Here is a 57,671-nt window from a genome sequence, read left to right as displayed (position 1 = left end):
TGAAATGGAATATTTAAACGATGATATTAAAGACAGGTACTTTGACGACAGGGGAAATACAATTGCAGGATTTGCAGCTCTTGCCGGTTTAGCTGTTGCCGCAATATTTGCAGCAATATTTTTCTTCTTTGAGTTTTCAAGAGGATTCGAGCTTTTTATTGTAGGTCTTATTGTAGGTGCAGCGTCATTTGGAATATTGTATCTTCGTGATGATTTATTCGGAAGATGGACAAAAGAAGGTCGTGTCATATACCTCAAATGGAAAAACTTCAAGAAGTTTTTAAATGATAACAGTTTAATTAACGAACACCCTCCTGAATCAATAGTTATTTGGAAGGAGTACTTGATTTATGGAACTGCTCTTGGCGTAGCTAAAAATGTTGAAAAAGCTATGGACATTCATGTGCCAAGTGTCGACAGATATGACGGTGGAGTATTTATGTATCACCACTACGGTTCCAATACATTTTATCACTGCTACGGCACTGCAAGCAGCAACACTTCAAGCAGCAGTAGTGGCAGTGACAGCTTCGGAAGTTTTGGAGGAGGTTCCGGTGGTGGAGGTGGAGGAGCATTCTAGCTTCTCTAACTAATCACACCGACACTAACACCATTTGTTCCAACAGAAAAAAATGAATGATGTCTATTGTCATTGCTTGGAGAATCATATCTTTGTGATTCGATGGCATTGACAATCTTATAATTTTTGAATTCATCATCTAAAATATCATAGAATTCATCATGTGAATATTTTGAAGGTGATGAGCTTTTTACTATTTCTTTTACTTCTTTTGAAATGTTGTGTCCAATCCATGTGATGTAGTAGAACTCTTCACCGGATGAAAACCAAAGAATGGAATTGTTTGTTCCGTCATGCCTGTCATAATATGTGAAATGGACGGCATCATGGCCGGAAACACTAACCTTTTTTTCAGGGTATTTTTCAAGATAATATCCGTATAGGCTCATAATGTTGGGATTGACATATCTTATGGTAAACACATCAATATCCTCATCTGCTTCATACATGTTAAAGTCGCTTTTGTATGGATTTGCATACTGAGGAGGTATCTTGAAGTTTTCATAGCCTACATTTGCCGTAGTCCAGTTTGACGAATCAATTGCATTTGCCGCATTAATCAAAACAATCAGGGCAAAAAGAAAAATAATAATCTTTTTAGTCATGTTATTAGTATGTGTTAAAGCTATTTAAATAACTATCTCATAGTCCACTTTTCTGTTGTCTCTCATCCTTGAGTCCATATCCACCAGATCATAAACTAAAGGATTTGCAATCAGCATCATCCATATTTCATAGGTGGTTTTAACAAAATCATCGTTAAGCTTAATGTGGTCATGGACAATAGGGCATTCATAGGGAAACTCGGACTCGTCAAATATCAGATGAAACTCTCCCTTTTTGTTCAGGTGAGGTATGAGAGGAAATGTCCTGCACTGAATCGGCCTGATAGACCTGTCACATTTTGGAGGATTTATACATTTTACAAGATAAATCTGACCTTTCCATGAATGAGGATACTTTATTTCATCAGAATCCATATAGTATAGTTCAAAATCAGGGGAATCTTCATACATCAGCTCCTCGCCAGGAAGCAGATATAGTGCAAGCTCCTCATTTCTATAATCTTCAGCATCATAAACGCAGCAAACTTCACCGCAAAGTTTACCGCAGTCAAAATCAACAGGAGTGACACTGTCAAGTCTTTTATAAATCCTTTCAATTGATTTTTTCATTTCATCAGCAGTTATTTCCATAATTTAACTTTTAAACTCAATCCTATTAAAGATTTTGCAAAATATTATATTGCTTTAAAATTAAATAATTAAACAATGACATTGGCCCTCAATATTATTATAGGTAATGCAATATCATTTGTTGCAGGCATTTTCCTTCTTTTAAGCATGTGGGTTAATGATGAAAAGCAGGCATATAAGCATCAGTTTCTAAATGCATTCATATTGATGATTTCATCAGTTTTCTTTTTTTCATGGACCGGCGTAACCACAATGGGAATAGCTGCCGCAAGAAATGCAATGGTATATAATGACAGGCTGACCCTTAACTGGACAATATTTTTCATTGTTCTCTCTGTTGCTGTCGGTTTGATGGTCAATACGATGGGGATTATTGGATTGCTTCCGATTATGGCAATTGTACAGATAACAATCTGCAACTATACTCTAAAGAATATCAAATGGATAAAGCTCAGTTTCATAGTCAATGGAATATTTTATATTATTTATTTTATAGCTATTCTGGATTTTTCATCCACGCTCATCGAGTCATTTACTGCCCTTGTCGGGACTGTTTCATTTTTCAAGCTGATTTATGAAGAAAGGTTCGCCGGCTCAAATTAGTCTAAAATATATTTATCATATAAAATATAAAGTTAATGTATTGAATTAATTACAATATTGTATTTTTGTCGCAGTTAATTTATATTGATGATGAATATGGAAATAAGACTGGAAAAAGAAACAGACTATCTTGAAGTTGAAAAGCTTGTTAGAAATTCATTCTGGAATGTATACAGGCCGGGTGCCTATGAACATTATATTGTGCATAATTTAAGAAATGATAAAAGTTTTATTGCAGATCTTGCTTTTGTAATAGAAAATGACTCTAAAATCATTGCCCATATCAATTATTCCAAAGGAAAGATTAATGATTTAGAGAATGCTGTTGTATTGGGTCCTGTAGCTGTTGATGAAAATTATCAAAATCAGGGACTTGGCTCCATATTAATAGAATATACCTTGAATCTTGCCGAAAAAATGGATATTCCTTATGTTTTTGTAATTGGTGATGAGAACTATTATTCCAGATTCGGATTTGTCAGTGCATCAAAATACAATATTTTCCTGGACGGAACGCCAATGGATGATGAAAATCCCTTTTTCATGATAAAGGTATTCGATGAGAGTAAAATAAGTACTGATTTGGAAATATTTCACAATCCTGATGTTTTCAATGTTGATGAAAAAGATGTGGATGAATTTGACAGCCAATTCGAACATAAAGAAAAACTTATTAAAGAAGGACAATTAGGTGTTTAAATGAGGTATGTAATTATTAATGGGTCTCCAAGAAAGAAAAATACATGGGCAGTTGTAGAACAGGTGAAAACGAATCTGAATGGTGAATTCGATGAGATTCATCTTGCTAAAGAGAACATTCCTATGTGTGTGGGGTGTTATAACTGCATATTAAAGGGAGAGAAATACTGTCCTCACTTTGATAAAGTCAGTCCTATTGTGGAGAGAATTAAAAAAGCAGATGCAATCATAATGACTTCACCAGTCTATGCAATGAACGTAACTGCTCTTCTTAAAAACTTCCTAGACCATACTGCATACCTTTTTCACAGGCCAGTTTGTTTTACCAAAAAGGCAATGGTGATAGTGACAACCGCAGGTGCCGGTCATAAGAAATGTGCCAAATATATTGATGAAACATTGAGACATTGGGGGGTAAACAAGGTATATAAGTATGCAGTTGCCTGTGGAGGAAAGGACTTTTTAGATAAAAAAGCCATTGATAAAATAGCAGTAAAATTCAGTAAAGATGTTGAATCAAAAAAAATGCATTCTCCAAAACTTAATGATGTCATATTTTTTGATGTGTGGAAGGCAATGGCATTTAAAGACAATCCTATAGAGGCAGATAAGGAATTCTGGTTTGAAACCGGATTGGTTAATTATGACTTTTCACCTGATGTAAAATTAGGCATATTCAAAGTACTGTTTTCAAAAATCATGTTTAGAATCATGAAAAAAGTATTATAATTTCCTTAGATAAATATCATTGTATGTTTAGAAAAATGAGGCGGCAAAAGCAGGAACTTCCTGAAGATGAATGTATTGACATTTTGAAAAATGAACCTCGAGGCGTTCTGGCACTTTTAGGTGATAATGATTATCCTTATTCTCTTCCAATGAGTCATGTCTATGCTGACGGAAAGATATATTTCCATGGCGCACAAACCGGCCATAAAAACGATGCAGTTCAAAAACACTCAAAATGTTCTTATTGTGTAATGGATGAAGGTGTGAAAACTTCTGACAGCTGGTGGTATACTTTCAGAAGCGTAATTGTCTTTGGTCAGATTAAAACATTAACTGACAGTGACGAAAAGATAAGGGCACTTACTTTTTTAGGAGATAAGTTTTTTCCAACCCATGAAGAAACTGTTGATGAAATTTCAAGATTATTGGATAGAACAGAAGTATTTGAAATCACCATAGAACATATGACTGGGAAAATAGTGAAAGAAAAGTAGATGGATGGGATGTTTTTACTATAACTAAAACATTTTTTTAATGAAAATGTTCATTTGAGCTGATTGAAGTTTTAACTTAGCTATTTTTTAAATTCTTTTAAAAATTCTTTAAACAGATTTTCAAAATGTGAATAATCATAATTGTAAACAAATTCCTCAGCATTAAAACTTAAGATTTCCAGATTTTCAATTTTGTCTTTAAGGGGATATACGTCAAATTCAGAAGAGTAATAGGTATCTTCAGAAGCACAAGTTACAGATGTTTTTGCTTTGATATTGGATAATTTATCTTCCACATCATAATTTAATATGGCGTCATTTCTAAATTTGAAATCATAGATGTCTTCAGAGGAATTTTCTTCAACAAAAGTATCCATAAATAAATCAAGTTCATTACGGGTAAAATTTTGAAATGCCTTTTTTGGAAAATATTGGGAATATATTAATGAATTGATTGAAAACATAATCTTAGATAACTGTTCACTATATACATCGTCCATATATGCGTCAGTTGATTCAATAATAGTGTTCAGGGCTTTGCTAGTTATGTATCGATAGCCATTTGTTTTAAAAGAACTGTTTCCAATCATTAAAAATTCCATTTCATCAGGATATTCGCATGCCCAGGTATATGCTTCATAACCTCCGGTTCCAACACCGAGAATACCAAGTACTTTGCTTATATTGAATACTTCAGATAAAAATTTTCTTTTGAAATTCACACAATCTTTTATGGAATATTTTGGGAAATCAAATTTCAGTTTGGTTGTGGATGGAGAACATGATTCTGGATAACCTAAAGAAGTAATTGATATATAAAAAAAGTTATATTCGGATAAAATGCTTTCAGGACCAATCAATTGATGTAAATCTTCGATGGATAAGCAGTTTCCATTGAATCTATGGCAATAAATAATTGCATTGTTAACATTACCCTCTTCATCATATTTTGGAGTTCCTCTGGTGGTATATTCCACTTCAACATTGGGTAGAATGTCTCCATTTTCAAATTCAAATTCATCAAAAACATGCTTTCTGTAACCTAACTTATCCTGTTCGATCATTTTTTTTCCTCATTAAGGATTATATTAAACGGAATATATAATAATTGTGTCAAATTTTTTTTCCGTGAAAATTTTTTTGTTAAATTGTTTAATAATTTTTTATTTTTTTAAATTTATAACATTTAAAATTGTTTAAATTTTTCAAAGTCATATTTTTACAAAAGTTCTTTTATAAATTCTTTTTTTATGCTGTTTTTTTCTATGTGAAAGTTACATTATTGAATTAAATTGATTTTAATTGTAAATTTATCGATAATTTTTAATAATTAAATATTTTTATAAAAATTTTTTAATTTTGAATTTTGTAAAAAATTAATAATTTTCATATAAATTTGTTATTTTTTTATTCATTTGATTATTTGGAGCCATTATAATTAAATATATTTTAAAAAAATCAATATTTTTATATACTATATATTTTTAAAATAAATATGTGAATGCTTAAAAGATTAATAACTGTGTAATATACTTTGTCGTTTTAAAGGGAAATTTTCGAAAAAATTAATGAATGAATATTCATTGATCTTTTCATCAAAGAAGATTTTTTTAAAAAACACCAAGTATATTATTTAAGGAGTGATAATATTGAAAATCAGAAAGAGTTTAATTTTGCTGATGGTTTTTATTTCACTTTTCGTTATCGGTGCTGCTAGTGCTTCCGATAGCGATAATATAGCAGATACTATGGAATTATCTGCTGTTGATGATGAAATACAAACCCTTGAAATTGATGAAAATCAAAATACAAATGAAGTGTTATCCGCTGATGAGGGTAATGCCAAAGATATAGAAATTGATGTCAATGTTGAGAATAAAACATATGATGAACAGATAACTGTAAATGGTACTGTTGTCGACAATACCAGTTCAATTGACTTTGACAATAGTACTGTCGGTATAGATGTTGATGGAAAACATGTAGCTGATGTTACAGTATCTTCTGAAGGCAAATACGAATATGCTTTTGAAATAGGAGCTTTTGAAGTCGGCACTCATTATGTTAAAGCAACATTAATCAGTGGAACCGATAAAATCGCAACTGCTGGTACTGTATTCAGTATTAAAAAAGCCAACCCTATTGTAGTTCTTGAAAACGTTACTGCAATAATCGGAGCAGGTGTTAAAGTACCGGTAAATGTTACTGATCGCAATGGTAAAAAAGTCTCTGGGGACGCTATTGTAACAATAATCTTCCCTGGAAACAGCATAAGCAAATATGCAAAAATTATCAACGGAAGTGCTGAAGCAACCTTTGATATGGCGGATATGATGGGTAACATGATGGGCATGATGGGCGGTGATACCGACTGGAATTCAACATTCGGAGGAGGTAACTCCAGCCAAAACTCTACCATGAAATTCAACATATCAGATATCAAAAATATGATTAATGGAACCGGTAACGGATCCAGCCCTTACGGAGGCGGAGGTTATGGTCCTTTCGCATCCGGAAGCAGTGCTGTTAAATTCACTTACTTTTTACCGGTTGGAACATACAATATAACTGCAACTTTCCTGTCAAACAGAAATTATAATGAAGCTGAAAATAACACTAATCTTACTGTTGTTTACAACAGTGATGTTTTCTTTGTAACAGACATTACCTCTCCTAAAAACAAAGGAGACAAAACAATTGTAACCATCATAGCATTGGACAAATACGGAAATCCTATGCCAAAAATAGATGTAACAGCAATTGTTGACGACAATCAGGAAGTAAACGCAACCCTAGATGATAATGCAATGGCAACAGTTACTTTTGACAATTTAGTCACTGGTGATCATAAATTATTAGTTAGTACTAATGCCACAGGCAACATAACTAATCAGACCTTTGACTTTAGCATAGTTATTCCAAAAGTAAACCTTGCATTTGAAGCTAATGACATGTCTGTTGTTGCTGTAAATACTGCAGTCGATGGTAAAGTCGGCAAATATTTCACTGCTACTTTAAAAGATGAGTTCGGTAATATTTTAAACAATAAAACTGTACAAATCTCAATAAATGGTGAAAAATACGATGCAACTACAAATGAAAATGGAGCTGCTGAAATACAACTCAATATTGCAAAAGCTAATGTTTATACCTGTGCTATTGCTTATTTAGGTGATGATGCATATAATGGTGTATTTGATATAGCTAAAGTCACTGTAACTAAACAAACTGCTAAACTCACAACCAAAAGTGCATCATACAAAGCAAAAGCCAAAACCAAAAAGCTAACAGCAACTTTCAAGTCTGCTAAAGGAAAAGCAATCAAAAACAAGAAAATAACATTTAGTGTTAAAGGTAAGACCTACACTGCTAAAACCAATGCTAAAGGTGTAGCTACTGTTAAAGTGAAACTCACTACAAAAGGTAAATTCACTTTCACAGCTAAATTTGCAGGAGACGATACTTACAAAGCGCTTAGTAAAAAAGGTAAATTGACTATAAAATAATTATTTTGTTTAAGGAGGATTTAAATTGAAATTTAATAAAACTTTTCTAATTATTTTCATGGTTCTTATTTCAGTATTTGCTGTTAGTGCTGTAAGTGCTTCTGATAGTAATGATGTAACAGATATCATGAAGGTATCTGCTGATGATAGTGAAATAGAACTTATTGGTGTTGATGAAAATCAAAATGAAGTATTATCAGATAATGCATCTGATGTAGATATGAATATAATTGTTGAAGATGTACCGTATGATGAACAAGTATCTATCAATGTTACTGTCGTTGACAACACTGGTACTATTAACTATAACGAAAGTGGTGTTGAAATATATGTTGATGGTAATTATATAGTAGAAGAAGCACCTATAAATCCTACTTCTGGTCAGTCAGAAATTAAATTACCTTTAGGAGATTATGAAGTAGGAAGACATTATGTTAAAGCTACTTTAATAAATGGAACAGATAAAATTTTAACTAAAGATGCAGTTTTCTATGTTACAAAAGCAACTCCTATTATAAATGTTGATGATATTGTTGTTGATTTATATCAGAATGTTACAGTTCCTATTAATGTAACTGATAAAAACGGCAATAAATTATCTGGTGAAGCTGTTGTGACCATAACATGGGCATCCGATAGCTTAAGTAAAAGAGTAAAAGTTGTTTACGGTATCGGCAGTGCTGAATTTGATTTTACTGGCATTATAGGTATCTTTAGTTCCATGGGTATGGAAGAAATGATGAGTGCTATGATGGGAGGAGACTCCGGCGGCATGAACTGGGGAGAAATGTTCGGCGGTAACGGAACATTTAACTGGACTGAAATGATGAATATGAATTGGACAGGAATGTTCAATGGAAGCGGAGGCATGAACTGGGAAGAAATGTTCGGCGGTAACGGATCAGGCAATCCAATGGAAAGCATGATGACTGTATCTTTCGATTACATTTTCAACCCTGGAAATTATAATGTAACCACAACTTTCCTATCCAATAGAAACTACAACACTACAAATGTCACATCCAATCTTTTAATTGCTTATCTTGAAGATGTTGTTTACTTCGCAGACATTGCTCTTCCTAAAAACCTCGGAAATGATACTGTTGTAACTATAACCGTAGTGGATAAATACGGCAATCCAATACCAAATATTATGGTTACTGCTAGTGTAGACGGTAAACAAAGCAATGATGTAGCTCTTAATGAAAATGGTACTGGAAAAGTTTCATTTGCTAATTTAGTAAATGGAAATCATAATTTATTGCTTAAAAGCACTGTAAATGGTACTTCAACCAATAAAAGCTTTGATTTTGTTGTATCTCTTAATAAAGTAAATGTTGCAATTGATGCAAAAGATATCACAGCTACTGCTAAAATAAGCAAAGATTTCACTGCTACTATAAAAGATGAGTTAGGTAATGTTTTAAACAATAAAACTGTGCAAATCTCTATCGATGGTCAAAAATACAATGTAACAACTGATAAAGACGGAGTTGCAAAATTACCAGTAAACATTGCAAAAGCAGGAACCTATACCTGTACTGTGGCTTTATTGCAGGATGATAGTTATAACGGTGCATTCGACATAGCTAAAGTTACTGTCAATAAGCAAGCTACCAAACTCACTGTAGCTAAAAAAATATATAAAGCAAAAGCAAAAACCAAAAAATACACAGCTACATTAAAAACTTCTAATGGTAAAGCAATTAAAGGTAAAAAAGTAACCTTCAAGGTTAACGGAAAAACCTACACTGCAAAAACTAATGCTAAAGGTGTTGCTACTATTAAAGTAAAACTCAACAAAAAAGGAACTTTCAAAGTCACTGCTAAATTCGCAGGAGACAACATCTACAAAGCAGTTAGCAAAGCAGGTAAATTAATTTTTAAATAAAATTCGAACTTTATGATGAAATTAAAATTTAATTTCATCTTTAATTTTTTTTATGGAGGAATAAATTTGAAATTTAATAAAATATTATTAATTTTTTCAATAGTTTTCATTTCATTACTTGCAGTTAGTTCTGTAAGCGCATCAGATAATGCGTCTGATGTTATTGAAGTGGCTGGCGATAATGATGTTGTAGCTATTGAAACTGATGTAAATCAGGATACGTCTGAAATTTTAGCTGAAAATGATGTGGAAGAAGATGTTGTAAGCGTTGCTGATGATGCTCCTTTATCTGACAATTCCAGTAGTGGTGTAACTGAAATTACCATTTACTCTGGAGGCCAACAGGTTTCTGCATTCAATTTCACTAACGCAGATGGAACATATGATGTTTCAGAAATTATAAAAATGCTTAATCAAAGTGACCTTAACATGTCCAACTTCGGAAACTTCGCAGATTTATTTAATAATTTCAATTTCACCGGTGAAAACAAAACATTTGATTTTAAAATTGCAGGTGACGTAAGTGATGTTCAATATAATTTGGGAATAGTTTCAAAACCAGATAAATTTGTTTTCGACTACTTTGTAAAATCCCCTATGATGGATGCTGCTTTCAACAATATGACCAGTAATGATTTCAGTATTTTTGCTGACGGGAAATTTTTAGCTAACTTAACTTTCAATGCAAATGCATTAAATATGGAAGAATTGATGAAAAAGTTCAATATGACCAGTTTTGATAATCTAAACATTAAAGACATGATGAGTCAGTTCAACTTCGCTGATATGGCTTCTCAGTTTGGAAATGCATCTTTCAGTGATAATTCCAACAAAACTTTTGATTTCAAAATTGATGGTGAAGTCGGAAACATTAAATATGATTTAATAGTTAAATCAAATGGAACCGCATTTGTTTTTGATTATAAAATTCAATCCAAACAAATAAACGTCACTATTGATGTTAATGGTTTAAAATTCACAACTGTAAACACTGCTGTTGACGGTAAAATAGGCAAATATTTAACTGTAACTTTAAAAGATCAATTTAACCATGCATTAGCTAATAAAGCAGTTACAATTGTTTTAAACAATGAAGAATCCAATTTAAACACTGATGCTAATGGTACTGTTAAAGTCCAGGTAAATATTCCAGATGCAGGTAAATATTCTGCTACAATTGTATTTATAGGTGATAATTCTGTTGTAAGTCAATATAAAGTAGCTAAAATCACTGTTGAAAAACAGACTGCTAAACTTACCACTGCTAAAAAAACATATAAAGCAAAAGCTAAAACCAAAAAATTCACAGCTACATTCAAATCTGCTAAAGGTAAAGCAATCAAAAACAAAAAAATAACTTTCAAAGTTAAAGGAAAAACCTACACTGCAAAAACCAATAGCAAAGGAGTAGCTACTGTAAATATAAAACTTACAACTAAAGGAACTCACAAAGTCACTGTCAAATTCGCAGGAGACAGCACCTACAAAGCTATTAGCAAATCAGCTAATTTAGTTTTAAAATAGTTGTGTTATGTTTTTGAGTTTTTAACTCAAAAACTTTATATTTTTTAATCAATTTTACCAATTTTTTTAATAATATTCATGAAAATTCTTTTTTTGTGCAATAATTTAAATGTATGAAAATCATAGTTATTAATATAGTGAATAATAGATTTAATTCAATTTGTCTGGTGTATCTGTTGGCAGATAAAACATTCAATGATTAGGGTGATGGATTATAATCATCAGTAAATATCAATCTCACAAAATCTATTATTTCTTAAATTATTAATTCAATATATTAAACTTTCTTTAGCAATTTTCAATGAATTGTTATTTTAAAACAGAGGTTTGTTAAAATGGAAAAAGAAATGAAAGTCCGTTTACGTCAAATAACTGCAGCAATGCGAAAATATGGTTTCAGTAAAGTTCTAAATAAGACTGTTAAGGAAAAAATTTTTCCTTCAAGGGGAGAGGAATATAATCTTTTTTTAGACCCTGAAGTTCCAGTAAAATTAAGATTGATGTTTCAGGAATTGGGAACTAGTTTCATTAAATTGGGTCAGCTTTTGAGCACTAGGCCGGACATGGTCGGTGAGAAAATTGCTACTGAATTTGAAAAGTTACAGGACGACAACCCCACTATCACTTATGAAGAAGTTAAAACAATAATTGAAAGGGAACTCAATGGAAATATTGATGATTTATTTGCTGAATTTTCAAAGGAAAGTCTTGCAACAGCATCTATTGCTCAGGTTCATGAAGCTAGATTAATTTCAGGTGAGAGAGTAGCTGTTAAAGTTCAAAAAGAAGGTATTGCAGATACCCTTGAATATGATATAGCTATCATGAAGTACATTGTGGCTCAAATTCATAATCATAATGATGAATTTAGAAAATACAATTTGCCTGGGATGATTGATGAATTTGACTATGATATACATATTGAAATTGATTTCACCAATGAGCTAATTAACATGAAACAGCTTGATGCTAACTTCTCTGAAGATGAGACCATACATATTCCAATTGCTTATCCGGATTACTGTACATCAAAAGTTCTTACAATGGAATTTATTGATGGAACTAAATTATCTGATGTGGCTGCAAGTGATAGTGAAGAATTTGACAAATCTCTTCTAGCTAAACGTGTCATTGATTCTTTTATGAAGCAGGTATTGCTTGATGGATTTTTCCATGCCGACCCTCATGCAGGTAACATAATGATTTTAGATGATAATGTTGTGTGTTATATTGATTTAGGCTCAATTGGAATTCTTGATGACGGTTTTAGAAAAGATCTTTGCGACATGTTGATGTTGATTGCAGATCAGGATGTAAATGGTTTGGTCAATCAGTTCATATATATGGGTATACTGAATTATAGCATGGATACAACCAATTTAAAGCGTGACCTTCGTGATTTATTCTTTAGATTCTTTGCAAGTGATGCAGGTGGGCTGAATGAGGTGCTGGTGAAATTACTGGACTTAATGCAGGATTATGAAGTTATTCTTCCAAATGAATTCGTTTCAATGGCTAGAGGAATATCCATGATTGAAGCTGATGCTACTATGCTTGATCCGAATGTGGATGTTATGGCTTCAGTTGAACCGATAGCCAAAGAGGTTATCGGAGAGCGAACAAATATTAAAAACTATTTGGAAAGTAAAAAAGGCAGTTTGCTTTACTATAAAAACATGCTCAAATCATTGCCTCCGATTCTCACAAATACTATTCATAAGTTGAATAATGATGAACTGAAGTTCAGGTTTGAAATTGACCGTTTGGACCGTATTGTAAGCAAATTTTCATTAGTTGTAATAATTGCTGCACTTTTAATGAGTTCATCAATAGTTATGACAATCGACAGAGGGCCAATGCTGTTTGACATGCCGTTAATTGCAGTTATTGGTTATCTGATAACATTAATTTTAGCAATTATAGGTATTATAAACTATCTATACAGTCGATGAAGATTGTATCTTCATCTTTCTAATTTTTTTTAATGAAAGAGTGTCGCAGATATTATTTCATTGTTCAATTCGCATCTATTTTTTCGTATTCATGATTTTTCAGCATTTGTGAAGGAATTATTGTTATTGCAATATTTCATGTCTTTTTCTATTCAAATTTCAATCTTCAATTGATTTAACTGTCCAATCATTAATGAGGAGTATATTATAGAATCTTTGGATTTAAATGATTCAGGATTTTTTAATTAAGGGTGATTTGAACTAAGATATGTAAATAATAAATATGAAGTTCCACATAATATGATTAACAAATTCAAAGGTGATAATGTGGATGATAAGGAAAAAGTAATTGAAGCATTCAGAAATTCAGAAGACCCTTTAAATGCAAAAAAAGTCAGTGAATTGTCTGGTGTTGAGAAAAAAGAAGTAGATAAAATAATGAAAGAATTAAAAAAAGATGAAACAATTGTTTCACCTAAAAGATGTTATTGGACTCTTGCAGACAAATAATATCTTTATTTATTTTTTTTAGGAAATATTGATTTCAAGTCTTAAATCAAATTTGGCGAATTTGGTTTGCTTTAAGAATTTCTTCATGTCCTTGTCAAGTTTATATGATAAGTCAAGAACGACTTCGAGGAATTTGTCAAAGTCCTCTTTTGACTGTGATTCAAGACCATGGGCTAAAATGGAATAGTTTCTTTTACGTGTTAAGTCCTTAATTTTAGACTCATTTTCCACATAATACTTGCCTAAATCATTTCCCAATTCATTTAAAAGCAGAAAATCCTTAACTAACCCAATTCTTATTTTTCCGTCTTCCAGGTTATTTTCCAAGTCGTGAATGAACTCTTCGGAGACATTGTTTTGTTTAAGTATGGAAATGTCAATGTTTGAGCTTTCAAGGTCATATTTGGTCAGTTCAATTTGTGCAATCAACTCAAAAGATCTGTATAATCGGGCAATTGCATCATCATATTTGTACTCTTCAGCTTTTCTAACTGCATTGTTGATAATACTTGCAAGGATATAGCAGTTCTTGAGATTTTCTGATCTTGAATTTACAATAGCGCCCAATGCCTTCAAGTTGAACTTGATGTCATCGGTGATTTCAACAAACTCTATCTGTGTGGAGTCAACATTTCTTAAATATTCATATGCTTCCTCAAATTCCATATTGTCCCAGGAATAATATGCCTTACACAGGTTTAAAAAGGATTTTTTATGTATATTCAAATCAACAATATAGTTCAAAATATCAATGCATGCCATGAAACGATTAGCATTAAAGTTATATCTTGTTCTCATTAAGGAGAACTTGTCATATATTTTGTAGAGGTTCTGGTAATTTAAAATTTCTGTTCCCGCTGAAACTTCACCTGTGGATCTGTCACCGCTTACTGAAATCAGGTCTTTTGAGTAAAACATACCGCAGCATGCCATGGCGGCTGACATTGTTTTTGTTCCGGAGGTATAGTCCATAATGATGTGATATTTGCTGTTATTTTTTCCAAAATCAAATTTCCATATTTTTCTCTCAAAAGTCTCGAAGCACATGTTGAAATCATCTATGGCTTCAATGGCAGCAATCTCATAATCTTCATTAATTTTAAATTCATCATTGTCTCTTTCAAATATTTCCTCAATGTATTTTATTGTTTCACGGGACTGTTCAGATGCGAAAAATACCACATAGTTTGGATGTATTTTGTTAATGGTTGAATATAATTTATTTGCAAGTAATCTGTAACCTTTTTCCTTTGTATCTGAATTAACTCCTGTACCAACAATCATGAATAATACAATTTCTTTTCGTTTCATAGTAATCAAATAATAGTATGTTTTTTCATCACTAATAATTTTTTATACTATTTGAGATAAATATAGATAATGAGGCTAAAAAATGGATTATGATGTTATTTATATCGGAAGCGGAAATGCCGCATGGCAAGGTGGCAGATTTTTAAGAAAAGCCGGTCTTAAAATATTGATTGTTGAAGAAAGTCTATATGGAGGAACCTGTGCAAACAGAGGATGCAACTCCAAGGCCCTTTTAGATGCCCCATATGAAATCAAGGCATTGGCAGATAATTTTGAAGGCGTTGGAAAGGCAGGTAATTTTGAGGTGGACTGGCCTAGTCTTATGAAATGGAAAAGAAAAAGAATTGCAAATATGGCTCCGTTTTTAGACGGAAAGTTCGATGAATATGACCTGGATGTTGCTCACGGCAAAGGAATTATCATTGATGAGCATACAGTTCAGGTTGGCAAAAAGCAATTCACCACAGATAAAATCGTTATAGCCACAGGTCTAAAGCCGGTCATTCCTGATATTGAAGGAAAGCAATACCTTCATGACAGCACTGACTTTTTAGACATTGACGAACTTCCAGAACATGCAATAATCATTGGTGCCGGTTTTGTTGGAATGGAATTTGCTTCAATACTTGCAGAAGCAGGATTAAGTGCAGATGTAATAATTCGGGGAAACATGGCCTTAAAGTACTTCCACCAGCCTTACGTTCAAAATGTTATTGAAATCCTAAAAAAGAAAAACATTCGTTTCCATTTTAACCAGACAGTTAAAGAAGTCATAAGCAATGTTGAAATTGAAAACCCGGAAGACAAGGTTCTAAATGTGACTTCAGCACAAAACTCAGATGAACTTTTAAGAGATCCGGAAGCTAAAATTGACAACAGAAGTTATGAAAACGGATTTAAGGTAAACTGTGAAAGCGGACTCACTCTTACAGGAGACTATGTGATAGCTGCAATGGGCAGAACAGCAAATGTGGAGGATATAGGTCTTGAGAATGTAGGTTTGACATACACAAGCAGGGGTATCAAGGTCAACGGACACCTGCAGACTGCTGTTCCAAATATATATGCAGCAGGCGATGTTGCCGACACAGGCATTGCAAAGCTTGTAACAGTCGCTATTCATCACTCAAAATATCTCGCAAAGGAACTTCTTGGTGAAGCTGATGAGATAACATATCCTGTTGTTCCTGCAGTTGCATATACAATTCCTAGAATTGCAACAGTTGGAGTTCCTGCATATATAGCTGAAAAAAGTGATGAATATGATGTCCACACAATAAGATATGGTAATTCATATTCTCTTGAGCTTAAAAACGACACCACAGCTGAAGCAAAGGTTATCGTTGATAAGGGCCTCCAGATTGTAGGTGCTGAGATATATGCTGCAGATGCTGAAAACGTGGCAAACATGTTTACATTCATTATAAATAAAAAAATAACACTTGACGAGCTTGACTACATGATTTATGCATTCCCGTCAAGCAGTTCAGTTTGCCTGTACAAATTACATAATATACATTATTCATTTTAGATATGGGATTATTAATCCTATACCTCTATTTTTTACCAACAAATATAAATCAAAAAATCAATAGTTTAAATAATGATTAAAAAGGAATATGTCTTAATTTCAATTTTGATAATTGTTATTCTTGCTTTAAGCATAGCTATTTTAAACTTGAACGGATTAAATCACGGCAATAACTCTCTTAATGTTGCTTCATCACACAATCGTGAAGTCATTGCAGATGACAGTGTAGGATCTGTTGAAGTAATCAGAAATATTGGAAATCCCAATGCAAAAAAGATAGCTTATGTTGTAGGAGTTCATCCTCTTGAAAACCTCACCCATAAGACACTGCTTAAGCTTTTACCTCAGCAGAATAACTTAAAATACTGCTATGATATCTATATAATTAATGTTACTCAGGATGTCGGCCAATATGGTGACGGAAGCTCAGATAACAGTCCCGGAAGACAAAACGGACAAAATCTTGCATTGAAATATGTATATCCTCAAATCGCAAACGACACCTATGAACTGGCAGTTGATGTCCATTCAAATATTGGGGCATATCCATATAAGACATTCGTATTCAGTCCTGTAAAAGGGGCTTTAAGCGAAGATTATGCCGAAGAAGTTGCTGACAGCTCACAAAACATTACTTATTATTCACCTGATTCAACAACCAGCGGACCTTACCTGACCATTCCTCTAAATAAAAATGGTGTTCCTGCATTTTACTATGAGGAATACAGTTTTGCACCACAGGAAATAAAAGACCTGCATATGCTAGAGCTTATTAATGGTGTGGATAATCTGTCTTTTAATTAACCTAAAATTTATAAATTAAAAAATAGTAATATTTGTGTAATGTTTAAAAGAAAATATATTATAATCTTAATTTTTATTCTTGTTGTTTTTCTCTCAAGCAGTTTCGTTTTCAATCAGTTTGTATCCATGCATGAGGGAAACCAAAATGCGACAAATGATTCTAAATCTGTAACTCATGAAATTATAGCCAATAACAGTGCTCAGGATGGAGGAACTGTTGAAGTCATAAGAAACATGGGTAATCCGAACGGCGAAAAGATAGCTTATGTTGTCGGTGTTCATCCTCTTGAAAATGATACTCACCGGACATTTCTTAAAATATTTTCACAGTTTGACAACAAAAATTACTGCTATGATGTTTATATCATCAATGTAACTGAAGATTTCAGCAAATACGGACAGTTATCTCCGGATGATGAGCCGGGTAGGGCAACAGGACAGGATTTGGCATTGAAATATGTTTATCCGCAAATCGTAAACGGCAGCTATAAACTTGCAGTTGATGTTCATGCACACGGCGGTGTATATGCATATGATACATTTGTATTCAGTCCGGTAGATGGATCTGTAGGTGAAACTTACGGCCGTAATGTTTCAAATCATACACAGAACGTTTCATATTATAATCCTTACCAGACAACAAGCGGACCATATTTGACAATACCTTTAAATCAGCATGGTGTTCCTGCATTCTACTATGAGGAAAACAGCTATTTTTCTCAGGGCATAAAAGATTCACACATGTTGGAACTTGTTAAAGCGGTCGATAATTTGAAATTATGATTGTGAAAGATAGTTCAAATATTATCTTTCCAAAAAATTATTTTAAAAAAAGAAGAAGTAGAGGAAAATATCCTCTAGCGTTTAACTTTTAAAGTTGTTTTTACAGTGTTTTTAATGTATGTAACCTTCATGGTGTATGTTTTACCAACTTTCAGTTTTTTAATAACATTTTTATTAATGGTAAATTGAGCAATTCCTTTTTTATTGGTTGTTGCTTTAAATGTTTTTCCATTAACTTTCAATGTTACTTTTTTGCCTTTAAGAGCATTTTTACCGTTTTTGAGTGTTGCTTTAACAGTTAGTTTTTTAGAAGTTTTCTTAACTGTATATTTATTGGTTTTGAGGTTTTGTTTTACTTTAACTGTTTTGGAAATAGTTTGACCTTTGTAGGTAGCAGTTAATTTGTAAGAACCTGGTTTAACTGTGTTAGGTATTTTTAATGTGACATATCCATTGGCATCAGTTTTTATTGAATATGTTTTTTTATTAAGTTTGATGGTTACAGCCTGGTTTTTACCTACGAACTTACCATCATCTCCAACAATTCTTGATTTGAACTTGGATCCGTCAAAGTAATACATTACAACATTGCTGGCACCGCTAAACCTTGAAAGCACTTTAATATTGGTTGTTTTTATTTCACCAGATACTGGATTTTTCACTGTAATTATCTGTGAGGTTGTCAATTTTTTGAAATTGATGGTTATATTTCCTGAACTGGCACTTGTGTAATTAGCAGGTTTGCCATTGATGCTTATTTCAACTTTGGTATTGTTCAAAGGCTTTCCAGCATTATCCAATACCTGCAGTTTATAATCATAATTGTCATTATACATTTTTTGAGCATTTGACGAAATGATTGTGCTGTTTTTAATTATGATATAATTTACAAGGGAGGTGTTGCGGTAATTTGTTGTGATAACATATCTTCCGGGACTGAAGTCTATTTCAAGTTTGGCCACACCTTTCTCATCTGCTTTAACAGTGTATGTTTTGTTGTTGATTTCAAATATAACATCTTCGCCTGCACCGGCTCTGGCAATGAATGGTGTATCATTGGCGTAAAATTTAACAAGATTGTCTGTGATATTCATCTCAGAAACAGTATAGGCTTTTAATATAGCTACACTATTTATATTTGCCAGATCATTCCAGATTTCATTGTCTTCACTTACTAAAGATTTGCCGAATTGAGGATGAATTCTAAGATTTAATACAGTAGGAGTTTTATAACTTTCAAATGTTACTCTGAAAACATCACCCTTTTTAATTTGGACAAGTTTAGTTAGTTTGATGGTTTCATATCCTTCAACATTACTTATGCCTTTTTGAGTATGGACATCAATGTCATTTACGGATATTGTAAACTGATATTTTGTAGCATTTTTTTCAAAGAAGGTTCCCACAGCCGCAATCAGTTCATCTTTTTCCGCTGTATATATGTTGGCGTAAGTGTCGGCATAATCCAATGTTGAATAAGTTCCCCCAAGGTCATATTGATAAATCCTGTCGTATGTGTCATTATTTATTATGAAAGCTGCATTATAGGAATATGCAATGGAAGTGTCATAGTAAGATGCATAGAAATATCCGCCATCTCCCCAATTGCTTCCCCAGCTGTTTTTAACAATCCATGCACCATCTTTAGGAGGAGTATTTAAGAAATTATATTTTGAATAGTTATCATCCCATCCTACAATACAAACTGCATGGATTGCTCCTTGTTTTCCGTAATAATATTGTGCAGAACTTGATGTGTTGAAATATTTGTTTTTGTCAAATTCTGAATTGTGGCTGGTTGCTACAGCACCATACTTGATTAATGCATTTTTAATTAAATCATTGTCTTCTGGACCTTTTCTTGCAGGAATTACAACGGTATTTTGAACGTGAATGTCTTCAGGTGTTATATACAAAGGAGATATTTTTCCAAGTTCATCATATCCGTCATATTCTTCAGGGAAAATTCCCAACCAGTCAACAAGATATGTCTGGGCAGCAAAGGTAGTTGACCCTTCAACAGTTCTTAAAATTCCATATTTTGAATACTGAAGCATTGAATTTTGCATGTTATTTGCAGATAATGAATAAGTAACATTGGCATATCTAAGCAATGCTGATTCCAATGCCGCAAGACTGGCAAATGCCCAGCAGGATCCTATAAATCCCTGGTCTTTAACAGGGGTAACCCAACCGTACTGTCTTAAATCAAATTTTTCAGGCAGTTCATCAAATGAAAGACTGTTGTTAAGTAATATTAATTCCTTTGCAGTATTTTCAAAGTTATAGTTGTAATTGGTGTTGTTAAAGGATAACCGGTCATTTGTAAAATTATTTTTATCATCACAGATTACTTTTCCAAATACTGTGTATATGCTTGTGACATTGGATGGGTTGTTGAAGTAGTTGTTTTGGAGGTTTAAATTTGAATCATATCCGTAAATTGTTGAAACGTTTAATCCGAAATTGTCTTTAAATATATTTTCCCTAATTGTAATGTTGCCCTTATCAAAATAACCTGCTCCACCATAGGATACATCATCAACCAATGTGTTGGATATGAATTTTGAATTTATAATTTCCACATCTGCAAAACTGGTATAAATTGCACCTCCGTCATATTCCGCCTTATTGGATGTGAAATTTGAATTAGAAATGGTCAGGTTTCCGGCCAATTGGAGAACTGCTCCTCCAAATTCAGAATAACATTTATTGAAACTGCAGAAAGTAATCTTAACAAATCCTATGCCGTCTTTTGAATTTCCGTTGATGTCTGCATAAATTGCACCGCCATTTTTTTCACTGGATATATTGTCAAATTCACATTGGGATATTATTAAACTGTCCAGTAATTTTGCAGCTATTGCACCGGCAGTTTTATTTGCATGGAGGTTTTTGAATTTGGATTTTGAAATATTTAAATTTCCTTCACCTTCAGCAAATATTGCAGTTGCATATTTGGATACTGTGTTTGAAAAGTCAGACTCTGTTATGGTTGTATTTGTATTGTATAGATAAATTTGGCCCTTAATAATTTTATCGGAGTTGCTTTCAAATGTAGATTTGTCAATGTTTACAGAAGAGTCAAGAGCAGTTATTGAAGCTCCTTCTCCTCCTGCATTATCAATGAATTTACAGTTATTGATATTTAATGTTGTTTCATCTACATAAACGGCACCTGAATTTTTTTCATTCCATGAACAGTTAATAAAAGTTACATTATTTAATGTTAAAGTGGAATACGATAAAATTGCTGAACCTTTTTCATGAACACCATTTTTGATAATTAAATTATTAATTGTACCTGTTTCATTAAATTTGAGTGCTCTGGCCTGGTTGTTACAGTCAATTGTATGGCCATTTCCGTTAATTACAAAATTTTTCTTGCTAATTCCAATCCCGCCAACAAAAGCCGAATCACTTTGATTGTTAAATATGTAATCTTTTTCAAGATTAAAATTTTCACTTTCATTGAAGCTATCATAATAAAAGTCACTGTATGTTCCTTTATTTACAGAAACATCCTTTAAAACATCCACATTGACTGAATCATTTAAATCAGAAGCTGCAATTGCAGAAACTGAAAACAATAACACAATCAATATGAAAAAATGTAATATATATCTTTTAAATTTCATATTAAACTCCTATAATTTATACAATAATGAGTTTATTTTGTAGGATATTTAAATTTATTCAATAATTAATGAATAATTTTGTAATTAATATTTAATTTAGTCTTTATGATGCGGAACCAATCATCATGTTTTTTATATGAGATATTTGAAAGTATTTAATAGAGGTGATTTTTTGAAAAGGGATAAAATTATATTGGCCATGCTGATTGTTATGATTCTTGCTCTCTTCATTGGTGCATCTTCTGCTTTTTCACTCTTTGGAAAACAGGCAACACAATTGAATATAACCAATGACGACACAATTAGTCCTGGAGATAAGATTACCATCAATCTGACAAAGGACGGAAAGGGAATTGCAAATGCTACAATAAATATTACAATAACAAATGATAATGGTTTGAATGAAACAAATTCCACCACTACCAACAAGAAGGGTATTGCAACTTTCAAGTTCGACAAGGATGCAGGAAATTATGTCATTAACTGTACATATGCTGGTGATAATGACAATGAAGCTTCCAATGCAACTAAAAATCTGACTGTAAAAGTTGAGGAGACAAATGATGATTACAGTGATGATTCTGACTCCTACCAGGATGATGGTGCAATCTACAGTGAACAATATGGTGGAATGGTCTATACTGGAGAAATCCATGCAGGTCCTGACGGCAATTACTATAAGCATTTGGGATACAACGAGTGGGTGCAGGTATAGAAATGTACGACTGAAAGTCAGCTGAAAATTACTGACTTTCCCCTAACTTTTTTTTGATTAATTATATTAAATATAGCTTCAATAATTTTAATAGTTTTAATGTAACTTTAATAATTGGTGATAGTGATTGTCAATATAATGAAGTTAGTATTGAAATATTAACATTAACTATGGAGTAATCTACATCTATTAAAGATTATTTTAAAAAGTTGCTGATTTTTGAAAATCAATTCTCTTCAATGACCTTGACATCATTGAATGCATCATGATTTGAAACATATACCATACATACCTTATCTTTCATGCCAAAAACAAATGAATAGCTTTCATCATCATATTTCTGATAATATCCTGAATGTCCAAGCAGTGTTGTTGGTGATCCGCCAACCTTTGCTGCTACTTTCTGGCTGTTGATTCCGTTACCTGGTGTTCTTGTAACTCCAATTTCAATATAATTTTTGCCATTGCTCCAGCCCATTGCACTGGACTTTACATTTCCGTCATAGCTGATGTCTGTTCTTGAGGGTTGTGAAACATAATCTGCAGGTATTTCAAATTTGACGTTGTCCACTTCAACGATTTGTGTATGGGGCATCAGAAGAAATACTGCACCTGCAATAATACCTATTATTATCAAAATTATCAATGATTTTTTGTATCTTGTTAAAAAACCGTATTGAGGCGTTATGGCCTTAACGCCGCAGTTGGGACAGAATGTATCCTTTTGCTTTAGTTTTTCTCCACAGTTTCTGCAATACTTTTCCATTTAAATCTCTCAATTAAATTTTAACCACTGGTAAGCTATCCTTGGAGTCCCGTCAGCGACATATATTCTTCCGCATCTCTTGAAGTCATTTCTTTCTATAAGCTTTTGCATGATTTTGTTGTCGTAGTGGGTATCGATTCTTATATTGTCTGAAACGCTTTTGCAGTAATTAATGATACATTTGAATATTCCTTTCACTTTGCCGTCACCTGCAATTCTATGTATAGTTACATATTCTTCATCATTGAGCCATTTGCCGTTTTCAATGTATTGATAGGTCGGCTCATCTCCTCTGACAAGTGCAAAAACGCCGTGCGGACCATCATCACCACATACTACATGGCAGATTTCATTTTCAATATCACTTTTAATGAGCTCTTCTTTTGGGTGTGTATGTCCCCACTGATTAGGATTTCCGGATTCAATCATAAACTTCCTTGCAATTTGGTATATATTCATTATCACTTCAATATCATCAGGTTCTGCCTTTCTGACGTAAATGTCAATCACCTATCTTTTTTTAGTTACACACATTCAATTTTGTTGTCAATGATTAATACTTGTTTAGTAACATTTATATAAGATGTATTAAATAGTATACCTAACGAACGGTAGGTAGGATAATATGAGTACTAAAGAAAAAATTTTTGATGCAGCACTGGATTTATTTTCAAAAAAAGGATATGATTCAGTTTCACTAAGAGAAATAGCTGAAGAAGTGGGAATTAAAAAAAGCTCAATTTACAGTCACTATCCATCAAAGGAAGCAATACTCATGGATATATTCGAGTACTTCACTGACTTTTTCGCATATGATGAAACCCTTAACAGCAAGGAATTTACTCTGGATGGCGAAAATGAAATACTCCTGGAAAATCCGGAGATGTTCTATCATATGGGATCAGAAGCCCTGAAAGGGATGCTCTCACAGGAGAGAAACCTTAAAATCTGGAAACTTATTTTTATCCAGATGCATCATAATGAAAACATAAGGACATTCTTCCAAAATGAGATACTTGTAAAGCCGCTGGTTTTCTGGAACGGTTTCTTTACAATACTAAAGGAAAAGGGAATTATCAAAGCCGATTCAAATCCAAAGCTTCTTGCCAAGGAATATTACAGTTTTCCAATTTATCTGTTACTGGAGATGTCTGCAAAATATGAAGACATACCTCCTGAATTAATAGACAATTTCTTTGATGAAGCGGAAGCTCATGTCCGGTTCCTCATAGATTCAGTGAGGGTGAAATAATGGCAGAGAACAATTTTGATGTTCAGGATTATCTGAATATTGGTGTTGAAAATATCCTTAAAGATGCATTAAAGGCTACACTGAAAAATCCCAAGGAAAGTCTGTATCTACTTAAATTCTCAAAACACGCTAAAAAAGCTACTAAAATACGAGAGAAATACCATGAAAATGGTAAAGATATTCCTGTATTTTTGATAGCAAGCATAACAAGCAGATGCAATTTGCATTGTACCGGATGCTACTCAAGAGCCAATGATGCATGCAATGATTCACAACCCCTTAATCAGCTTACAGCAGAACAATGGAATGAGATATTCAATCAGGCAAGAGATGTCGGAATAAGCTTTATTGTTCTTGCAGGTGGTGAACCATTGCTTAGGCAGGATATAATAACAAAAGCCAGCGAATATCCTGAAATTCTATTTCCGATATTTACAAATGGAACCCTTCTCGATAAAAATTATTTAAAGCTGTTTGATAAAAACAGAAATCTCGTCCCTGTTCTTTCCATTGAAGGTGATGAGAAAATCACTGATTCAAGACGTGGAGATGGTGTTTATAAACAGCTGGTAGATTCAATGGAATCAATGAGAAAAAACAATATCATTTTCGGAGCATCACTGACATTTACAAAAGGAAATATCCCTAATTTGCTTTCAAATGATTTCATAGAAAAACTACATAATTTCGGATGCAAAGTAGTGTTTTTCATAGAATATGTTCCAGTCAACAATCAGACTGTTAATCTTGCACCAAGTGATGATGAAAGGGAGTTACTGTTAAGTGAACTTGCCCGTTTACGCAGCCAATACTCAGACATGCTGTTTTTATCATTTCCAGGAGATGAAAAGGAATCTGGAGGATGTCTTGCTGCAGGAAGAGGATTTTTCCATATTAACTCACATGGCGGTGCCGAACCCTGTCCCGCTTCACCATATTCCGATATAAATGTATGCGACACTTCCCTTCTTGAGGCACTGGATTCAAAATTATTCAAATCTCTAAGAGATGGTGGAATTCTCATGGATGACCATGAAGGAGGATGCGTTTTATTTGAACATAAAGACGATGTTGAAAGGATATTGGAAGAGGTGAAATAATGGTTGGGGATATCTTTCCTTATAGGTTGGATAATGACTATTACAATAATGTAAAGCAATTCTGCGATGAATTCATTGAGTTTGCCCGTCAGTTCAATTTTAAAGATGATGAAGAATCTCTTGAAGCATTGTGCATAGGTGTCTACTGGTATCTATATGGCACAACAGCACTTGATTTAAACAGCAACATTCACCAGACCTTGGCAAATCTTGCTGAATACAGAAGAGCATTTCCTGAAGACAAGCCTTTCATTGATGAGCTGAGAGGCAAACTATTGACAAAATTCCTCTTTAAACCATTTAAGGAAAATCATGAAAAACTGACAAAGGAAAACCTTGAATTGTTAATTAATTTTCTTGAAGCCACAGGAGATTATATGGACCATCTTTCACATTATAGAAATTTCACCCACAGTCTTGATGACTGTCTTACATTAACGGAATGGTTTTCCAAAAACAGCTCCAAATTCCTGGAACAATATACATGTAATCTTGAAAATTATCTTGAAAACAACACATCCAATCATCTCATGGAGGAAGATGTGATATTTTACCATGGTCATGAACTTGAATATCATTTAAACATGCTTGGGGCCGAGATAATGAATAGGATATTCAGGAAGGATTTTGATAAAAGGAAAAGAAAGGCAATAATACTGCCGGGATGCATGAATGCAAACAATAAAAAATGCAAAGCAAAAGAAGACAGATTGGGTGATGTCTGCACATTCTGCAATCCAAAATGCAATGTGTATAAAATAGCTAAGAGATATCCTGATAATGAAGTTTATATAGTTTCTCATGAATCAACAGCATTTAAAGGTGCAAAAAAAGAGGATATGGATGAATTGGGAATTATTGGCATAACTTGCGTATTGAATCTGATTTCTGGCGGATGGAAATCATCAAATCTTTCAATTCCACCGCAATGCGTCCTATTGGAACATGTTGCATGTAAAAGCCATTGGCTTGATGAAGACATTTACGGTGAAATCAATGAAGATCAGCTGGATTTGAAAGTTTAAATCACTTCAAATCCTATAAGTCTGATTTTATTGGATATCAGTTCTGAATTATCATCAAGAGGTTCTGATAATTTTGTAGTTATGTATTTTTTATTGTCATCTGGAAAAACAGTAGCTATTTTGTATTCGTCGCTATCCATCAAAACACTGGCAAGGAAGTTTGCACCACTGGAAATACCGATTCCCAAGCCGAATTCCTTAGCTATCTTTTTTGACATGTTGATAGCGTCACAATCATGAATTAAAACAATGTCATCAATTAAATCTTGATTTACAATTCCCGGAATAAAGTCGTCACCGATTCCTTCAATCAAATGACTTCCTTCTTCCATTCCCATTTTAAGGATGGATAAAGTGGATGGTTCAAGGGCAAATATTTTTGAATCAGGATTATTGTCTTTTAATCTTTGACCTATTCCAATAAGGGTTCCTCCGGTTCCGATGCCTGAAACAAATGCATTTACATCAGGAACTGCATCAATGATTTCCTGGCCTGTTGTTTTATATTGTGCTTCAGGGTTTAATTCATTGTCAAATTGAAGAGGTCTGAATGCATTGTTTTCATCAGCAAATTCTTCTGCAAGTTCAAGTGCCTTTTTAAATCCTCCCTCTTCTTTGGATACAAGATGAACATGAGCTCCGTACATTTCAATCAGTTTTCTTCTCTCCAGTGATACCCAATCCGGCATGAATATATGTACGTCATGGCCGTAAAGTGCACCTATTGCACTGAATGATATGCCAGTATTTCCGCTTGTAACCTCAACAATAGCTTGACCATCAGCCAAATTTCCATTTTCTCTTTCTTTTTCAATAATATATAATGCAATTCTGTCTTTTATACTTCCGGAGTAATTGTAGTATTCTAGTTTGGTGTAAATGCTGCCTTTTTTTCCTTCATATTCATAATCAATTTTTATCATTGGCGTATTACCAACTAACTTTCCAATATTCATAACTTTCCATCCAATTAAATAATATAATTTAGATATGTTTTTTGCATAAAAAATACTTTTTTATTGAATGCTATATTTTTTTGAAAATTTTGAATCTTGAAAAAAGATTTGAAAATTCAGGATTTACGATGAAGATTAAAAGAGTTCAGTTTTATAGTTTTCCCGAAAACAGGTGCAATATAGGAATAGGGGCAATGATTTCTATTAAAAGACAATTAATGTATAGATATTCCTGGTCTAAATAATATGGATGCCTATTAGACCAAATATGTCAAAAATTTAAATCAATCCATAATATTCTTTAAATAGTTAATTTCTATTTAACAGTAAACATGTTATACTCCAATTAATGTCATGGCATTTCCACTAAATATAAAAATTATTATCTACAAAATTATCTTTAATTATGTTTGAAACTAATAGTATTTCTCAAAAATTTTCGCTTAAATATGCTGATAATGTGCCAAAAGGCTATGATATTTCAGAAATTCAATTCACATTTGATTTCATTTATCTTGTTTTGAAGCGTGAAGCAAGCATTGCTGCTGCTGTTGAAAGTGTTTCAAATGAATATGGATTATCAAAGGATTATCTGATGGATTATTTTATTGAAAATAAATATATTCTTGATAAGCGTGATTTCAACGATTTTTCAAAGCAAATCAAAGACTACAATACAAAAAGTCTAAAGAAACTTCTCAAAAAGCATGGCCTGAAAAAATCCGGAAAAAGAAATACGCTTGTAAAAAGGATATTTGAAAATAATCTGCTTGGAGGAGGTTATCGGATATCTTCAAAATCCAAGGTATTCTATAAAAACAAGAAAAGAAGGATTAGGATTTTTGAAGAGTATCTTTCAGATAATTATTATTTCACTGAATTTAATGACTTTTATATGGACAACTATAGAAAGAAAAAGGATAAAATACCTGTTGAATTCATTAACAGACATATAGAAAAGGCAATTGATGAAAAAAATCACAGTAATTTTATTTTTAACAATCAAATAATGGCAGAGCATTATTTCAATACTGAAAAGCATAAGAAAATGCTTGAACATGTCCTTAAAATTTACTGCATGAACCTGAATACTATATGGAAAATTGACGAGCTGAAAGACCACGGAGGTTTTTCTTATGAAACCTATAATCAGTTAATATATCTTAATGGCAGGTTTGGCAGAAATATTGTTATTTCCACTTATTATTACATTTGGAATTCCTTTGAATTTGAAAATATAATCGTTTCGAAATATGAGGGATACAGATATCTCAAGGACATACTGAATCTAAAGAGCTATCAAAAAATTATCCATAATTTGCAAGACCGCTTTTATAATAATGAAGATTTGCATATCAAGAAAATAACTCAAAAGACATTATTTGACTTTTAGGATTTGATTATAATGAATATTTTAATATCTAATGATGATGGTGTTTTTGCACCAGGAATATTGGCTGCAAAACAGGCTGTAGAAGATCTGGCTAATGTTACTGTAGTAGCGCCTGACAAAAACAACAGCAGTGTAGGCCGCAGAATATCCCTTTTTAAACATTTGAAATTGGAAAAGTGTGAACTTGAAGACGGAAGTTTGGCTTATTCAGTTTCAGGAAGTCCGGCAGACGCCGTCATTGTAGGCGCCAATTATGTAATGGATGAAAAACCTGATTTAGTCATTACTGGAATAAACCAGGGAGTTAATATAAGCTGTGATATTACATCTTCAGGTACTGTATGTGCAGCTTTTGAGGCTATAAGTCTAGGTATTCCAGCCATTGCAGTTTCACTTTTTATAGATCCTAAAACTGCATTCAAACAGGATGAAAACGGCGAATGGTATGTGGACTATGATTTTACATTAACAAAGAAAGTTTTGCATGACATTGTATTAAAAATAATAAATGAAGGATTTCCAGAAGGGGTTGACCTATTTAATCTTAATGTACCATCAAATTATGAATCACCTGAAGTTAAAATAACCAGTCTAGCACATAAAATGCTTGATAAACACGTAATAGACAATACAGATGAGGAAAAAGCGGAAATATTTAACCATCCTCTCGATGAAAATCAGAACAGTGACAATTTGATAATGATTGCATCTGATCTGGTATCTGAATATGATAAAGGAACTGACGGATATGCTCTTCTTGTTGAAAAAAGGCCTAGTTTAACTCCTCTAAATGTCAATATGACTTCAAAAGATTTGAAGGATTGGTATTAATTAAAAAAATATTGTGCTGACTTCAGTGAAATCAACACCTAAAAAATCAGTTTTTTTAATGATATTAAATTAATGTGAGCAATTCAAAGAATATCGGTATACAGTCATAGAGCAGATGGCTTGCATATGTAACCATAATATTTTTGGTTTTTAAATACAGATACATTTCAAAAATTGACCCCAGACCCTGAATGAGAAGCACATTAACTACACCTCCATAAAATCCTGCATGAAGAAGGCCGAATGCAGCAAGTGTAATGATTAAAGAAAATATTATAGACTGTTTTCTGTTTAAGAAGCGATATACTATATGCATCACAATGATAAGCAAAATTACTTTAAACAGTTCCTCACCCATCAGCTGAATTGCCATGGATAGAAATGATATTATTGTTGTTGTTTGTGCTTCAGCATCAACGGGAGCTTTACTCGCCAATCCTAAAAGACTTAAAATATAAAGCATTCCAAATGAATATGCTGCCTGTAGAAAAACAACTATTAAAATAGGTGTTATATCATTGCGCCTGATTTTTCTAAACATCAAACTCCAGTTTCCCTTCAAAACATACAATGTGGGAACAAGCAAAACCAGACAGAAAAGCAGTGAGTTTACTTCATCTGACGCTATTATCGGAACTATCAAGACAACATAAAAGAGTATTAAACCCAGCGCCAAAAGGCCCCATTCAAATTTTGATAGCTTTGGTATATTATTATAAAATGGAATGTCATATTCCTTTTCTTCAAAATTAAAAAAATCTTCCATAAAACTAATTTTATTAAATTCAATATATAACATTTGTCTAATACTTAACATTTAGTAAAAAATGGCAATTAGTTTCTAGATAATGAAAAATTTAAATTATAAAAAACGGTGTTTTTTAGCTTTGTTTAACAGACTGATATAAATTAATAATCTTAAACACTGATTTTATAAGAAAAATTATTTTAAGTTATCTTTTTAATCCTATAATGTTGAATTTTTTTCAATTAAAATGTTACAGCAACTGATAAGAGTCTAACAATAACTCCTTCTATACCGTTTATGTAGAATGACTGTGTAGAAAGAGTTATTGTTGATATTCCTGCAACGGTAAATACTGTAATGTTATTTATCGTATGTAAAGCAGTTGAAACTTCTAAACATTACAGTACCAGGCAAGATATTCCAAAGAAAATTCCACTTACTAATACATCAATTAGGGTCAAATATATTATAAAAATGAGCAAATCCAAAATAATTGCTGAAATGATTATTGCAAAGATTGGTATTTTAAACCCGATTTAAAAATTATTTATTTTCTGTCTTATTTTTGCAATATTGTAGAAAATTTAAATAGTGTAATACTATTTTTATTATTTTTAATATATTAGTAATAAATATATTTAAATAATTATTAATACAACAATTTTTATGTAGGGATATAACATCGTTAAGAAGTTATGTTCACTACGTTTAAGAAAAATGGGGGAGAAAAATAAATGAATAAACAGTATTTATTCATAATCATGGCGATTGTTTGTTCATTATTTTTAGTTGGTGCTGTTTCAGCTCATGATGCTGATGTTTTGGCTGATTCAAATGATCAAGTCAAAAATCCGATTGATGTTGAAGTAAATTATGAATATAATGAAAATATTAATCCTCACTTTGTTATAACACAGGGAGACAATACTATTGATTATCAAAAAACTTCAAAATCTACAAATTCATACAGTATTAATCTAAATAATGCAACAGATGGTCAGTATACCTTATCAGTATATTCTCCAGGTTATGAAACTGTATCACAAAATATCTCTGTTGGTTCAAATCAATTAAATAATTTAGTATTCAACCTTAAACCTACAGACAATTATAAAATTGGTTATGAAATCACCAGTGATGCAAACAAAAGACTTAACTTTGCAAGCGCTGATGATGTTTTAGTAATTACTACTGCAGGTTTAACTAGAATTAACGATACAACCACAGAAAATGTTTTAGATGGAATAATCAATGCAGCAGATGGCTATGTAACATATGGTCAAGGAAATATTTTAACATTATCTGCAATAAGAAGTGATCCGACTAATTTTGGATTTGTAGCCAGAAAAGGAGATAGTCTAACAATGGCTTTCTATAAAAACTGCAATATAAATCCTGTTTATGTTGGAACTATTAACAGCGCAAATATGAATGATAAAAAATGGAAAGAACTGCAAAATCTTTTAGGAAAAGAAGATGCATATTCCTATGTCAGCTTAGCTAATGCATGGGCTGCAGGATTGCCTTCAGATATTCTGACACAGGCAGCTTATCACGGACATGTTTGTACTGGTCTTGTTAGCGGTCAGGCAATGATTCACACATTAATCAAATATTTCCCACCAAGAGGTGAAACTGGTGTAGCTCCACTTGAAAATACAGCATATTATGTTGTTGCAGTTCCTGGAGGATCTGATGATGATGCATTCACATGGTCTATGGATATTACTCCTGGTAAAAGAGCTTACATTGGTATCGACACAATGGTTAATAAAACTATGACAGGTTTTATCAGATGGGATGAAAGTGCAAACACCGGTATTTTAATTTTAATGACCTATAATGAAGACGGACTTAAAAATGAATTTAAAAAACTGACTAAACTTAATCCGGATGCAAGTGCAGCCAATGATTTGAAATATCAAAAATGGTTGATTGATAAATTAAGCAGTGACCCTGAATCTTTAGTTACTATTGTCGCACAATATGGAAATTTAACTAATGACCAGTTAGTACAGTTAATCGGAACTAGTGATGCAAGTATTGATATAGATGCCAGAGGATTAGACTTGGATTATATTAACAGTTTAAACTTGCCTACCATTGGTCCTGATTCCACTAAAGATTTATCAAAAGATACAATTTCCAATCAAGCTTTAAAAAGCATTGGTATTGAAGCAGCGAACATTGCAATTGATCATTTTAAAGAATTGAATATTACTATTGAAAAAGATATGCAAAATTTCTACGTTTTAACAAGTGCTGGTTTTGTACGTATCAATAATACTGACACTTCCATGGTCTATGACGGCATTGCTGAAGTTTTAGGCTCAAGATTAAGCAGAGCAACATTACTTCCAGTTCATACAGGATTATGGAAAGAACTTGTATTTGATTTCTTCTGGTTAGATCCAACAAATAATACAAATACTGCCTCTTTCAGTTTATTATACAACCAAACAACCGGTAAATTTGAAGTATGTCCACAAAATTACAATATCCAAGATAATTCAATTAAATATAATCCTGCATACGATACTTTACTTGCATGGCTATTCCATAACCATGTATGTCCTGGAGGATCTCCTGGTATATTGCTTGCAGATAAAGTATTTGATGAATTGCCATTGGGTGAAAATGAAAGCTATATGCTTGTAACTACATTAGCATACTGTAAAGAAGATACATTGTCCAGATTACTTGGCGTATCTCCAGGTATGCAAAACTACTATAACTTAAGAGTTTCTGAAATTACAGCTGATGCAGGAAATAAGGCCAGTTATTCTAACATTATTGTTCGTTGGAATTCTGAAACCAAAACCGGTGATGCAACTTTAGTTACAATTGCTTTTCCTAAATTTGCAACTGGCGGTTCTGCAAACTATGAGGAATGGAACAAACTATTTAAAGGAGATTATTCCTCTCCAGGTTTGGTAAGACCTCCTCTTATAGAACTTAGCGTAACTAAAGAAATAAATGAAGACATGTTAAACACTATTATTGCAGGTGCATATGATACTGAAGCAGGAGATGCCGTTCAATATTTCTTCGGTTTAGATGAAAAACTCCCTGAAGCTCCAGCAAATGGCAATACTGACAATAATGATGGTGGAAATACTAAAGTAGACAACGGTGGTTCTAAAAAATCAGGTTCTTCAGCTAAAAACAGTGGCAGCAGCTCAAAAACATCTAACTCAAATAATAGAGGGTCTTCAAATAATGGTGCATCTTCAAATGTTGTATCCAGAAGTTCAACAGGATACTCATCATCAGTTGGCCAATCTTCCGATCCTTTAACTGTTTCCGCTGCATCTGAAGCAACTCCTGTAAGTGACAATCCACAAAATACAGCTTCTCCTAATAAAAATGCAAAAAGTTCACCTAGTGAATCTAAAGCATATGAAGTTCAAAAATCTGTTCCTAAAACAGATTCCAACAACTTAATCTATGGATTAGCATTCATTTTAGTAATTGGAGCTATTGTTGGACTTGTTTATATAAAACGTAAATAAATAGATATTTTCCTTTTTGGAAAATATTTATTTTTCTTATTTTTTTTAGGTTTAAAATAATATTCTAATTTATATTAGCACTATCTTTTTAATTAAATAAATATAACAAGACAAAACATCTGTTTAACTAGAATGTCAATTATTATATTTATTTCATTTTTCCATATGATTATGAGAACTTTATTATAACATTAACGCTAAACCTCATATCATGCATTATGTAAAAGCCAAGGGTATCTTCACATCTGATTATGGTATAAACCTGTATAGGGGTTGCACTCATGGGTGTATCTATTGTGACTCCAGAAGTGAAATTTATCAGCTTAAACATAAGTTTGAAGATATTGAAGTGAAGGAAAATGCAGTGGAATTGCTTAAAAAGGAATTAATCAGGCGTAAACCTTTCATGGTTGTAACAGGAGCAATGACTGACCCATATATTCCAATTGAAAAAAGATTGCAGCATGTACGCAAATGCCTGGAATTAATCTACAGGTACGGATATGGATTTTCATGCCTTACAAAATCAGATCTGATTTTAAGGGACTTGGATTTGCTTAAAAAGATTAATGAAAAAACGAAAGTTGTTGTTCAGATTACTTTAACCGTCGCCAATGATGAATTGTGCAAAAAAATTGAGCCGAATGTCTCACAGACATCAAAACGTGTGGAAGTTCTTGAAAGATTAAATGAAAATAATATTCCTGCAGTTGTCTGGCTGTCTCCAATATTGCCTTATATTAATGATACTGAGCAAAACATTAACTCCATTTTGGACTGGTGTATTGATACAAATGTCAAAGGCGTTTTGAATCTGGATATGGGTTTGTCAATGAGGCAGGGAAATCGGGAATACTTCTATAAAAAGCTGGATGAAAATTTTCCGGGTCTTAAGGAAAAATATGTTGAGGAGTTTAAAGACCAGGAATTTATATATGGCAGGAATTATCGAAAATTAAAAGGAATTATAAAAAATAAATGTCAAAAATATAAGATATTATATAAACAAGATGATATATTTAATTATATTCATGAATTTCCTTGCAATTCTGTTCAGTTAAAATTAATTTAGATTAAACGATTTTTTTTAAAATAATTTAAACAATAGTTTAAATAATAAAACTTACATATATATTTTGTAATTACAACATTTGTTAGTTGTTTGTATAATTATATCGGAGAGATTTTTATGAATAAAAAAATTATTATAGGCATTATTCTGTTCCTTATAATATTTGTCGGGGGTTTTTTTGTATATGCCCAATTTTATTATCATGCTGAAAAAACTGCAACAGATTATCTGAATGGAACAGAAGAAGTAAATGTGACTAAAGTCTCAAATGGACTATTTTTAGATGGTTCCGGTAATAACACTACCATCATATTCTATCCAGGAGCCAAAGTTGAATATACCTCATATCTGCCACTGTTTATGGATTTGGCCAGTGAAGGCATTGACTGTTATCTTGTTGAAATGCCATTTAACCTTGCATTCTTTGCAGTAAACAGTGCTGACGACATTATTAAAAATTCAAGTTATGAACATTATTTCATGGCAGGTCATTCATTAGGAGGAGCTATGGCCAGTTCTTATGTAAACAAAACAACAAACAACATAACAGGTTTGATATATCTATCATCCCACTCTCCGGATGAAATTCACGTTCCTGTTTTATCAATTCGCGGTACAAATGATGGTGTCATCAATTTGACAAGTTATAATCAAGCCAAATCTCTGATGAAAAACAATTTCACAGAAATAATAATCAATGGTGGAAACCATGCCCAATTCGGATATTACGGAAACCAATCAGGAGACGGACAGGCAAACATCACCCCTGAAAGCCAACAGAATCAAAGTGCTGAGGCAATATTAAAATTCATTGATTATTATACTTAATAAGAATTATTTAACACCACGCTCCTCTTTTTTTAAAACTTAAATTTGTTCATGACTTTATATATAGTATTAAATATTATTAATTAGATATCTTTATTCATTACTCGTAATTTCAAAAAACTTAGATGGGGAATAATTAATGAAGAAAACAAAAGTCATCTGCAGCATAGGTCCGGCTAGTGATTGTGTAGAAGTGATGGGAGAAATGGTTAACAGAGGCATGGACTGTGCACGTATTAATCTTAGTCATGCTACATATGAAAGCATACCTAAAACAATTGATGTCATAAGACAGGTCCGCAAAGAATATGGTCGGCCTGTAGCTGTTATGTATGATACTAAAGGACCGGAATTTAGAACTTTAACATTTAAGAACGGAGGAGTGTCTCTTAAAAAGGATGATACAATCCGAATGAGTGCAGTATGCCTAGTTGGAAATGAAAAGGAATTCGGAGTAAATCATGAAAACGCAGTCAACATGATAAATATAGGAGACTCAGTTCTTATAGACAATGCATTGTTTGAATTGGAAGTCATCGACAAAGGTGAAAACTATGTGGTTTTGAAAGCTTTAAGCGAGGGTAAAATTGAAGATCACAAATCCATCAATGTCCCGGGTGTTGATTTACAATTGGAATTCATGAGTGAATCTGACAGAAAAGACATTGCTTTTGCAGCACAGCATGCCTGTGATTATTTGGCTTTATCCTTTGTAAATGCAAGGGAAGACGTAATTGCTGCTCGTGAAATTATAGAAGAAGCCGGAGGTGACGCACTCATCATCTCAAAAATTGAAAGCAAAAAGGGCATCGATAATATAGATGAAATTATTGAGGAATCTGATGGAATTATGGTAGCTCGAGGTGATTTGGGAGTTGAAGTTCCTCTGGAAGAGTTGCCTATTCTTCAAAAGAACATTATCAGAAAATGTCGTCAAAAAGGCAAATTCGCTATTGTCGCTACTGAAATGCTTGCTTCCATGCATGATAATCCAAGACCAACAAGAGCAGAGGTTTCAGATGTAGCCAATGCAATATTGGATGGAACCGATTGTGTAATGCTGTCAGGAGAAACAACTGTTGGAGAGCATCCTATTGAATCTGTTGAAATAATGAGCAAAATATGCAGATATGTGGAATCAACAATTGATTATACAAAACATGTCGCTTACAAGGGAACAATAGGCATTAGCGATACTATTGCAAAACTGGTTGTTGATGCTGTGGAATTTTCGGATATTAAATTAATTGTTACAACCACAATGACAGGTTTTACCGCTCGCCGAATTAGCAATTTCCGGCCAAACTCCATAATCATGGCATGCTGTCCGTCTAATCATATAGCTGAGAAGGTTATATTGAACTTTGGAGTCAAACCTATAGTCACAGATATATATGAAAGCACTGATGAAATGGTTAATAATGCAAAAAAAATAGCTCAAAAGGAATTTAATCTAAACAAAGGTGATTTAATAGTAGTTACAGGAGGTCTTCCACTAGGCAAAGCCAAAAAAACCAGTTATTTAAGAATAGTTGAAATCTGAAATAGATAACTATTTCTTTGCTTTAACGGATTTACCATTATAGCTACTCTAAAATTCATTTTTCATCCAATTATGACATTATAATATTTTAAATTTACCAAAATCTACATAATTATATCCAATTTTTCTGTATATGATTTCTTAACTAAAAAACAAGGACAAACTAATATATTTAACTCATCTTTTTTTTGATTAGTTTCTTAATAGGTAAGATATTTAAATAGAAAAGATTAAAATTTAATTAATAATTTATTAATTATGGTTAATCTTTGGTGATTCAATGGTCGGGAATATTATAGTAAGGCAGGACGATACACAAAGGGTATTTTTATCTGAGGGTCTGCTGGATGTTGAAGAGATTTTAAAAACCAATTATGACTATATATACGAATCAATTCAAAATGAAAACTTTATTTTAAAATATAATCAGTGCAATCTCTTTAAGGAGTTAATATTTGACAGCAAAGTAGTGGGATTTTGCACATATGACTTTTCAAGGCAGTTCATCACAGCAGCATTAAACAATATCTATGTTCTTCCAGAATTCAGAGGTAAAGGCATTTTTAAAAATGAAATTTTAAAAACCCTTGAGGAACATAACAAACCCAGCATAATGGAGCCTACACGACTGATTGTTGAATTGCTCATCAGATATGGTTTTGCAAGAAAAATTCAGGATAATATTGTTGCAAGCGCAATTGAATTCATAATTCCTGGCGAAAATGTCGTAACAAACAGAAGCTATGAAAATGAGGAGTTGTCAACACACTTCTATGATTTGAATATTTGCGCAAGCATACATGTCCTTGATTTTAACAATGCTCATATAGCATATAGCGCTCCTCTAAATTATGATATAATTCACTATGACTGCATTGAAAAGCGCAAAAGCATTGATGAAAATTATTTTCTGGAAATCAGGGATTTCTTTCAAAACAATGATGTTGAACTGATGAATATACTGGTTGATTTGGAGGAAAGCCTTCCAATTAAAAACTACACTCTTGAAGAGGTAATTGGTCCTGAAGACAGCTTTTCACAATATATTCAATCATTAATTGACGATGGACATGTAACCTATCAAAAAGCAATAGCCATTAAAAAACAGATTAAAGAGGAATATGAAGCTGGAATGATTTTAAATGAATCTTTGCTTATAAGACTTGCCTATCTTTTTGATGAAAATGTTAATCCCACAATCAAATCTCATGATGACGTTTGTCCATATTGCAGCATGCCGATAGATGACCATGACAGATTCTGCCATTTCTGCGGCATTAACCTTGGCTATGATTTGGATGAAACCCAAAATAATTTGATGGAATCCTTAAACACATCAGATAGTGATTTTAAAGAGGATATACGTTTTGTTTCATATAAGTTTTTAAAATTGATTGATGAGAAAATCCCTCTTGATTATGCAATATTTACAATCGAAAACAATTATAGTATAATCTGGGATGAACTGGACTCTTTTTTAAGAAAAAACAGCTATCTTATTGATGGAAATCTTACAGATGAAGGTCGTTTATTTTTGGAAAATCATCCTCTCTATTACTGGGAAAAATATGATATGGGAATCGTTAACTATAGTGATTTTGAAGATTATTTTTGGGCAAATTCACATTTGGATGGAATTGAAATCTGCTTAAACTTTTTAAATGAATATGGTGATGATGAATATGTATCAGACATAATTGATGATATAAAAAAGGATGTTTGATTAAGTATCAGACATCATTAACATATTCCAGATTAAAAAAAGAAATAAATAAAAAAAATATTTTAATAAAATGACAAATATTTTATGTGAAATTTAGAGATATTTAATAAATGTTCAATACAAAAATTATAAATATCTTGAAAACTTTAAAAGAAATAGTGATATGATGAAAATAACTTTTTTAAATCCTCCTCAAACTAATTCAAAATACAAATTTTTAGGTGTAGTGGCTCCGTCTCTTGGAATTGGATATATGGCTGCAGTCCTTGAGACAAACGGATATGATGTTGATGTTATTGATGCTACTGCTCTTGAATTGACCTATGATGAAATAGGCGAGGAAATTTTAAAAAGAAATCCTGATATTGTATCCATATCTGCTCTGACACCGACAATAGGAGTTGCACTTGATTCAGCCGATAAAATAAAACAGGTTAAACCTGATACTATTGTGGTTTTAGGAGGATATCATCCTACCTTTGAATATAAAAGTGTTCTTGAAGAAGAAAGCGTTGATGTTGTTGTCAGAGGGGAAGGAGAATATACATTATTGGAGCTTGTTAAAACCATTGAAAATTTCGGTGATTTAAAAACAGTTAAAGGATTGGCATTTCATGATGAAAATGATAATTCATTAGTATTGACTCCAGACCGCCCGATTATACAGAACCTGGATGAACTGCCATTTCCTGCATTCCACTTATTTCCAATGGATAAATACAGAATTCTGAATCATACCACATATATTGCAACCATTATCACAACAAGAGGATGTCCTATGCAGTGTTCATTCTGCTCATCTGCTGCACTTCACGGTAACAAATTAAGGAGAAGATCATATTCCAATGTTGTTGATGAAATAGAGATGAGACTCCTGGAAGAAAACATTGACACCATTGCATTTATGGACGATACATTCACATTAAACAAAAAATTCGTCTATGACTTTTGCCGTGAAATTGAAAGGCGCAATCTTAATTTTAAGTGGGGTTGTACTTCAAGGGTAGATACCCTGGATGAGGATCTGCTGCAAACCATGAAAGATGCAGGTTGCATTACCCTTTTTATAGGTGTTGAAAGTGCAGACCAGCAAACACTTGATAAGATGAACAAAAACATCACAGTTGCCAAAACCGAGAATGCATTTAAACTTGCCCGAAAAGTTGGAATTAGAACTATAGCATCATGTGTTATCGGTATGCCTGAAGATACTCGCTCCAGCATTCAAAAAACAATTGACTATGTTAAAAAATTAGACCCTAACTATGCATTGTATAGTCTAGCTACTCCATATCCTGGAACCCGATTCTATAATGAAACATTCAAAAAGAATTTAATTAACATTACAGACTGGTCCAAGTACACTCTTTTAAATCCAGTTTTGAAAACAGTTGACTGCACAAGCAAAGAACTTAGAAGCATTCAAAAGAAAGCTTTCCTTAAGTTTTATTTACGCCCGAATTATCTTTTCCGCCAGGTTTCAATGGACGGATTAGGCCTTTTAAAAACTGTTTTAAGTGTTTCAAAAACAATACTTAAAAAGCAAACTAACGGAAATACTGATTACAATAAAACAAATGTCAATAAGGGCAAGTAATCAATAATCTATTAATATTATATAGTCAGATTGATGTTCATTACCATTTAATTAGCTCTATTTTCACAATCTTTATATTTGCGATTTTTTCTTAATTCTGAATGTGTTGAACCGTGATACATGTACAAATGCAGTTTAAAATATTTCAACTGATAACTCTATTTTTAAACAAATTAAGGACAAAAAAAACAATAAGTGTTAAAATTTAACCAAAAAAGAAAATTATAAATAATATTTTAAAATAAAAATTTATTTATAGGTGATTATAATGAATAAAAATATAATTATTGCAATTTTAGTTGTTATCATTATAGCTGCTGTAGCAACTATTATGTTTGCTCACCCGCAACAAACTACAACAGCAGATGGTAAACTCAATACTGAAATAAAATTTATAGACGGCTCCAAATTTAAAAATGGGGACATAGTGCAGTTTGAACTTAAAGATGCAAAAGGAAATCCAATTGCAAATCAAAGTGTAAATATTACTTTTATGGATGAAGGTCAAAAACAAAACTATTCCGTTCTTACAGACAATAGCGGTAAAGCCGGTCTTGCATTGAACAATGAAAAAACTGGTGATCACGAAGTTACTGTAACCTATGGAGGTAATAATAAGTACAACGGATGCAGTGCAAAACAAACAATAACTATTGAAGACGGAAAAACCACAGATTCAAAAGCAGTCTCTGGAAATTCCACAGCAAGTACTGCAAAATATAATGGTGTAACATCTAATTCAACATCTACATCCAATTCACAATCCGGTTCTCAAAACCTTTCTGAAGGACCTGGACCTAATTTATACTATGATGAAGAATTGAATGTATGGTATGATGATTATGGTATTGTTAGAGGCGGACAATCTGACGGTACACACATCTCAGACTTATTCGATGCTAAACAATATGCAGATGAACATGGTCAATTATAGACCATTTCATTTTTTCTTTTTTTCTTTTTAAAACCATAATTTTCATTTAATTTATAGGTGTGCATGAACGCCCTACTTTTTTTTAACTCTAAGATGGACTGAACAAAAAGACATTACTGCCAAAAGCTCAATGATGAAATTTAAATAGCATAATGACTAAAATAATAAATGGTAATTACAAAATTAATAAAAACTTTTTTCAGCGATAACCAAGTTAAAAAAAGTAAAACATTAATTATGTAAAATTGTATATCAGATAACCAATGATATATAATAAAAAACAGGGAAATCCTCAAATTCTATAAGTTGAGTTGTTCAATTCAGACAGAATATGAGGTTGAATTTAAAAAAATTAGTGATTTTCAAAGAGGAAATAAATTTGCAGGAGGTTAAAAAATGATATTGAATATGATAATGCATGTTATTAGGATACTAATAATAATTATAATAATTTATGCAATATTTAAAGGATTAAAATCATTGTTAAAAATTGCAGTAATTATATTTGTTATATGTTTATTATTAGGATTATTAGGATATTAAATCCTATTTCCTAAACTTATTTTTTTCATGATTGCTTCGGATTTAAGGACTCAGTTACATTAATACAACTTAAAAAAAAACTATTTCTCAACAGTGCCATTAGTTATCATCCGCAATAGTGTTAGATTCATGATTTAATTTTAACCTTAGGAATTTTCTTACTTTTAAATTGAGTTCTAAAATTAATTATTTGTTATATCAAAAATATGAATGTAAAAAATTTAATATATTAAAATGGAGTTTAAAGATGAAATTGTGGAATCCAATAGCTTTTTTCATAAGTCTTATAATGAGTATAGTAATGCCGTTGATTTTTGCAACACCAATGGGAATGCCTATTGAAATATGCTTTTTAATGTGGCCAATTCGTTGGGTTGTCGCTTATTTTATAGTCAATCTTATTGTTCATCCATTATCTCTTAAATTGGCAGGCAAAGTGTTTGGCTTTAAATTAGGTATGAAAACAGGTTTGTGGAACCCTTTAGCATTTTTCATAAGTTTGATTATGAGCTTTATAATGCCTTTGATATTTGGAGTTCCTATCGGACAATTACCTGTAGATGTGCTGTTATATCTATGGCCGGTCAGATGGGTTGTCGCTTATTTAATTGTAAGCCAGATTGTAAATCCTCTGGCATTCAAACTGGCAGGAAAGGTATTTGGATTCAATCCTATGAATAACTGAACTCAAATATACTCTTAAAACATGCATTAAAAAAAATAGATGGAATATGGCTTGTGGAACTGATATCCTCAGGCCTAATTTATTCCTTTTTTAGCTCATCGATTTTTTCGTTAAGTCTTTCGATTTCAGATGTCAGATTTTCGATTTTTGTATTTAAATCGTCATGATTATCCTGGCCTATTTTTGAAATGTACAATGATGAAATTACAGCAGTGAATGAAGCGAAAACCAAAATCCCTCCGATCATTGCAATAATTCCAACAATTCGTCCTGAAAGTGAGGATGGAACGATATCTCCATATCCTGTATTAGTTATAGAAACAATGATATACCAAAAAGCAGTATTTATATCCGTGATATTAGGCTCTAAAATTCTAACTGACACTGTCAAAATGAAAATGAAAATGATTGCTACCAATATTATTTTATCCAAGTATGTATGTTTCAAAAAGTTGGAAAGGTTTTTTTCACTATCCCTTGCAAGAACAAAGAGCTTAATCAATTGGATAAGTTTCAATAATCTTAATGCTCTAAGAAATACAAAATTAATAGGTAGCATTCCCAGAATACTTAACGAATTTTCAATCAGGTATTGCTTTTTGTTGTCTGATTTCAAATAGCTGTAGATAAATTCTATCCATAATACTACACATAAAATTATATCAAAAGAGTAAACCCCAAATCTGAACGTTGAAGAAACGGGATGTAATGCTGCATAAAACAGTAGCAGAATATCCGAAAATGTTGCAAAAATTAATATTAGGTATATTATTTGTTTAGATTTTAGCATTATTTAACATATTTGAATCAACGAATATTTAAATCATCGTATGTGCCAATCAGTTTTTTAACCCTTGGAAATGAGTTAAAGTTGAATATTTTTTTCTAATTGTAATTTCAAATTCCGTTAGATAATATATAAAGTGTATACTTATGTTAAGTTCATTAAGATAAAAATCTTATATCCTGTCTGTATATTAGGTTTTCATGAATTTCAAAAAAAAATAGTGAATGAAAAAATCATTCACATTATTTTATAATTTTAATATATAGGGAACCATAAACACTATTTGTATCTTTAGCATAGCTTGCAGTCATTTTATATTTTTTGCCAACTTTAAGTTTCTTAATGTCTTTTTGTTTAATGGTTAATTTTGCAATACCCCATAATTTAGTAGTTAGTTTATATGTTTTACCATTAAATTTGACAGTAACTTTTTTATTTGAAAATTTGGTCTTTTTATAGTTAAACGGTTCTCTTAAGTGCACTTCAACTTTTATCGCTTTTGCTGATTTTTTCACCGTTTGATCATAGTGGTGTCCATTGATATATAACCATGTGGCCGAACTAAAGTCGATTATTGAAGATTTTTCAACACCTTTATATTCAAATGAATAGTCTTTAAAAACTGGTTTATTAAATTTTAAAGTAATATATCCTTTTGAATCAGTTTTGACAGTTTTAACTAGCTTATGAGGATAAGTATAAATTTTAACTTTTTCCCCTGCACCTACAGGTTTTCCATATCCGTCTAAAATTCTTATCTTATGGTTATATGTTTTACCATTATAAGTAATTAAATAATCATCTTTTGTCTGGATTATAGGGGTTGGAATTGAAATGAAGTTAATAAAGCCTCTGGAATCTGAATAAATACCAGAGGATTCGAATACAAAATATAGGCTCTGGTTTCCATATTTCTTAGGAACTTTACCTTTTATGGTTAATTTTCCCTTATTAATTTCTCCGGAAACGATTTCATCTTCACAATATATATTAAGCCAACCATTACAATCATCAGGACCATTGAAAGTGAATTTAGTATCTGTATTAGCAATGATTTCAGAAGGCATTGTAATATTAAATGATGGAATCTTGTTGTTGACAATAAGTGTGAATTCTTTTTCCAAGTTAGCATATTTGCTGTCTTCAGTATATGAGACATCAAATGTATATTCTCCAGCTTCTAAATTAGAAAGGGGAATGCTTGCAGATCCATTGATAAGTGGGATTTCATCATAATTTATCTCCAATATGCCATTTGCATCTTTTGGAAGTTCAAATCTTAAATATTTATTCTCTCCAACAGTCATTTCATCAGGTATACTTACTTCTGCTCCAAAAATTAAATCTCCAAAGAGTGGAATGCCGTCAACATATTTTAAAGTTCCAAATGGTTTAACGTCATAATCTGTTCCATTATACCAGATATATATCTTATGTTTTCCTGCAGATTGTAGGGGTAATTTGATTTTTGCATATCCGTTTACCAGATTGACTTTAGTCCTATGATTTGGATAATGGGCTACAAGTGTTCCATTTGCATCTTTAGGAAGTTTTAATGTAAATACTGCAGATTCTACACATGAAAGTGTTTTTGGCCCTTTTACAGCTGCAATTACATTAACTATGTCTTTAGCTTTTTTAGAACTGTATAAACGGTCACTATATTCAAAAACTATTTCATTTCTTCCAATCGGTAAATCAGAAATGACCATATTGTTAAAATCAGATACTCCAAAACTGTATTCAGTTTTATTGTTTACTATTACTTTAACATTTCCTCTCGCATCTTCTGGTAAAGTGATGGAATTTCTATATATGTCTCCGTAGTAGAGGGTTTTAATGTTTTCAGAATTATCCTTGCCATAGTAATGTTCAAGCTCAAAATTACTCCAGTCGACTTTAAAGCGACCTGTCTTTGTAATTTCAGTATTTTTATTATTTTTATAGACTAATTTATATGTATGCTCACCACAGGCAACATTTTTCAGAGGAAAAATATCATAATATCCCTCATAATCAATTGTTTCTTTTTTGTATAACTTGTTGTCTATGTAGAAATAATATTTGCTGTTTATCTTAACATTTTTTGGAAATTCAATGCTTATATCTGCAATGTCATCAATATAAGCAATGCCGTCATCACCAATTTTAATTTCAAATGCAGACAATATGTCTTCATCTGATATTGCTAAAACTTCCTCTGAATTTTTGCAATCGATAAAATTTCCACTGTCTATTGTATCTGATACATTATCAATAGCAGTAATTTCATCCGATGTAGCATTTAAATCAGCTGCGCTTACTGATGTAAGCGTCAATGCAAAAATTAAAAAAGTAACTATCAAAATCATATTAATTTTCAAAAATTATCCCTCCTTTAATATGAATTATATTAATAAATTAATATATATTTTTGTAGTTATATAACAATTTTTAGTTTAAATATTTCAGTTAAACATTCATTTCCGACTAAAAGGATTCTCAACCAATTTAAATAAGTTTTAAACAAAGAATGACAGATAATCAGAAAATAAAATTTAATAATTAAATTTTTGTTAATAACAATATTATTTCTAATTTTTTGGTTTTGCAAGATAATTAGTAGAGAATACTCAATCATTAAGAATTAACAATATTAAATAATTAAAACCTGTGTTAATCAAATTGATTGTATTGAAAATACCTGTAATTTAATGATGCATATATTACATTAACGAGAAGGTTTTTAAAAATCAAGTTATAATTAAACTACACATATACATGCTGCAGTTAAAAAAAATAAGAAATAGGGATTTTAAACCCCATTGTTAATGTTTTCACCTTGAAACAGAAGTAGCATTGGTTGTGTTTACCCTTGAAATTGTCACACCTGCCCAGGCGTCAATCTTTTCGGTAGTTGTGTTAAGAACCGGGTCACTCCAGCTTATGATATATATGTTCTTGCCAGTTTTATTTGCAATCAGCTTGTCAATATCCCTGCCGTTGAAGGTATTGAAGTCATAGAACTTATGGAGCCTGTCCATGTTTTCACCGAATACATGATTGACATTCAGAACATATGTATCTGACTGATTTGCATAACTCAAAAAGTACATTATCATGTTCTGGTTATTGATAATAAGTGTGGAATTCGGATCGTTTGTGATATTGTCCAGAACCTCTTTTTGGTGGACTCCGCTGTTATAGAGATAATCGTTTGTTGAAATTGTTGTTGTAATTCCGATAACAAGAAGCAATGCTATCATTGCAGCCGAAATCATGAACATATTTCTATTTTTAATTTTTCCGAGAATAATTGAAATTGCAAGCCACATTACAGCAGTTGCAGGAAGCAGGTATCTAGGCATCAGTATAGGTCTGAAAACAACTGAAAGTATAACTGCCAGAAGGATTGTTCCAATATACACTCGCACTCCGCTTAAAATCAGGAAACGTTCCTTCTCATCTTCATTTGCGGATTCTTTTTTGTAAATGTATAAAATTCCTATTATAACTGCAATTGCAATCAGGCCGATTACTGCATCATTTGCATATGCGATGTATCCCAGTGACTTGATGAAAAGGTCAGGATTTACCTGGCGAATCCAGTAAGCTGCTCGAACCTGTGTCATTTGCCTTATAAGCGGAGGTATCCAAGGAATATAAAGTATTGCAGCTCCTGCAATTGACATTATCCACATTTTGAGTTTGTCTTTTTCAAATTTCATTATGTAAACGAGAAGTATAATATAAAGACATACAACGCTTATTGCCGCAAAATAATGTGTGTATGCACAAAGCACTGAAAATACGGTCAGAATAATCCAGGCTTTTTTATCATTGTTTTTTATAATTTCTGTAAATGAAATAAATGCGATAATTATAAAAAGAATTGCCCAGCTGTACATCCTTGCAATCAGAAAGTGTGCGAAAAATTCGCTCATGACTGCAAGTGAAAATGTAAACAGTCCTGCGCTCAAAAGACCATAATCCTTTCTGATTTTGGTTGCTGATATTGCCAGAATAAGAATGTATGGTATGGTTGAAAGGATTCTCAAACCTTGCATGCTGTCAATTCCTATTGCTTCAGCGATTTTAACTGCAATTTTACCTAGAATATAGTACAGTGGAGGGTGCACATCCCAGCTGGTTATGTTCACAATGTCTCCTAAGGGAAGAGTGAGGACACTTATTGTAAAGTACTCATCAACATGCAGAATATAATGATTAAGGGGTGTTAAAAACATATACCCCAGCATTATTACGCTCAATGTGAAAAAAATCATTCCGAAAATATCTCTTTTGCTAGTGATTTCCATATAGATATTTTTGGGATTGAATGCTAATAATAGTTATTATTTTTACATTAAATTTTAAAAAAATAGTTTTTAAATATAATTCAAAAATGCGTGTTACAAAAAAAATAAAAAAATAGCTTAAAGATTAAGCTATTACAGGACCAATAAGAGCTTCTTTATCTGATTGTATTCCAATAATTTTATTGCCTTTACTATATGTGTAAGTATAGGTATTATTATCATCTTTATACAGATAACCTTTTACTCCGGAAATGTCTTTAGATGTACCGTTATTGAAATTAATTAAATCATTAGTCAAATTGGTACCGTTGACTTCGTAAACATGAATGTTAATGAAATTAGTATCATTAGAGAATGATTTGACATATTTAGTAGTTTTTAAAACTCCATAATCATCAACAGTTCCATTTTCACTTAAATTGTTAATTTCTTTAAATTTTGCAGGTATTTTGAAAGTTTCTCCGTCAATAGTTACATTCTGATCTTTTGGGGCTCCAAATAGGGACCCTAAGTCTGAAAAATCAAATGCAGATGCAGTTCCAACAGCAGCAATAGCTACAAGAGCAACAGTTAGTGCAAATAATATCTTCTTATTCATATTTAAACCTCCTAATATATATTAAATCAATATTCAATATATCGTTTAAAGTCTAAATCAAAGGTAAAACTAAACGAAGAATTATTGAATATTGAGTAATATAATTAAATTTTTAATAATATTATTTTAAATATTTTTTGTAAATTAATTCAAATATCTGTTTTTTTAATGGATGTTACAATAAATTTACATTGGCATTATGTATTTGTTAATTGTGAGCTATTTTATGGAATAGGATGATTCAATTTTTTAGTAAATTTCTTTAAAAGTTCCTATGAGCATATAAAAATGTTATTGAAGTTATTTTTTATAATAATAGTTAATTATCTCTTTTTTAATTGTTTTAAGATGTAAGTAGGCACTTACATTCGAAAAACTTTATATATGGGCTTGATTATATAATTACTTGTGTGAAGCAAGTTATTTTCCAAAAAAATATGGCAAACTTGCATCGATTAAAAAAAATATCAAAGGTGATTATTATGGATCTTTCAAAAAAAATATTAACATTACTTGTAATATGCTGCGTAATTGCATCTGCAACTGCAGTATGTGCCGCAGATGTAAATACAGGCAACGGATATAATGCAACCAGTGACATTAACGGTGTTTCCGAAAGTCAATACCAAGACAACGGTGGTTGGGCAGGAAGTCAATACCAAGATAAAGGTGGATGGGCTGGAAGCCAATACCAGGATGAAGGCGGTTGGGCTGGAAGCCAATACAATGAAACAATGGAAAATGGTACACATGTCCCAAGTGCAGGAGCACCAAACAACGCAACCAGTAACACAACAGGATCTGTTGCACAAAACACAACTTCAAACGCAACAGCACCTACTCCTCACAACATGTTAGCAACAGGTAATCCAATTGTAATGTTACTTGGAGTAACTGCAATAATCGGCGGTTATGCAGTATTAAAAAGAAAAAATTAAACATATAACTTAAAAGCAGAAAATTTCTTCTGCTTTTAATTTCTCCATATTTATTAAGCTTTTTTTCGAATATTTTTTTTATAAAAATTCTCTTTTTTTAATAATCCTTATAGAACATCTTATTCATCGTTGTTTAATTCATTTAAAAGAATTAAATGACGTTCGAGATTATCGGCATGCTGTTTTTTAAGCACATGCAGGATGGTTCCTGTAAGAAATATTAATGTTGCAACGATAACGACTGTTGAAATAATGATTAATGTAGGGATTTTTAAAACATATCCTGTAGAGAAGTATTTAAATAAAATTGGGAAAAAATGTATTCCTGCAATTATTAAAAGAATTATTGCCATTGTTGTGAAAAATAATAATGGTTTTTGATCTCTAACTAATGAAAAAATCATTCTGAGAACTTTAATACCATCTGAATAAGTATTTAATTTAGATTCACTGCCTTCAATTCTATCTTTGTACTCTACTGGAATTTCTTTAATTTTAAAATTGTTCATTAATGCAAAAACACTCATTTCAGTTTCTATTTCAAATTCTTTTGATGAAATGGAGAAGGATTTTACAAAATTATAGCTGAAACCTCTCATTCCAGTCATGATGTCATTGAGATCGCTTTTGAAAAAGAGGTTGATGGATTTTCTGACAACTCTATTACCTGTGTTGTGGAATAATCTGTCATTTTCTTCAAAGTATGTGGAAGATAATCTGTCACCTATTACCATATCCGCTTTACCGTTTAATACTAGTTTTTCAAATTCTGGTGCGGTTTCAGCAGGATATGTATCATCACCGTCAACCATAATATAACAATCAGCTTTGATTTCACGAAACATTGACCTGACAACATTTCCTTTTCCTTGCTGATATTCATATCTAACAATAGCACCAGCTTCTTTAGCTATTTCATCTGTACCGTCAGTAGAGTTATTGTCATAAACATAAATATCTGCATGAGGCATGAATTTTTTAAAATCAGATACTACTTTCCCAATAGTTTTTGATTCATTATAACATGGTATTAAAATTACAGTTTTCATAACTTAACCTTTATAATTCTTAAAAATAGTATTGTCTAAATAGTTTATGAGAAACACCCAAACCATCACACATTTTAGACAATAATCACTTATAAGCCGAAAACGAAAGTTTAACCTCATTTTCTAGAATATGAAACATATTCTTATTCAAAATTATGTACTTTAATATATATAAAGTTTTTTTAATTATTAATTTAATGAAAGTAAGGAAGAATTATAGCTGACTTGCGAGTGTGAATCATAAAAGCATCAAGAACCTTACTTTCAAAGTTCATCTGTCTAATTTTGAGGTTTTACATCGTTAAATCAATAATACATACCATAAGTGTTAGAATACTTAAAAGTAGTGCAATATACTTTAGCATTATGCAACCTCCGTCTTCAGATGTAAAATTTTTTGAAATTTTAATACATCCTATAAGTGATTAACTCATTTTAAAAAATTTCTATTTGAAATTACAAATATATTATTACTAATATATAAAATAGTATTACAAAAAATATTTCGATTATTTTTCTAAAATAAGAAAAAATTTTTATTACATTTTGAGAAATTCTTATTACAAAATCAAAATTTGAAGAAATCACCATTTTGAAACCACTTGATGTATATGTATTGCTTCACTTACAACATTTCCCAACAAAGCTCCAAATTATCCAAATTTTATATATAAAGAGAACGTATATTTTATGTAATAATATACGTTAAAAAAGAAAAGATACGAAGTCTTTATATATTAAAAAATTCAATAGTAAAACAAGGGTTAGGTATAAAATTTTAGGAGATGGAAAAGCTTATGATTGAAGTTGATGAGCTAACAGACTACCTAGATGAATACTTAGAAGAAAAACAAGAGGTAAAAAACTTAACTGAAGAAACCATAGAAAAACAAACATTTAATATATCCAAATTCATTGAATATCTTGAAAATGAAGGAATAGAAGAATTAAACAGTAACAACGTTAAAAAACAATTGAGACATTATCGTAGATACTGTTTAAAAAAACGTGGAAACAAAAGAACCACAGTTAAAACATATATGATGAATATTCTGGAATTCATCAACTCAGAAGATGTTCAGGAAGAAATCAACCATGAAACCATTAAAATGAAGGATATTATTGAAGTAAAAGCCGAAGATCCTGAAACTGCTAAAAAAAGAATAGAAAAAATATCTTTAACATGGCAGCAATCCAATTTCTTTTTAGATACAATCGAACAAAGCGGAAACAAAAGAGATTATGCGATTTGCAGAACTTTCATTGATTCCGGCATGAGGCTTAAGGAACTGGTTCTCTTAAACAAGAGTGATATCCAGGTTCCAATTGATGAAAATGGTTTTTATGAACTTCCAACTGATTCAAGTGAGTTTATTGATGTTAATCTGCGTGCAGAAACCACAAAAGGTGAATTGAAAGACCGTACAACATTCATTACCTTTGATACACTTGTCAGTTTAAATGATATGATGCAAGACCGCATCACAAAACTTAGAAAAGACACTCATAATGTCTACAGACCAGTAGTTCAGAGAAATAAAGCCAAAGAAGAGAAAACAAGAGAAGAGCTCTTTACAAATATTAAAGGAAAGCGTATTGGAAAACGTGGAGTTCAAGATATCATCAAAAAACATGCACGTGAATGTGATGAGAGAATAACTGCTGAAGATATAGACTGTCCTATAAGTTACGGAAAAAATGTCAGTGTTCACATTCTAAGACACACCGCACTGTCCCATTATGCTGAAATCCTCACAGTTGCCGAGGTTCAGTCAATTGCAGGCCATTCAAACTCACAGACAACAGACAAGTATATCCACATTGACCGTGAGCAAATGAAACAGAAATTAAAGGCCAACAGTTTCAAGTTTAATTAATTGTTCAAAGCTTAATATAAAAATTAAATTAATTTAAATATTATATTCATCAAACATAATATTATTACAACCGGAATAATGATTTTTATGAAGATGAGTAAAAAAATTTTTATATTAAGTATTTTCATTATTTTAATTTCAGTTATTGGAGTTTATGCGGTTTCAGATTATCAAAACAGCAATGATATACCTATTAATTTGAAAAACAATAATGAAACAGACCCTTTTGGATGCTGTTCTCTGGTATTGCAGGAGGATGGAAACAGTTCTATTTTGTCCTATAGACGTGATTCAAACTTAAATGCGGATATTCACATTGAACAAATAGACTGGCATGGGAAATCCGCAATAAAGCAGTATAAGACTGACAATAAATATTTCTGCCATGTAATCATTACCAGTGACGGATGGGTTATCGGTTTAGGCGGAATAGATGATGGCTCAGATAATGAAAAATGTGAAAATATTACTTCAGAAATGATTACAGACAATAACACTATATCTGAAGCCAGTTTAAAGAAAATTCAGGACATAAAAAAGCCATATGGAAGAGGACATGTTCTTGTTAAGGCACCTAACGGTAATTATGGTTTTGCTAATGTGGATAAGCTTAAAACAGGAAAACTTGAACCTGGCCAATACATTTCCATTCCTAATGACTATTCCTATTCAAGATCAGGCAATCTTTCTCTTGACACTCCAGATATCATCAAATCCATGACTGATTTATCTCAACAGGATTTATACGGATTAGACAGACGAGAAATAATCACCTACGATCTTAACGTTACTGGCAGCGAAAATAATGTCAATGTTTATGTTGCAAATGAAAACGGATCTTATGTAGGAATCGACAATACTGTCTATATTGACGATATTTACATAAATAATAATGTAATTAAAGGAAAGGACATTCCTATTGCTCCGGCTTATAAGGAAATCGGTTCATTCAGCTTAACTAAAGACAGTTCATCATCTGGAAAACTTCCAGTTTTAATTTATATTGTACTCTTTGTAATTTTCATAGCGATACTATTTTTTGTAGTTTTCCGCTTCGTTAAATATATAAGATACAGGCGCTGAAATTTATTAAAATTCATAAAATTTAATAAAAAACAGCAAATTTGAAGAAAATACCATATTTCATTAGCTTGATATATATGAAGCTAGTGATTTACACTATTTTCTTAATATTACTTGAGCATGAGTGGTAAAATATATATTAATACTACTTTCTGTATTTACAGAAATATGGTAAATATATAATAATCGTATTTACAGAAATATGGATTTATATATTATCTGTAAAATACTACTATAACTATAATAACTATTATCTGTAAATACCTATTAATAGGTATTATAGAATTAATAGTAATAATATATATTTATCCATAATAACTATTTTTACTATATTATCTATTATTATATATAGTAGGATAATATACGGAAATAATCTTCCGACTATTGTAATATTACACTAACAGAAATTGCAGTAAAAATAAGCAATTTCCTGCTTTTATTTCAATCATAACTTCATTAGAATAAGTATTTATCTTATATAAAATCATAAATTATTCTATTTTGAATATTATGATTATGTTATTTTATATATTAATAATGGAATCATCAGCATCCTACAAATTTATGAAATTTATTAAATTTTATAAAATTTATTAAAATTAGTAATTTTTAAAATCAGCATTAACATCCAGTAATATTCAAAACCAATGTAAGTTAACTACTGCATATATATGTAATAGTTAAAGTAGATGAATTTCTTAAAAAAAAATATAAAATTTTTGAATCCTCATGAATCATTCTAGATTTTGGCTGACAAAAGTATCAATCTAAAAAAATTACCCTCATCAATTCTAGAAATTATAATGAATTATGCAATACTGCCCCAAATTATAGAAAAAAAATAAATTTTATTAGGGAAAATCAATATACTTTCTTTATTGTCTAAAATTGCTTTTTTGACTATTTTTTTAATAATATCCAGGCATATGCAAGTGCTGCAGATACTATAACTGCAATAAGTGTAGGGCCTAAAATTATGGAATCAAGACCTGAGGTTATCTGGTAAACTACAAAACCGACAAACCATGAGAATATGTTCCAGTACCAGTCTTTCGCATCGTTTTTTCCTTTTCCTAAATAAAACGATACCACAAGTACAGCAGCCATAGGAGCAAAAACTGAACTGATAAGATAAAGGAAAGATATATAGTGGTCCATAATTCCTGAAATTGCTAAAACTGCACTTAACATACTGACAATAACGCCTGCAATTTTAGGATCAATCCTGTTGAATATAGCTTTTGCTGACTCTCCTGCCGAATTTGTAGCAAGGAAATTTGTTGTGACTGTTGAAAGAACCAGAATAAATACTCCCTGCACTCCAAGACCTGAAAGAAGAATTGCCTGTGAAATGTCAGCGGTTCCGATGGATACAATTTCAATACCTATGAAATACATCCAAAGGCTTGCAACTGTATAGGCAATTGCTGATAGGGCTGTGGCTTTTTTAGGACTTTCCGCATCCTTAGTATAATCTGAAATTACAGGCAGCCATGAAATAGGCATTGCAATTGATATTTCAAAGATGTTCCAGAATGTCAGTGAAGCGGAATTTTTAGCTGGAATTAAATGATATCCGTTTAATCCGAGTAACCTTACAGACAGTATGACAAGCAGGATTGTCAGAATTGCCATGATTATGCTTGTTATTTTTGAAGTGCGCTGAAGGCCTATAAAAACCCATATGGCTACAAGAATAGCCAGAATTACAGATGTAAGAGCAAATGATATTCCTATATCCAAACCCATAAGCGCCAATGTGCCCTGTGCATTCAATACTGCTACCCATGCTATAAGCTGCATCACATTCAATGCTGCAAAAAACCTGGAACCGGAATTTCCAAAAGTTGGCTTGACTGATTCCATTGCATTGACTCTAAGTCGTGCACCTATAAGGCCAACGAAATAAAGAAGTATTCCTCCAATAATATGTCCTAGTATCAGGGGCATCCATATGGAATTAAGGGGTGCTGCTGTGGCAATCTGTATTCCCGCTTCAATTTCCGAAACTGAAATTGCAACACCAAACCATATAATCATATTTGTAAAAAGTCCTGTACGATTCTCCATATTTTACCCTCTAAATATTAAATTTTTTTAACAATGTTAAGTATATTAATAAGTTAAATTGTATAATATATAAATTTTTTTAGTACAAAACTGTACAGTGAATTAATTTAACTGCATTTTTTTAGTTTTCTTTTCTACACGGACATCAAATTTTATTAAAAACTCACCAATATCAATCACTGCATATATATGGGACAGTTAAATATTGGCAGTTTATTTCTAAATATCTAAATTTTCCAGCCAATATCTGCACAAATCATATCATGCTGATATAATTGTATGAAAATTATCCCTGCCGACTGCTAAGCGTTTTCAAAAACAAAAATTAAAATTAATATTTTTCGCACAGAATCATCAAATCACCTACAACAGTGACTGCCTGAATTTCTCATCATATTTTTCCAAATTTTTTTCGGAATCCTTTTTAACCCGGTCCATAGACTTAAGCCTGTTAAGTATGAAATTGTTTAATCTGAAAATGGACTCCTCACTTATTTTAGCGAAACCCTGATGAAATTCAATCAGTTTGCAAATATCACCTTTGATTTCATCGGAAATAAGACATTTTTCATGACAAATTAAATCCTTAATGTTAACTGGAGGATAAGCATCTTCCGTTAATATAATCCAGCACAGTATTGCTCTTATGACATAGAGGTACTTTTTTGTTTTTGTTTTGCTGAATTCCAGTCCCGAATATCTCCTCCAGTGATTATAGGCAATTGATGAATAATAATTTTTAAGGATGTCCTTATCAAAATCACCTAAATCGATGAAAAGATCATTAATGCCCTTATCAAGATACACTATATCCGATATCAGCCATTCCCTTAGATTTGGATTGTCTTTGTAATGCATGGCAAATGCCTTTTTAATATCCCACCCCACAATATCCATGTCATCACTTTTATATTCAATCACGTCGCTGATCGTTTTAAGGGAGAGATAGTCTTTAACATTTGCCTTTTTGTATATGAATCGAATGTCATAATCTGAATTTTCACCTGAAAATCCCCATACACGGCTTCCGGCTTCACAGGCATATAGTATTTCAATATTTTCCTCTATTTCAATTTTCTTCAATATTCCGGTGATGATGTCCTTCATAATTTTACTCCATTTTTTCAAATTCCTGCTTTTCACTGCTAATATTTTGGCATTGGTTCAAATATGTCGCGAAATCCCTTCCTTCATTAATCGAAACATTTATAAATAATTAAAATATAATTATAATTAATTTTATAGAATATTTTATTTTATAAAATCTGTGATGAATCTAAGATGGGAAAAACAGGCGGGGAGATTTTAAATCTCAAAAAGCCCATCCATCATTGATTCATCATGTTATTCGTTATTCAACGGCAATGATACTGTTTTTTTGAATTATTAACATGAATATTACAAAAATTGTAATATCAATGTTGAATTTTAATGTAATTACTAGCATATCACCACTCCTTTGAATTTTTTTTAAAGGAGGTGAATAACGAGTAATTACCAATACCCGCCGGCTGCCTGTTTTTAATTGAAATTCAAAAATGATTTTATCAAATTCAAATTTCAATATTTTATTGGCTAAATAACCTATTAGGTTATCTTTATATTTAAAATAACCAGTTTTAAATGAGAACAATTTAATATAGTCAAAGCAATTTAACTTATTTGTACAATTTTCGCTTTAAATTAAAAAAAGAAAATTATCTGATTTTTATTTAAAATTTCGGCTTTGTAGAAATCCTCATTTTTATTGAATTTGAGTTGATCGATAGATGTTGTAGATTGTATTTTTGAGTTTTGTTTCTTTATTTGATAATTGTAGGCTTCTGCTTCGGTTTGTTCCGTTGAATATTCTTTTTATTACACTAAATATTGATTCAACGTTGTTTCTTCTTGAATAGATTTCCTGGTTGAATTGTTTTTTACTTTTTAGTCTATAATGTCCTGTTTTTGCTCTGGTTTTTAGTGGTATTTGATCTTCTGCTTTTGCTTCTTCGTTT

The 57,671-nt window shown here is 31.8% G+C and carries 48 protein-coding genes (1 of these 48 running past the window's edge); 31 read left to right on the top strand and 17 right to left on the bottom strand.

Annotation, left to right across the window (positions count from 1 at the left end):
* Nucleotides 1–580 carry the end of a DUF2207 domain-containing protein gene (locus tag QZU75_RS01805; protein ID WP_296881243.1) on the top strand. It extends 1,178 nt beyond the left edge of the window, so the window shows 580 of its 1,758 coding nt (coding positions 1,179–1,758); its start codon lies beyond the left edge, outside the window; its stop codon occupies nt 578–580.
* 5 nt (nt 581–585) lie between these two features.
* Here QZU75_RS01805 and QZU75_RS01800 read toward each other — a convergent pair whose 3' ends face one another.
* Both QZU75_RS01800 and QZU75_RS01795 read right to left on the bottom strand, forming a co-directional pair.
* Entirely contained in the window at nt 586–1,185 is a 600-nt protein-coding gene (locus QZU75_RS01800) for a hypothetical protein (protein WP_296881242.1), read from the bottom strand.
* A 24-nt stretch (nt 1,186–1,209) separates the two neighbouring features.
* A complete protein-coding gene (locus tag QZU75_RS01795; RefSeq protein WP_296881241.1) occupies nt 1,210–1,776 on the bottom strand; it encodes a hypothetical protein in 567 nt (188 codons plus the stop codon).
* A gap of 75 nt (nt 1,777–1,851) precedes the next feature.
* Between QZU75_RS01795 and QZU75_RS01790 the strand changes: the two genes are divergently transcribed.
* The 4 genes from QZU75_RS01790 (at nt 1,852) to QZU75_RS01775 (ending at nt 4,301) form a co-directional block, all read left to right on the top strand.
* Entirely contained in the window at nt 1,852–2,379 is a 528-nt protein-coding gene (locus QZU75_RS01790; protein WP_296881240.1) for a YgjV family protein, read from the top strand.
* Between the two features lie 96 nt (nt 2,380–2,475).
* Complete coding sequence (locus QZU75_RS01785) at nt 2,476–3,078, top strand: GNAT family N-acetyltransferase (protein WP_296881239.1); 603 nt, start codon at nt 2,476–2,478, stop codon at nt 3,076–3,078.
* Entirely contained in the window at nt 3,079–3,807 is a 729-nt protein-coding gene (locus tag QZU75_RS01780) for a flavodoxin family protein (protein ID WP_296881238.1), read from the top strand.
* A 23-nt stretch (nt 3,808–3,830) separates the two neighbouring features.
* Nucleotides 3,831–4,301, top strand: a complete 471-nt coding sequence (locus QZU75_RS01775) for a pyridoxamine 5'-phosphate oxidase family protein (protein WP_296881237.1) — start codon at nt 3,831–3,833, stop codon at nt 4,299–4,301.
* An 80-nt stretch (nt 4,302–4,381) separates the two neighbouring features.
* Here the strand turns inward: QZU75_RS01775 and QZU75_RS01770 are convergent, their stop codons facing one another.
* Nucleotides 4,382–5,365, bottom strand: a complete 984-nt coding sequence (locus tag QZU75_RS01770) for a hypothetical protein (protein WP_296881236.1) — start codon at nt 5,363–5,365, stop codon at nt 4,382–4,384.
* Nucleotides 5,366–5,950: 585 nt separating this feature from the next.
* On the opposite strand from QZU75_RS01770, the gene QZU75_RS01765 reads away from it, so the two are divergent.
* From QZU75_RS01765 to QZU75_RS01745, 5 genes are all read left to right on the top strand, one after another.
* Nucleotides 5,951–7,807, top strand: a complete 1,857-nt coding sequence (locus QZU75_RS01765; RefSeq protein WP_296881235.1) for an Ig-like domain repeat protein — start codon at nt 5,951–5,953, stop codon at nt 7,805–7,807.
* Nucleotides 7,808–7,865: 58 nt separating this feature from the next.
* Nucleotides 7,866–9,698, top strand: coding sequence for an Ig-like domain-containing protein (locus QZU75_RS01760; protein ID WP_296881234.1), 1,833 nt, complete (start codon nt 7,866–7,868; stop codon nt 9,696–9,698).
* A gap of 66 nt (nt 9,699–9,764) precedes the next feature.
* Complete coding sequence (locus tag QZU75_RS01755) at nt 9,765–11,222, top strand: Ig-like domain-containing protein (RefSeq protein ID WP_296881233.1); 1,458 nt, start codon at nt 9,765–9,767, stop codon at nt 11,220–11,222.
* Between the two features lie 335 nt (nt 11,223–11,557).
* Nucleotides 11,558–13,174 carry an AarF/ABC1/UbiB kinase family protein gene (locus tag QZU75_RS01750; protein WP_296881232.1) on the top strand — a complete coding sequence of 539 codons (1,617 nt, stop codon included), beginning with the start codon at nt 11,558–11,560 and terminating at the stop codon, nt 13,172–13,174.
* Nucleotides 13,175–13,501: 327 nt separating this feature from the next.
* Nucleotides 13,502–13,684, top strand: coding sequence for a MarR family transcriptional regulator (locus QZU75_RS01745; protein ID WP_296881231.1), 183 nt, complete (start codon nt 13,502–13,504; stop codon nt 13,682–13,684).
* Nucleotides 13,685–13,702: 18 nt separating this feature from the next.
* Here QZU75_RS01745 and QZU75_RS01740 read toward each other — a convergent pair whose 3' ends face one another.
* Nucleotides 13,703–14,995, bottom strand: a complete 1,293-nt coding sequence (locus tag QZU75_RS01740) for a TIGR02710 family CRISPR-associated CARF protein (protein ID WP_296881230.1) — start codon at nt 14,993–14,995, stop codon at nt 13,703–13,705.
* An 82-nt stretch (nt 14,996–15,077) separates the two neighbouring features.
* On the opposite strand from QZU75_RS01740, the gene QZU75_RS01735 reads away from it, so the two are divergent.
* The 3 genes from QZU75_RS01735 to QZU75_RS01725 all read left to right on the top strand — a co-directional run bounded on the left by QZU75_RS01735 (nt 15,078) and on the right by QZU75_RS01725 (nt 18,113).
* Nucleotides 15,078–16,526 carry an NAD(P)/FAD-dependent oxidoreductase gene (locus QZU75_RS01735; RefSeq protein WP_296881229.1) on the top strand — a complete coding sequence of 483 codons (1,449 nt, stop codon included), beginning with the start codon at nt 15,078–15,080 and terminating at the stop codon, nt 16,524–16,526.
* Nucleotides 16,527–16,598: 72 nt separating this feature from the next.
* Entirely contained in the window at nt 16,599–17,330 is a 732-nt protein-coding gene (locus QZU75_RS01730; protein ID WP_296881228.1) for a hypothetical protein, read from the top strand.
* Nucleotides 17,331–17,369: 39 nt separating this feature from the next.
* Complete coding sequence (locus tag QZU75_RS01725; protein WP_296881227.1) at nt 17,370–18,113, top strand: hypothetical protein; 744 nt, start codon at nt 17,370–17,372, stop codon at nt 18,111–18,113.
* A 74-nt stretch (nt 18,114–18,187) separates the two neighbouring features.
* Here the strand turns inward: QZU75_RS01725 and QZU75_RS01720 are convergent, their stop codons facing one another.
* On the bottom strand, nt 18,188–21,751 hold the full coding sequence (locus tag QZU75_RS01720; RefSeq protein WP_296881226.1) for a C1 family peptidase: 3,564 nt from the start codon (nt 21,749–21,751) through the stop codon (nt 18,188–18,190).
* Nucleotides 21,752–21,923: 172 nt separating this feature from the next.
* Here QZU75_RS01720 and QZU75_RS01715 point away from each other — a divergent pair, with 172 nt between their 5' ends.
* Complete coding sequence (locus tag QZU75_RS01715) at nt 21,924–22,466, top strand: Ig-like domain repeat protein (protein ID WP_296881225.1); 543 nt, start codon at nt 21,924–21,926, stop codon at nt 22,464–22,466.
* A gap of 226 nt (nt 22,467–22,692) precedes the next feature.
* Here QZU75_RS01715 and QZU75_RS01710 read toward each other — a convergent pair whose 3' ends face one another.
* Entirely contained in the window at nt 22,693–23,232 is a 540-nt protein-coding gene (locus QZU75_RS01710; protein ID WP_296881224.1) for a zinc ribbon domain-containing protein, read from the bottom strand.
* A 9-nt stretch (nt 23,233–23,241) separates the two neighbouring features.
* Entirely contained in the window at nt 23,242–23,742 is a 501-nt protein-coding gene (locus tag QZU75_RS01705) for a hypothetical protein (protein ID WP_296881223.1), read from the bottom strand.
* A gap of 115 nt (nt 23,743–23,857) precedes the next feature.
* Between QZU75_RS01705 and QZU75_RS01700 the strand changes: the two genes are divergently transcribed.
* The 3 genes from QZU75_RS01700 to QZU75_RS01690 are packed head-to-tail and all read left to right on the top strand — an operon-like array spanning nt 23,858 to nt 26,609.
* Nucleotides 23,858–24,484, top strand: a complete 627-nt coding sequence (locus QZU75_RS01700) for a TetR/AcrR family transcriptional regulator (protein ID WP_296881222.1) — start codon at nt 23,858–23,860, stop codon at nt 24,482–24,484.
* Entirely contained in the window at nt 24,484–25,584 is a 1,101-nt protein-coding gene (locus tag QZU75_RS01695) for a radical SAM/SPASM domain-containing protein (RefSeq protein ID WP_296881221.1), read from the top strand. Before QZU75_RS01700 ends, QZU75_RS01695 begins: the two co-directional genes overlap by 1 nt.
* Complete coding sequence (locus QZU75_RS01690; protein ID WP_296881220.1) at nt 25,584–26,609, top strand: DUF116 domain-containing protein; 1,026 nt, start codon at nt 25,584–25,586, stop codon at nt 26,607–26,609. The genes QZU75_RS01695 and QZU75_RS01690 overlap by 1 nt, the downstream gene beginning before the upstream one ends.
* On the opposite strand, the gene QZU75_RS01685 is transcribed toward QZU75_RS01690, so the two are convergent.
* A complete protein-coding gene (locus QZU75_RS01685) occupies nt 26,606–27,565 on the bottom strand; it encodes a PLP-dependent cysteine synthase family protein (RefSeq protein ID WP_296881219.1) in 960 nt (319 codons plus the stop codon). The two genes, QZU75_RS01690 and QZU75_RS01685, sit on opposite strands and share 4 nt — an antisense overlap.
* 406 nt (nt 27,566–27,971) lie before the next feature.
* On the opposite strand from QZU75_RS01685, the gene QZU75_RS01680 reads away from it, so the two are divergent.
* A complete protein-coding gene (locus tag QZU75_RS01680) occupies nt 27,972–28,958 on the top strand; it encodes a hypothetical protein (RefSeq protein ID WP_296881218.1) in 987 nt (328 codons plus the stop codon).
* Between the two features lie 12 nt (nt 28,959–28,970).
* Nucleotides 28,971–29,789, top strand: coding sequence for a 5'/3'-nucleotidase SurE (surE, locus tag QZU75_RS01675; protein WP_296881217.1), 819 nt, complete (start codon nt 28,971–28,973; stop codon nt 29,787–29,789).
* A 64-nt stretch (nt 29,790–29,853) separates the two neighbouring features.
* On the opposite strand, the gene QZU75_RS01670 is transcribed toward surE, so the two are convergent.
* Nucleotides 29,854–30,555, bottom strand: a complete 702-nt coding sequence (locus tag QZU75_RS01670; RefSeq protein ID WP_296881216.1) for a type II CAAX prenyl endopeptidase Rce1 family protein — start codon at nt 30,553–30,555, stop codon at nt 29,854–29,856.
* Nucleotides 30,556–30,894: 339 nt separating this feature from the next.
* Here QZU75_RS01670 and QZU75_RS01665 point away from each other — a divergent pair, with 339 nt between their 5' ends.
* From QZU75_RS01665 to QZU75_RS01625, 9 genes are all read left to right on the top strand, one after another.
* Entirely contained in the window at nt 30,895–31,077 is a 183-nt protein-coding gene (locus tag QZU75_RS01665; protein ID WP_296881215.1) for a hypothetical protein, read from the top strand.
* Between the two features lie 194 nt (nt 31,078–31,271).
* Entirely contained in the window at nt 31,272–34,049 is a 2,778-nt protein-coding gene (locus QZU75_RS01660) for an FmdE family protein (RefSeq protein ID WP_296881214.1), read from the top strand.
* 211 nt (nt 34,050–34,260) lie between these two features.
* Nucleotides 34,261–35,121, top strand: a complete 861-nt coding sequence (locus QZU75_RS01655; RefSeq protein ID WP_296881213.1) for a radical SAM protein — start codon at nt 34,261–34,263, stop codon at nt 35,119–35,121.
* Between the two features lie 117 nt (nt 35,122–35,238).
* Nucleotides 35,239–35,949 (top strand): alpha/beta hydrolase, encoded by a 711-nt coding sequence (locus tag QZU75_RS01650; RefSeq protein WP_296881212.1) that lies wholly within the window; start codon nt 35,239–35,241, stop codon nt 35,947–35,949.
* 139 nt (nt 35,950–36,088) lie between these two features.
* Complete coding sequence (gene pyk, locus QZU75_RS01645; protein ID WP_296881211.1) at nt 36,089–37,492, top strand: pyruvate kinase; 1,404 nt, start codon at nt 36,089–36,091, stop codon at nt 37,490–37,492.
* A 280-nt stretch (nt 37,493–37,772) separates the two neighbouring features.
* On the top strand, nt 37,773–39,215 hold the full coding sequence (locus QZU75_RS01640; protein ID WP_296881210.1) for a GNAT family N-acetyltransferase: 1,443 nt from the start codon (nt 37,773–37,775) through the stop codon (nt 39,213–39,215).
* Between the two features lie 166 nt (nt 39,216–39,381).
* Nucleotides 39,382–40,812: a B12-binding domain-containing radical SAM protein gene (locus tag QZU75_RS01635; RefSeq protein ID WP_296881209.1), complete on the top strand. Its 1,431-nt coding sequence runs from the start codon at nt 39,382–39,384 to the stop codon at nt 40,810–40,812.
* A gap of 268 nt (nt 40,813–41,080) precedes the next feature.
* Nucleotides 41,081–41,746, top strand: a complete 666-nt coding sequence (locus QZU75_RS01630; RefSeq protein ID WP_296881208.1) for an Ig-like domain-containing protein — start codon at nt 41,081–41,083, stop codon at nt 41,744–41,746.
* A 790-nt stretch (nt 41,747–42,536) separates the two neighbouring features.
* Nucleotides 42,537–42,974: a hypothetical protein gene (locus QZU75_RS01625; RefSeq protein ID WP_296881207.1), complete on the top strand. Its 438-nt coding sequence runs from the start codon at nt 42,537–42,539 to the stop codon at nt 42,972–42,974.
* 79 nt (nt 42,975–43,053) lie between these two features.
* Here QZU75_RS01625 and QZU75_RS01620 read toward each other — a convergent pair whose 3' ends face one another.
* The 4 genes from QZU75_RS01620 to QZU75_RS01605 form a co-directional block, all read right to left on the bottom strand.
* The gene (locus QZU75_RS01620; protein WP_296881206.1) at nt 43,054–43,764 is read right to left on the bottom strand and encodes an ion channel; all 711 of its coding nucleotides are present in this window, start codon (nt 43,762–43,764) and stop codon (nt 43,054–43,056) included.
* 239 nt (nt 43,765–44,003) lie between these two features.
* On the bottom strand, nt 44,004–46,124 hold the full coding sequence (locus tag QZU75_RS01615; RefSeq protein WP_296881205.1) for a hypothetical protein: 2,121 nt from the start codon (nt 46,122–46,124) through the stop codon (nt 44,004–44,006).
* A 453-nt stretch (nt 46,125–46,577) separates the two neighbouring features.
* Nucleotides 46,578–48,059, bottom strand: coding sequence for a glycosyltransferase family 39 protein (locus QZU75_RS01610; RefSeq protein WP_296881204.1), 1,482 nt, complete (start codon nt 48,057–48,059; stop codon nt 46,578–46,580).
* Nucleotides 48,060–48,183: 124 nt separating this feature from the next.
* Nucleotides 48,184–48,657 (bottom strand): hypothetical protein, encoded by a 474-nt coding sequence (locus QZU75_RS01605; RefSeq protein WP_296881203.1) that lies wholly within the window; start codon nt 48,655–48,657, stop codon nt 48,184–48,186.
* A gap of 482 nt (nt 48,658–49,139) precedes the next feature.
* On the opposite strand from QZU75_RS01605, the gene QZU75_RS01600 reads away from it, so the two are divergent.
* Nucleotides 49,140–49,595, top strand: coding sequence for a hypothetical protein (locus QZU75_RS01600; protein ID WP_296881202.1), 456 nt, complete (start codon nt 49,140–49,142; stop codon nt 49,593–49,595).
* Between the two features lie 119 nt (nt 49,596–49,714).
* Here the strand turns inward: QZU75_RS01600 and QZU75_RS01595 are convergent, their stop codons facing one another.
* Nucleotides 49,715–50,644: a glycosyltransferase family 2 protein gene (locus QZU75_RS01595; protein ID WP_296881201.1), complete on the bottom strand. Its 930-nt coding sequence runs from the start codon at nt 50,642–50,644 to the stop codon at nt 49,715–49,717.
* Between the two features lie 797 nt (nt 50,645–51,441).
* Here QZU75_RS01595 and QZU75_RS01590 point away from each other — a divergent pair.
* Nucleotides 51,442–52,521 (top strand): site-specific integrase, encoded by a 1,080-nt coding sequence (locus QZU75_RS01590; RefSeq protein ID WP_363139630.1) that lies wholly within the window; start codon nt 51,442–51,444, stop codon nt 52,519–52,521.
* Between the two features lie 93 nt (nt 52,522–52,614).
* Nucleotides 52,615–53,604 (top strand): hypothetical protein, encoded by a 990-nt coding sequence (locus QZU75_RS01585; RefSeq protein WP_296881199.1) that lies wholly within the window; start codon nt 52,615–52,617, stop codon nt 53,602–53,604.
* A 900-nt stretch (nt 53,605–54,504) separates the two neighbouring features.
* Here the strand turns inward: QZU75_RS01585 and QZU75_RS01580 are convergent.
* From QZU75_RS01580 to QZU75_RS01570, 3 genes are all read right to left on the bottom strand, one after another.
* A complete protein-coding gene (locus QZU75_RS01580; protein ID WP_296881198.1) occupies nt 54,505–55,674 on the bottom strand; it encodes a cytosine permease in 1,170 nt (389 codons plus the stop codon).
* A gap of 363 nt (nt 55,675–56,037) precedes the next feature.
* Nucleotides 56,038–56,781: a DNA polymerase beta superfamily protein gene (locus QZU75_RS01575; protein ID WP_296881197.1), complete on the bottom strand. Its 744-nt coding sequence runs from the start codon at nt 56,779–56,781 to the stop codon at nt 56,038–56,040.
* 637 nt (nt 56,782–57,418) lie between these two features.
* Nucleotides 57,419–57,671: transposase (locus QZU75_RS01570; RefSeq protein WP_296881196.1), on the bottom strand; the 253-nt coding region annotated here is incomplete at its 5' end.

It is taken from the genome of uncultured Methanobrevibacter sp. (assembly GCF_902764455.1).
Classification (GTDB): domain Archaea; phylum Methanobacteriota; class Methanobacteria; order Methanobacteriales; family Methanobacteriaceae; genus Methanocatella.
The sequence above is the reverse complement of the archived record's forward strand: the minus strand, read 5'-3'. Positions and strand labels throughout refer to the sequence as shown.

Bases quoted from the DNA above. Each gene is read 5' to 3' on its own strand.
- QZU75_RS01800 (WP_296881242.1), bottom strand. From the start codon at position 1,185: ATGACTAAAAAGATTATTATTTTTCTTTTTGCCCTGATTGTTTTGATT.
- QZU75_RS01795 (WP_296881241.1), bottom strand. From the start codon at position 1,776: ATGGAAATAACTGCTGATGAAATGAAAAAATCAATTGAAAGGATTTAT.
- QZU75_RS01790 (WP_296881240.1), top strand. From the start codon at position 1,852: ATGACATTGGCCCTCAATATTATTATAGGTAATGCAATATCATTTGTT.
- QZU75_RS01785 (WP_296881239.1), top strand. From the start codon at position 2,476: ATGGAAATAAGACTGGAAAAAGAAACAGACTATCTTGAAGTTGAAAAG.
- QZU75_RS01780 (WP_296881238.1), top strand. From the start codon at position 3,079: ATGAGGTATGTAATTATTAATGGGTCTCCAAGAAAGAAAAATACATGG.
- QZU75_RS01775 (WP_296881237.1), top strand. From the start codon at position 3,831: ATGTTTAGAAAAATGAGGCGGCAAAAGCAGGAACTTCCTGAAGATGAA.
- QZU75_RS01770 (WP_296881236.1), bottom strand. From the start codon at position 5,365: ATGATCGAACAGGATAAGTTAGGTTACAGAAAGCATGTTTTTGATGAA.
- QZU75_RS01760 (WP_296881234.1), top strand. From the start codon at position 7,866: ATGGTTCTTATTTCAGTATTTGCTGTTAGTGCTGTAAGTGCTTCTGAT.
- QZU75_RS01750 (WP_296881232.1), top strand. From the start codon at position 11,558: ATGGAAAAAGAAATGAAAGTCCGTTTACGTCAAATAACTGCAGCAATG.
- QZU75_RS01740 (WP_296881230.1), bottom strand. From the start codon at position 14,995: ATGAAACGAAAAGAAATTGTATTATTCATGATTGTTGGTACAGGAGTT.
- QZU75_RS01735 (WP_296881229.1), top strand. From the start codon at position 15,078: ATGGATTATGATGTTATTTATATCGGAAGCGGAAATGCCGCATGGCAA.
- QZU75_RS01730 (WP_296881228.1), top strand. From the start codon at position 16,599: ATGATTAAAAAGGAATATGTCTTAATTTCAATTTTGATAATTGTTATT.
- QZU75_RS01725 (WP_296881227.1), top strand. From the start codon at position 17,370: ATGTTTAAAAGAAAATATATTATAATCTTAATTTTTATTCTTGTTGTT.
- QZU75_RS01720 (WP_296881226.1), bottom strand. From the start codon at position 21,751: ATGAAATTTAAAAGATATATATTACATTTTTTCATATTGATTGTGTTA.
- QZU75_RS01710 (WP_296881224.1), bottom strand. From the start codon at position 23,232: ATGGAAAAGTATTGCAGAAACTGTGGAGAAAAACTAAAGCAAAAGGAT.
- QZU75_RS01700 (WP_296881222.1), top strand. From the start codon at position 23,858: ATGAGTACTAAAGAAAAAATTTTTGATGCAGCACTGGATTTATTTTCA.
- QZU75_RS01695 (WP_296881221.1), top strand. From the start codon at position 24,484: ATGGCAGAGAACAATTTTGATGTTCAGGATTATCTGAATATTGGTGTT.
- QZU75_RS01690 (WP_296881220.1), top strand. From the start codon at position 25,584: ATGGTTGGGGATATCTTTCCTTATAGGTTGGATAATGACTATTACAAT.
- QZU75_RS01685 (WP_296881219.1), bottom strand. From the start codon at position 27,565: ATGAATATTGGAAAGTTAGTTGGTAATACGCCAATGATAAAAATTGAT.
- QZU75_RS01680 (WP_296881218.1), top strand. From the start codon at position 27,972: ATGTTTGAAACTAATAGTATTTCTCAAAAATTTTCGCTTAAATATGCT.
- surE (WP_296881217.1), top strand. From the start codon at position 28,971: ATGAATATTTTAATATCTAATGATGATGGTGTTTTTGCACCAGGAATA.
- QZU75_RS01670 (WP_296881216.1), bottom strand. From the start codon at position 30,555: ATGGAAGATTTTTTTAATTTTGAAGAAAAGGAATATGACATTCCATTT.
- QZU75_RS01665 (WP_296881215.1), top strand. From the start codon at position 30,895: ATGTTATTTATCGTATGTAAAGCAGTTGAAACTTCTAAACATTACAGT.
- QZU75_RS01660 (WP_296881214.1), top strand. From the start codon at position 31,272: ATGAATAAACAGTATTTATTCATAATCATGGCGATTGTTTGTTCATTA.
- QZU75_RS01655 (WP_296881213.1), top strand. From the start codon at position 34,261: ATGCATTATGTAAAAGCCAAGGGTATCTTCACATCTGATTATGGTATA.
- QZU75_RS01650 (WP_296881212.1), top strand. From the start codon at position 35,239: ATGAATAAAAAAATTATTATAGGCATTATTCTGTTCCTTATAATATTT.
- pyk (WP_296881211.1), top strand. From the start codon at position 36,089: ATGAAGAAAACAAAAGTCATCTGCAGCATAGGTCCGGCTAGTGATTGT.
- QZU75_RS01640 (WP_296881210.1), top strand. From the start codon at position 37,773: ATGGTCGGGAATATTATAGTAAGGCAGGACGATACACAAAGGGTATTT.
- QZU75_RS01635 (WP_296881209.1), top strand. From the start codon at position 39,382: ATGAAAATAACTTTTTTAAATCCTCCTCAAACTAATTCAAAATACAAA.
- QZU75_RS01630 (WP_296881208.1), top strand. From the start codon at position 41,081: ATGAATAAAAATATAATTATTGCAATTTTAGTTGTTATCATTATAGCT.
- QZU75_RS01625 (WP_296881207.1), top strand. From the start codon at position 42,537: ATGAAATTGTGGAATCCAATAGCTTTTTTCATAAGTCTTATAATGAGT.
- QZU75_RS01620 (WP_296881206.1), bottom strand. From the start codon at position 43,764: ATGCTAAAATCTAAACAAATAATATACCTAATATTAATTTTTGCAACA.
- QZU75_RS01610 (WP_296881204.1), bottom strand. From the start codon at position 48,059: ATGGAAATCACTAGCAAAAGAGATATTTTCGGAATGATTTTTTTCACA.
- QZU75_RS01605 (WP_296881203.1), bottom strand. From the start codon at position 48,657: ATGAATAAGAAGATATTATTTGCACTAACTGTTGCTCTTGTAGCTATT.
- QZU75_RS01600 (WP_296881202.1), top strand. From the start codon at position 49,140: ATGGATCTTTCAAAAAAAATATTAACATTACTTGTAATATGCTGCGTA.
- QZU75_RS01595 (WP_296881201.1), bottom strand. From the start codon at position 50,644: ATGAAAACTGTAATTTTAATACCATGTTATAATGAATCAAAAACTATT.
- QZU75_RS01590 (WP_363139630.1), top strand. From the start codon at position 51,442: ATGATTGAAGTTGATGAGCTAACAGACTACCTAGATGAATACTTAGAA.
- QZU75_RS01585 (WP_296881199.1), top strand. From the start codon at position 52,615: ATGAGTAAAAAAATTTTTATATTAAGTATTTTCATTATTTTAATTTCA.
- QZU75_RS01580 (WP_296881198.1), bottom strand. From the start codon at position 55,674: ATGGAGAATCGTACAGGACTTTTTACAAATATGATTATATGGTTTGGT.
- QZU75_RS01575 (WP_296881197.1), bottom strand. From the start codon at position 56,781: ATGAAGGACATCATCACCGGAATATTGAAGAAAATTGAAATAGAGGAA.